43 protein-coding genes and 1 pseudogene (2 of these 44 cut by a window edge) are annotated in these 57,671 nt (G+C 68.3%); 18 read left to right on the plus strand and 26 right to left on the minus strand.

Annotation, left to right across the window (positions count from 1 at the left end; all coding sequences use genetic code 11):
• Positions 1–37: the end of a hypothetical protein gene (locus AB0D32_RS16120; RefSeq protein WP_357090234.1), read on the plus strand. 344 nt of this gene lie to the left of the window's left edge; the window shows 37 of its 381 coding nt (coding positions 345–381); its start codon lies off the left edge, out of view; the stop codon is at positions 35–37.
• A 312-nt stretch (positions 38–349) separates the two neighbouring features.
• Complete coding sequence (locus AB0D32_RS16125; protein WP_357090236.1) at positions 350–1,102, plus strand: hypothetical protein; 753 nt, start codon at positions 350–352, stop codon at positions 1,100–1,102.
• A gap of 64 nt (positions 1,103–1,166) precedes the next feature.
• Here the strand turns inward: AB0D32_RS16125 and AB0D32_RS16130 are convergent, their stop codons facing one another.
• Entirely contained in the window at positions 1,167–1,526 is a 360-nt protein-coding gene (locus tag AB0D32_RS16130; RefSeq protein ID WP_357090238.1) for a hypothetical protein, read from the minus strand.
• A 339-nt stretch (positions 1,527–1,865) separates the two neighbouring features.
• On the opposite strand from AB0D32_RS16130, the gene AB0D32_RS16135 reads away from it, so the two are divergent.
• From AB0D32_RS16135 to AB0D32_RS16190, 12 genes are all read left to right on the plus strand, one after another.
• A protein-coding gene (locus tag AB0D32_RS16135) for an IS5 family transposase (RefSeq protein WP_357090383.1) occupies positions 1,866–2,668 on the plus strand; the annotation gives its coding sequence in 2 pieces (ribosomal slippage) (positions 1,866–2,193 and positions 2,193–2,668; 804 coding nt in all).
• Between the two features lie 602 nt (positions 2,669–3,270).
• A complete protein-coding gene (locus AB0D32_RS16140; RefSeq protein ID WP_357090240.1) occupies positions 3,271–4,485 on the plus strand; it encodes a DUF932 domain-containing protein in 1,215 nt (404 codons plus the stop codon).
• Positions 4,486–4,750: 265 nt separating this feature from the next.
• On the plus strand, positions 4,751–4,900 hold the full coding sequence (locus AB0D32_RS16145) for a hypothetical protein (protein ID WP_357090242.1): 150 nt from the start codon (positions 4,751–4,753) through the stop codon (positions 4,898–4,900).
• Between the two features lie 76 nt (positions 4,901–4,976).
• Positions 4,977–5,480: a hypothetical protein gene (locus AB0D32_RS16150; protein ID WP_357090244.1), complete on the plus strand. Its 504-nt coding sequence runs from the start codon at positions 4,977–4,979 to the stop codon at positions 5,478–5,480.
• Between the two features lie 89 nt (positions 5,481–5,569).
• A complete protein-coding gene (locus AB0D32_RS16155) occupies positions 5,570–5,794 on the plus strand; it encodes a hypothetical protein (protein ID WP_357090246.1) in 225 nt (74 codons plus the stop codon).
• A gap of 430 nt (positions 5,795–6,224) precedes the next feature.
• Positions 6,225–7,760 (plus strand): hypothetical protein, encoded by a 1,536-nt coding sequence (locus AB0D32_RS16160; protein ID WP_357090248.1) that lies wholly within the window; start codon positions 6,225–6,227, stop codon positions 7,758–7,760.
• A gap of 604 nt (positions 7,761–8,364) precedes the next feature.
• Positions 8,365–8,790: a hypothetical protein gene (locus AB0D32_RS16165; protein WP_357090250.1), complete on the plus strand. Its 426-nt coding sequence runs from the start codon at positions 8,365–8,367 to the stop codon at positions 8,788–8,790.
• Positions 8,791–8,915: 125 nt separating this feature from the next.
• Positions 8,916–9,557 carry a GGDEF domain-containing protein gene (locus tag AB0D32_RS16170; protein ID WP_357090252.1) on the plus strand — a complete coding sequence of 214 codons (642 nt, stop codon included), beginning with the start codon at positions 8,916–8,918 and terminating at the stop codon, positions 9,555–9,557.
• 65 nt (positions 9,558–9,622) lie between these two features.
• Positions 9,623–10,072 (plus strand): hypothetical protein, encoded by a 450-nt coding sequence (locus tag AB0D32_RS16175; RefSeq protein ID WP_357090254.1) that lies wholly within the window; start codon positions 9,623–9,625, stop codon positions 10,070–10,072.
• A 141-nt stretch (positions 10,073–10,213) separates the two neighbouring features.
• A complete protein-coding gene (locus AB0D32_RS16180) occupies positions 10,214–10,615 on the plus strand; it encodes a hypothetical protein (RefSeq protein ID WP_357090256.1) in 402 nt (133 codons plus the stop codon).
• Positions 10,612–11,013 (plus strand): hypothetical protein, encoded by a 402-nt coding sequence (locus AB0D32_RS16185; protein ID WP_357090258.1) that lies wholly within the window; start codon positions 10,612–10,614, stop codon positions 11,011–11,013. The genes AB0D32_RS16180 and AB0D32_RS16185 overlap by 4 nt, the downstream gene beginning before the upstream one ends.
• 170 nt (positions 11,014–11,183) lie before the next feature.
• Positions 11,184–11,855: a hypothetical protein gene (locus AB0D32_RS16190; RefSeq protein WP_357090260.1), complete on the plus strand. Its 672-nt coding sequence runs from the start codon at positions 11,184–11,186 to the stop codon at positions 11,853–11,855.
• Positions 11,856–11,916: 61 nt separating this feature from the next.
• On the opposite strand, the gene AB0D32_RS16195 is transcribed toward AB0D32_RS16190, so the two are convergent.
• Complete coding sequence (locus tag AB0D32_RS16195; protein ID WP_357090262.1) at positions 11,917–12,357, minus strand: hypothetical protein; 441 nt, start codon at positions 12,355–12,357, stop codon at positions 11,917–11,919.
• 235 nt (positions 12,358–12,592) lie between these two features.
• On the opposite strand from AB0D32_RS16195, the gene mobF reads away from it, so the two are divergent.
• Together mobF and AB0D32_RS16205 are read left to right on the plus strand one after the other, a co-directional pair.
• Positions 12,593–16,861: a MobF family relaxase gene (mobF, locus tag AB0D32_RS16200; RefSeq protein ID WP_357090264.1), complete on the plus strand. Its 4,269-nt coding sequence runs from the start codon at positions 12,593–12,595 to the stop codon at positions 16,859–16,861.
• Positions 16,861–17,937 carry a hypothetical protein gene (locus AB0D32_RS16205; protein WP_357090266.1) on the plus strand — a complete coding sequence of 359 codons (1,077 nt, stop codon included), beginning with the start codon at positions 16,861–16,863 and terminating at the stop codon, positions 17,935–17,937. Before mobF ends, AB0D32_RS16205 begins: the two co-directional genes overlap by 1 nt.
• Positions 17,938–18,040: 103 nt before the next feature.
• On the opposite strand, the pseudogene AB0D32_RS16210 reads toward AB0D32_RS16205, so the two are convergent.
• From AB0D32_RS16210 to AB0D32_RS16295, 18 genes and pseudogenes are all read right to left on the minus strand, one after another.
• A pseudogene (locus tag AB0D32_RS16210) lies at positions 18,041–18,124 on the minus strand (DUF5954 family protein); the annotation flags it as partial.
• Positions 18,125–18,139: 15 nt separating this feature from the next.
• Positions 18,140–21,526: a Swt1 family HEPN domain-containing protein gene (locus AB0D32_RS16215; protein WP_357090268.1), complete on the minus strand. Its 3,387-nt coding sequence runs from the start codon at positions 21,524–21,526 to the stop codon at positions 18,140–18,142.
• A 15-nt stretch (positions 21,527–21,541) separates the two neighbouring features.
• Entirely contained in the window at positions 21,542–24,328 is a 2,787-nt protein-coding gene (locus AB0D32_RS16220; protein ID WP_357090270.1) for a DUF1156 domain-containing protein, read from the minus strand.
• A gap of 84 nt (positions 24,329–24,412) precedes the next feature.
• On the minus strand, positions 24,413–27,952 hold the full coding sequence (locus AB0D32_RS16225; protein WP_357090273.1) for a helicase-related protein: 3,540 nt from the start codon (positions 27,950–27,952) through the stop codon (positions 24,413–24,415).
• A 471-nt stretch (positions 27,953–28,423) separates the two neighbouring features.
• Positions 28,424–29,752, minus strand: a complete 1,329-nt coding sequence (locus tag AB0D32_RS16230; RefSeq protein ID WP_357090275.1) for an MFS transporter — start codon at positions 29,750–29,752, stop codon at positions 28,424–28,426.
• A 310-nt stretch (positions 29,753–30,062) separates the two neighbouring features.
• The gene (locus AB0D32_RS16235) at positions 30,063–30,596 is read right to left on the minus strand and encodes a MarR family transcriptional regulator (protein WP_357090277.1); all 534 of its coding nucleotides are present in this window, start codon (positions 30,594–30,596) and stop codon (positions 30,063–30,065) included.
• A 195-nt stretch (positions 30,597–30,791) separates the two neighbouring features.
• Positions 30,792–31,871, minus strand: a complete 1,080-nt coding sequence (locus AB0D32_RS16240) for a M23 family metallopeptidase (RefSeq protein WP_357090279.1) — start codon at positions 31,869–31,871, stop codon at positions 30,792–30,794.
• On the minus strand, positions 31,868–32,371 hold the full coding sequence (locus AB0D32_RS16245) for a hypothetical protein (protein WP_357090281.1): 504 nt from the start codon (positions 32,369–32,371) through the stop codon (positions 31,868–31,870). Before AB0D32_RS16245 ends, AB0D32_RS16240 begins: the two co-directional genes overlap by 4 nt.
• Positions 32,368–32,592 (minus strand): hypothetical protein, encoded by a 225-nt coding sequence (locus tag AB0D32_RS16250; protein WP_357090283.1) that lies wholly within the window; start codon positions 32,590–32,592, stop codon positions 32,368–32,370. Before AB0D32_RS16250 ends, AB0D32_RS16245 begins: the two co-directional genes overlap by 4 nt.
• A complete protein-coding gene (locus AB0D32_RS16255) occupies positions 32,589–32,849 on the minus strand; it encodes a hypothetical protein (protein WP_357090285.1) in 261 nt (86 codons plus the stop codon). The genes AB0D32_RS16250 and AB0D32_RS16255 overlap by 4 nt, the downstream gene beginning before the upstream one ends.
• Positions 32,846–33,442 carry a hypothetical protein gene (locus tag AB0D32_RS16260; RefSeq protein ID WP_357090287.1) on the minus strand — a complete coding sequence of 199 codons (597 nt, stop codon included), beginning with the start codon at positions 33,440–33,442 and terminating at the stop codon, positions 32,846–32,848. The genes AB0D32_RS16255 and AB0D32_RS16260 overlap by 4 nt, the downstream gene beginning before the upstream one ends.
• Complete coding sequence (locus tag AB0D32_RS16265) at positions 33,442–35,247, minus strand: TraM recognition domain-containing protein (RefSeq protein ID WP_357090289.1); 1,806 nt, start codon at positions 35,245–35,247, stop codon at positions 33,442–33,444. Before AB0D32_RS16265 ends, AB0D32_RS16260 begins: the two co-directional genes overlap by 1 nt.
• A 47-nt stretch (positions 35,248–35,294) precedes the next feature.
• The gene (locus AB0D32_RS16270; RefSeq protein ID WP_357090291.1) at positions 35,295–36,869 is read right to left on the minus strand and encodes a hypothetical protein; all 1,575 of its coding nucleotides are present in this window, start codon (positions 36,867–36,869) and stop codon (positions 35,295–35,297) included.
• Positions 36,866–38,362, minus strand: coding sequence for an SCO6880 family protein (locus AB0D32_RS16275; protein WP_357090293.1), 1,497 nt, complete (start codon positions 38,360–38,362; stop codon positions 36,866–36,868). The genes AB0D32_RS16270 and AB0D32_RS16275 overlap by 4 nt, the downstream gene beginning before the upstream one ends.
• Before the next feature lie 13 nt (positions 38,363–38,375).
• Positions 38,376–40,316 (minus strand): hypothetical protein, encoded by a 1,941-nt coding sequence (locus AB0D32_RS16280; RefSeq protein ID WP_357090295.1) that lies wholly within the window; start codon positions 40,314–40,316, stop codon positions 38,376–38,378.
• 208 nt (positions 40,317–40,524) lie between these two features.
• The gene (locus AB0D32_RS16285) at positions 40,525–41,232 is read right to left on the minus strand and encodes a hypothetical protein (protein WP_357090297.1); all 708 of its coding nucleotides are present in this window, start codon (positions 41,230–41,232) and stop codon (positions 40,525–40,527) included.
• Positions 41,233–41,244: 12 nt separating this feature from the next.
• Positions 41,245–41,610, minus strand: a complete 366-nt coding sequence (locus AB0D32_RS16290) for a hypothetical protein (protein WP_233600207.1) — start codon at positions 41,608–41,610, stop codon at positions 41,245–41,247.
• 34 nt (positions 41,611–41,644) lie between these two features.
• The gene (locus AB0D32_RS16295) at positions 41,645–42,511 is read right to left on the minus strand and encodes a hypothetical protein (RefSeq protein ID WP_357090300.1); all 867 of its coding nucleotides are present in this window, start codon (positions 42,509–42,511) and stop codon (positions 41,645–41,647) included.
• A gap of 524 nt (positions 42,512–43,035) precedes the next feature.
• Here AB0D32_RS16295 and AB0D32_RS16300 point away from each other — a divergent pair.
• Positions 43,036–43,473, plus strand: coding sequence for a helix-turn-helix transcriptional regulator (locus AB0D32_RS16300; protein WP_357090302.1), 438 nt, complete (start codon positions 43,036–43,038; stop codon positions 43,471–43,473).
• Between the two features lie 360 nt (positions 43,474–43,833).
• Positions 43,834–44,337: a helix-turn-helix domain-containing protein gene (locus AB0D32_RS16305; RefSeq protein ID WP_357090304.1), complete on the plus strand. Its 504-nt coding sequence runs from the start codon at positions 43,834–43,836 to the stop codon at positions 44,335–44,337.
• A gap of 1,102 nt (positions 44,338–45,439) precedes the next feature.
• Here the strand turns inward: AB0D32_RS16305 and AB0D32_RS16310 are convergent.
• The 6 genes from AB0D32_RS16310 to AB0D32_RS16335 form a co-directional block, all read right to left on the minus strand.
• Positions 45,440–46,672: a hypothetical protein gene (locus tag AB0D32_RS16310; RefSeq protein WP_357090306.1), complete on the minus strand. Its 1,233-nt coding sequence runs from the start codon at positions 46,670–46,672 to the stop codon at positions 45,440–45,442.
• Between the two features lie 111 nt (positions 46,673–46,783).
• Positions 46,784–47,437 carry a hypothetical protein gene (locus tag AB0D32_RS16315; RefSeq protein ID WP_357090309.1) on the minus strand — a complete coding sequence of 218 codons (654 nt, stop codon included), beginning with the start codon at positions 47,435–47,437 and terminating at the stop codon, positions 46,784–46,786.
• Positions 47,438–47,597: 160 nt separating this feature from the next.
• Positions 47,598–49,292: a UvrD-helicase domain-containing protein gene (locus AB0D32_RS16320; RefSeq protein WP_357090311.1), complete on the minus strand. Its 1,695-nt coding sequence runs from the start codon at positions 49,290–49,292 to the stop codon at positions 47,598–47,600.
• On the minus strand, positions 49,289–51,112 hold the full coding sequence (locus tag AB0D32_RS16325; protein WP_357090313.1) for a hypothetical protein: 1,824 nt from the start codon (positions 51,110–51,112) through the stop codon (positions 49,289–49,291). Before AB0D32_RS16325 ends, AB0D32_RS16320 begins: the two co-directional genes overlap by 4 nt.
• A gap of 253 nt (positions 51,113–51,365) precedes the next feature.
• Positions 51,366–52,547 carry a DUF2399 domain-containing protein gene (locus AB0D32_RS16330; protein WP_357090315.1) on the minus strand — a complete coding sequence of 394 codons (1,182 nt, stop codon included), beginning with the start codon at positions 52,545–52,547 and terminating at the stop codon, positions 51,366–51,368.
• Positions 52,544–57,671 carry the 3' portion of an SbcC/MukB-like Walker B domain-containing protein gene (locus tag AB0D32_RS16335; RefSeq protein ID WP_357090317.1) on the minus strand. Its footprint extends 116 nt past the window's final position, so the window shows 5,128 of its 5,244 coding nt (coding positions 117–5,244); the start codon falls outside the window, past its right edge — the gene reads right to left on this strand; its stop codon occupies positions 52,544–52,546. The genes AB0D32_RS16330 and AB0D32_RS16335 overlap by 4 nt, the downstream gene beginning before the upstream one ends.

Here is a 57,671-nt window from a genome sequence, read left to right on the forward strand (position 1 = left end):
AATCGACCCGACGCAGCTGCACGGCGGTAACCGATGAGCGCCCACGACCCAACCAGACCCGTTGTGCTCTCCCTGGGCATGGGCGTCGACAGCGTCGCCGTCCTCACCCGATGGCTCACCGACCCCGCCAGCCGCGGATTCGACCTCAACCGCCTGGTCGTACTCACCAGCATGACCGGCGACGAGTACGCCCCAACCGGCCAGCTCATGACCACCCACGTCCTACCGCTACTGCGGGCCCACCAGGTGCGCTACATCCATGTAGGTTCTCACGGCCGATGGCGGTTTCTCACAATCCTGGCGGTCGCACTGGCGGATCCTTTGGCCGTAGCAACTACAGTCCCGCGACATGGGGCGCATCAAGGGGCACTACGAGTGGGACGACGACGACCTCATTCCAGGACAGAAGAAGGAAGGCGGCCTCCACCAGAACCTCTTCGACCGCGAGGGCAACCTCAAGGGCAGCGCTCGGTTTATCCCCGACGACGTAAGCGAGCCCGAGCCTGCTGTCGTCACTGAGACGGTCTACGTCCCCGTCGAACGGCGCCGTCGAACTCGGGAAGAAGAGGAACTCGATCAGGCCATCGCTGCCCTGGTCTCCCACTTGATCGATCGTGGGATCGCCAAGGCCAAGCCCCTCGCAGAGCAGTGGTGGCGGGAAACGGCTCGTCCAGCCATCAACGCCCAGCGGGCCAAGATGCTTGAGCGTCGCTCGCGGCGCAAGGCCCAGAAGAAGACCCCTGTCATGGAGGGGGCCGTTGTCGAGCCGTCTCAGGAACTTACTGAAGTATCGGACGAAGACCGCCCCAACATGTCGAGTGCAGAGGCGCAGGCACGCTACCTAGCGGCACTCGCTGCCCGAGCATACAGCGACGAACAGATGAGACTCGTCACCAGCGCCAACATCGTCGATGGCGAAGGCCTCGCGGAGTTGAAGCGCTCGCTGGCAGAACTGCCGTCCGATCAGGTCACGAGCCTGCTGGAGGCGATGGCGACCAACCCCTCCATGCTGGGCGAGGACACCCTGGCAGAGCTGGCGAGCATCCTCGGGCGACGAGACCGCTCGGAATCTGACAAGTTGCGTCAACTTCGCAGAGGTTGATCGCGGGGTCGAACCGCACGACCCCTCAAGACCTCGGCCGAGCCCCGTGACCGCTCGCCGACGGCTACCTGCGAGAAGCGAGCGCCTCCATCAACGCGTTGGCCTGATCCGGCGAAAGAACGAACTCGACATAGTCCGACTCCTCCGGAGGCCCACCAGCCGCGCCGACACCGAGGCTAAACAGCACGCTCCCATCAGGGTCGCCGACGACCGTTAGATTCCCCGACACGATCCCCGGATCGCCATCGATACTGGAACCGGGCCACGAATTCGCAACCTCAAGCAGCACGCGTCGTTCCGTCACCCGGCTCACGTTATACGACTTCAGGCCGAGCCCAAGACGCAGGACCACGACGGTCAGCCCCGACCCGCCCCGATCCCCGACGCTCGGCAGCCCCACCATCGGCGCGCCCAGCCTTCTCACGAAACTGCCCTGCGTACACCAACAGAACAACCGCACCTATCACGAGACGTCGACCCGCCCCAAGCGGGAGCACACGTCCAATCCGGTAACATCGGAAACTCCTCGGCCGGGTCCTTACCGCGTCGGGGTTCCTGAGGATGGCCGGGGCTTTGCCGGCCCAAGGCCGCAAGGCCAAGGGTTTAGCCCCGGCCATCTGCTATACCCGGAACTCACGCTGTCGCATTCGCACCGACAGAGTTGACAATAGCCCCATTCAAAGGGCCGCCCTCTAAGAGCGTGTCTCAGGTGGCAGTCGGCTGACCTTGGTGGTAGATCTCTTCTACTGTGGACGACCGGTTGATCTCAGAGTGGGTGCCTGACGAGTTGTGGAGCCTGGCCGCCCCGCTGATCCCGCCACCGCCTCGACGCCCGCAGGGCGGCGGCACCCCACCGATCGAGGCACGGGCGGTGTTCGCCGCGATCGTGTACGTGTTGACCACTGGCTGTGCCTGGCGGCACCTGCCACCCGGGTTCGGAGTCTCCAAGGCCACCGCGCACCGCCGGTTCGTCGCCTGGACCCGGGCCGGGCTGTGGCGCAGGCTGCACGTCGCCGCCCTGGACCAACTCGGCACGAAGGGGTTGATCGACTGGTCCCGGGCCACCGCCGACGCGGCGTCGGTGCGGGCGAAAAGGGGGGCGACCTGACCGGACCGAGCCCGGTCGACCGAGGCAAGCCCGGCAGCAAGATCCACGCCCTGTCCGACCGCAACGGGCTGCCTCTGTCCGTCGGCGTGTCCGCCGCGAACACCCACGACAGCCGCTGCCTGGAATCCCTCATCCAGGCCATCCCCGCCGTCCGCTCCCGACGCGGACCCCGCCGCCGGCGCCCCGACAAGCTGCACGCCGACAAGGGCTACGACTACCCCCACCTACGCCGCATGCTCCGTGCCCGCGGCATCCGACCCCGCATCGCCCGCCGCGGCATCGAATCCTCACACCGGCTCGGGCGGCATCGATGGGTGATCGAGAGAACCTTCGCCTGGTTCACCGGCTACCGCCGGCTGACCATCCGCTACGAACGCTCAGCCAGCCTCTACTGCGCGTTCGTCACCCTCGCCGCCGCTCTCACCTGCCACAAGCGCTACCTCAAACTCACCACCTGAGACACGCTCTAAAGAGTTCCAGAATCACATTTTGTTCCTCGGTTTGTGGTGGTGACGGCCGTTGCTCCCGCGAGCACCGGGCAGCCCGGACGCTCGCTCCGCTCGCCCCGAGTCCGGCCCGCCCTGCCGGCCCCGCGCACAGTCACCCTCGTGCCTCAAGGCCGGCACAGGGCCAAGAACCAACAAGGAGCGGCCTACGGCCGCGCTGCCCAACCCCTTTTTGGCCGCCGGCTGCGCCGGTGATTATCGGTACCAAACGTCGGAAGTAAAATCCGCCACGGGCTCAGAAAACATCATGCAAAACCCGCATGATCTTTTCTTCGAAACCCCCGCGTCGGATTTGACTACCGCCGTCCGGTACCTGGGCGAGCAAGCTCGCCCCCGGCGGCCAAAAAAGGGGTGGGGCCGTGACGTCATCACCACGTCGAGCTGATCGCGGCCGGGCACGGTCCGCCGGGTGATCTTGGAAAACCATTCGCGGGAGATTTGGATCCCGGGTGGACAGCCCAACCCTTAATGCTGTAAGATTACATATGTGAGGGAGGGGATAGCAGCCCCCACCCACACAACCAAAAACCCCACAACGAAAGGCAACGCCAGTCATGACCACTCTCGCACTGCCGGACGTCAACCAGAAGTTCGCCGAAGAGCGGGCCGCACAGATCAACCGGGCCGCCGACAAGCAGGCCGGCATCGATGCCCAGGTCGCCGACGGGAAGCTGCGCAACCTCGGCAACGGCCGCTACCTGGTCACCGACCCGAACAGCTGGGACGACGGCGAAGTCCTCACCATGCGCCAGGGCGAGTTGATGCCCGAACACGGCTTGGACGAGACCACCGGACAGGTCGCGCTCTACACCACCACGCCCGCATGGCACCAGCTCGGCAACGTCATCCCCGGCGGCACCACCGACATCGACCAGGTGCTCACCCTCGGCGGCATCAACTTCAACGTCAGCCGCCGCCCCGTGTTCTACCAGGCCACCCCCACCGACCAGCCCCGCATCCTGCCGGACCAGTTCGTCAACATCCGGGAGGACACCAACGCTGGTCTCGGCGTGGTCGGAGCCCGCTACGAGGTGCTTCAGAACCGGCAGGGCTTCGAGTTCCTTCAGGACCTCGTCGACGACTACGCCGTGACGTGGGAGTCCGCCGGAGCGCTGCGCGAGGGCCGCAAGGTCTTCATCTCCATGCGCCTGCCGCAGACGGTCACCATCGACGCCGCAGGCGTCAACGACGAAATCGTGCCGTTCATCGTCGCCCTCAACAGCCACGACGGATCGAGCCTGTTCCAGGTCGTGGTCACGCCCTGGCGTCCGGTCTGCGGCAACACCGAACGGTTTGCCGTCCGCGACGCCCTCACCCGCTGGGGCGTGCGCCACACCCGCAACGCCCGCGACCGCATCGAAGAGGCCCGCCGCACCCTGCGCCTGTCGGTCGACTACTTCGACCACTTCGCCGCCGAAGAAGAAGCCCTCGCCCGCACCGAACTCGCCATCAACGAGTTCCACGAGGTCATCGGCGACCTGTGGACGACCCCCGACGAGGACGCCCCCACCCGCACCCGCAACAAGCACGCCCAGCGGCTGGAAATCCTGACCGACCTCTACGACACCAACGCCGCCCGCCTGGGCCGCACCGCCTACGCCGCCGAGCGCGCCATCACCGAGTTCGCCGACTGGAAGACCACCATCCGGCCCACCGGATCGCTTCGCGGCAACAACCTCGCCGCCCGCGCCACCGCCATGGTGGAGGGCCGCGCCGACGAACTGAAGAGCAAGGCCCACCGCCGCCTGCTCACCCTCACCCGCCGCTGACCCACCCCGGGGCGGGCACCGACCAACCGGTGCCCGCCCCTCGCGGCCCGAGACCGCGTCGGCGCGCATCGAGCACGCCGACGCGGGCTGCCGCCCCGCACCTATGTGCGCCCCCATATCAAAGGCCCGGCCGACGCCCCGCTCATCCTCACCAACAAGGGTGAACATCCTCGGCCGCCGCCCCCACCGACAAGCAGCCGACGGAGAACCAATAAGCCAGCACCGGCCGCGCGCCAACGTAAACCCCCACACCCTCTACCCAGGCATGGTTGTTGTGTTCCGCAACGGCGGCAGCGGCCCGGAAAGACTGGCGACGATCCTGCCACGCGGCCCCCTCGGGCAGTGCATGGTGCAGCTCGAAACCGGCCCGGTAGTGGCCGTCTCCGAGGCCCGAGAACTCTACCAGCTCGACTGACCGGAGGGTGCCGAGCCCTCAGACAACCCCCGGGCTCGGCACCCTCCGCCCCCGCACCCCACGCCCAGGAGCAAACATGCCCAAGCCCCTCGGACTGCCCCACGGCGTACGCCTACCCCGCACCTTCACCGAAACCGACGCCCGCGACATCTTTGCCGCACTCGCCCGCGCCTACGGCTGGACCGGCTACCTCATCGGTCGCGCCGAAGCGCAAGCCCGAATCAGTCCCCTCACCCTCACCGACGCCGAATGGCGACACCTGCACACCAGCGACGACTGGAACCGCGTCAACGCCACCGCACGCCGCGCCATCGACCACGCCGACGCCATCGGACACGCCCTACGACAGGCCGGATTCGGCTGCACCACCTGCCCCGAAATCGTCACCGGCCCACCCGCCGCCACCTGGCGACGGTGTCCCCGCTGCCTCGCCACCACCACCCTGGCCGAACTGCAACGCCAACCCTGCCCCGCCACCACCGACCCGCCCGCCGCGCACACCTGGCACGCAGGCCGATGCAGCGCCTGCACCATGCCCGCCCCGACGCTCCACCTCACCGCCGTACCCGACGCCGCATAGCCCTCCGGGTGGGGGACACCGGCCGAACCGGTCTCCCCCACCCCCAGGCGAACACCCTGCCGCACGACCCGACCCATCCGGGAGTCGAGATGAACACCCAGCCAGAGCAACCGCCCGCCGGTGTCCTGGACGACCTCGCACACGCGCTACCACTCATCGGTCGGCACCTGACCGCACCCGTCGCCGTGTCCACCGACGGAGAGGCCGCGCCCATCGTGGCTATCACCGGTCCGCACACCACGATCACCGTCGAGCGCGGCCCCCAGGCCAGCCACCGAATCACCATCGACATCCACGCACCACGAGCCGCCTGAACGCTCTACCGGCCAGCCCACCGCCGGGATCTCCCATCCCCTGTAGTTCCCGGCTCATGGGTACCGGCCCCTGTTCACGCAAGCAGCGGCCGGGGCTGGACGCCCGCTGCGCGCGCCAACATCGGGCCCGCCCTGCCGGCCCCGCGCGCAGTCACCCTCGTGCCTCAGGGCCGGCACAGGGCCACGAACCTGAACCGGAGCGGCCTACGGCCGCGCTGCCCAACCCCCTGTCTGGTCGCCGGCTCCGCCGGCGACCCTCCCGGCTCCATCGTCCGCACCAACCGCTGCGGGCAGGTCGCCCCGAGCCCTCACATCCCTCACCACAGAAGGACTTCCCACACCCATGCGAACCATCGCCGACTTCCGACGCGCCGCCGTACCCGACAGCACCTGGTTGTGCATCAACCGGCTGTACCCGGAGACGTCCGGGTTGCGCACCATCACCGGCGGCAAATCCCGTCTGCACTTCACCGGATTCCACCCCGACGGCACGATCACTAACGGCAGCCTTAACATCCCCCGCGCCGACGAATGCCGAATCGACGGCAACACCCTGCACATGCTCCAATACCCCAACGCGGACCTCATCGCGTGGACGTGGACGCTGCTGGCGCCCACCTCGGAATGGCACGACAAGTTCCCGCCCCGATACTTCGCCGCGATGCCCCTGCGCGAAGGGCTACGCGGAACCGCCGAGACGCCCTGGTGCGTCTACGACCGCGACCACGACAAGGCGGTCAACGCGATCGGCCAAGCCGTCGAGGACAGCGCCGCGTACTTCGCCACTCAAGCCGAGGCAGACGACCTGGTCCAGCGGCTGGAGCCCGCCGGCACGACGTACTACAGCTACGGACGCAAGCCAGCCGACGGCGACTGTGCGTACGACATCGACGACATGGCGATCACCTACGGCGATGGGCCCTGGCCCTACCAGCACCGCGAGCGAGGCGGTCCAACCTCCGTCAGACTGGCCCCGAAAACCGAGTACCTGTCCTGGGGCAACGAACGGGTCATGGTCTGGCCGCGCCGATTCGGACAGGCAGAAGCCGACCTGCACCTCTACGTCCGCCAGCAAGGCGGCTACGCCATGGTGTGGCGGTGCAAGATCGCAATAGATCTACTCGCGGACACCTTCACCCTGCCCGATCACTGCCCGCCCACACTCCGGGAACAGGCCGCCGCCAAGGCACAGAGAATCCTCGACCTCGTCGCCACCGGCCGACGCGAACGTCACATCTACCTACAGCCGCTGACCGCACGCGACCGAGCGGCCCACGCCCGGGCAGCCAAGACGAGCGACCCGTGGCCGCACGAGCGCGCCCGACGCCCGAGACCACTGCCGAAGGCGACCCCACCGCCAGCGGACGTGCAGACGGTAGAACAGCACCGCGAGGTATGGCAGCGAGTTGGCCCCGACGAATGGCTGACCGCTGGGCCCGGAGACTCCCAGCGCCCACAGCTCTACCGACACGACACCACATCCATGCTGCGCTTCGGAGCCGTAGCGCCCCTGCCAAGTCCACCCCTGCGCGAGCTGGAGCGCATCGGCGCGGCGATGATCGGCCGCACACTCGCACTGCCGACTCGCCAGCCCGGCCGCCGCCTCTACGAACTAACCGTGCAGCACGCCGAAGCCGGCTTCCTCTACGGACCCACCGACCGCGGCTACCACACCGCCGTGCACCTCGCCGCGACCGGACTACTCACCAACCGACCAGGCAGCCTGACCGACCGCCATGGCCAGCTGATCTGCGTCGGCGCCCAGATCCACGAATACACCAGCAACCGGATCGGCCTCGAACCGGCCGGGCGCCTGATCGGCGCGTTCCGCGTCGTCGGCTTCAACTCGGCGGCCGGTGTGCTCTTCACCGACCGATACGCCGAGCACGACCAACCCGAAGCGGTCGCATTCCCCGCCGACGTGGAAGTGCTCGACACCCCAGCCGGTCAAGCCGACCAGGACTGACCAACAGACGGCTACCACCGACAGTTTCTAACCAATTCGTTTCCTCGGTTTGTGGTGGTGACGGCCGTTGCTCCCGCGAGCACCGGGCAGCCCGGACGCTCGCTCCGCTCGCCCCGAGTCCGGCCCGCCCTGCCGGCCCCGCGCACAGTCACCCTCGTGCCTCAAGGCCGGCACAGGGCCAAGAACCAACAAGGAGCGGCCTACGGCCGCGCTGCCCAACCCCTTTTTGGCCGCCGGCTGCGCCGGTGATTATCGGTACCAAACGTCGGAAGTAAAATCCGCCACGGGCTCAGAAAACATCATGCAAAACCCGCATGATCTTTTCTTCGAAACCCCCGCGTCGGATTTGACTACCGCCGTCCGGTACCTGGGCGAGCAAGCTCGCCCCCGGCGGCCAAAAAAGGGGTGGGGCCGTGACGTCATCACCACGTCGAGCTGATCGCGGCCGGGCACGGTCCGCCGGGTGATCTTGGAAAACCATTCGCGGGAGATTTGGATCCCGGGTGGACAGCCCAACCCTTAATGCTGTAAGATTACATATGTGAGGGAGGGGATAGCAGCCCCCACCCACACAACCAAAAACCCCACAACGAAAGGCAGCACGATGGGCGAAACTTCCGCCACCTACGAACAAGCCGACCGGATCGCCGCACTCGTCCGAGTCGTTCGCGCCCGCCACCTCGCGCACCTGAGCCTCACCACCGAGGCAATGCGCGACATCATGACCGTTCAGGACATCCACGAGCGCAACCGCCGAGTGGTGGTCATCTTCCTGCACCTGACCATGAGCGCAACCCACCCGGTCACCGCCGAGTGCGCCAACCGGATCATCACCGCCGCCGCCTACGAGGCCAACGGCATCGATTGGGCCGCGACCGAATACACGATCCGGTGGACCGAGCCCGGACGGTTCCACCTCGACACCAACAGCGGCGGGGCGGGCTTCAGCATGCCTGTCAACCTCACCGCTGACCCCGTCAACATCGAGCGACACCCGAACGTCTACCTCGCCCCGGACTCCCAGAGCTGACGTCTCCGCCAGGCGGCCGGGACCACCCGCACCCCCGGCCGCCTCCGGCCCAGCCAGCCATACCCCGCGCACTCGGCCGCCCACGCCGACGACGTGCCGAGGTGAACGCCCCCGGAGGCTCCCCCATGCTCGCGTACAGCCTTGCCACGCTCAACCTCGCGTTGACGCTCGCCATCACTTGGCTCGCGCATAAACAACGACTGGCCATCATCAGGCTCAATACTCTGCTGACGGTCGCTGAGTACGACGCCGCCCATGACGACCTCACCGGATTACTTAACCGCCGCGCCATCATCACGCACCTGAACAAGCAACTCGACGCCGCGCGCCCCGTCTCCGTCGCGCTAATCGACCTTGATGACTTCAAGGGCATCAACGACACCTACGGCCACGACGCCGGAGACGCCGCGCTCACCGAAGCCGCACGCCGGCTCAAGGCCCTGCCGGTGACCATCGGTCGCCTCGGCGGCGACGAATTCCTGATGGTCGCCACCGCCGATGAGCCAACCGGATTCGCGCACGCCGCCGCCGCACAAGCGGCCATTGCCAACGCCCGAATCGACGCCGCCGGGCAGACCATCCAGTTGTCCGCCACCGCTGGTGTGGCCCACACCGCCGTTGAAATCGGCGCACCGGAACTCCTGCGCCGCGCCGACCGCGCCATGTACGGAGCCAAGATCGCGGGCGCGCCGATCCGCGCTTACCACGAGCAGATCCCCGACGTGCCGGCCCACGCCCCCCAGCGCCGCCGCACCTACCGCCCGTAACACACGCCGGGCCGGTGGCCGGGCACCCAACGCCCGCCCACCGGCCCCCACCCGAGGAGTCCCGCATGAACGCGCTCACCGCGCCAACGCGCATCCTGCCCACGCTTTCCGCCCCCGACCGTCGCCGTCATGTTCGCCCCCTGCTCGACACCGCTACCCGCACCGTCGCCAACGCGCTTGGTCGCCTCGACCTCTGCAACCACGTCCCCGCGTGGCCGGCAGCCCCCACAACAGCGGTCGCCCACCTACCCACCATCCGCGCCGCCGCCGTCCAGATCGCGCTACACGCCCGCTCCGACCGGTGCGACCGCTGCGCCGACCGTGAACACCAGATGCGCGCCGCCGCCCGCCTCGCTGAACTCTGGCTGAAGCTGCTGCGCGCGTGCATCCGCTACGTCACCCAACCCCAACGATTCCCGCTGCACCTCGCCCAGCGGGCCGCCGCGTGCCTGGCCGACTACGTCGCATGGGTCATCACCGGACGGCCCCACTACCTACTTGGCCAGCCCGCCTAACCCCAGATGCACGGCCGGCACCCCGCCGGCCGTGCACCGTGCGAGACGACGTCGACGCGCATCGAGCGCGCCGCCGCCGGCTACCGCTCCCGCCCCTCACCCCAGCGACCACCGAACCGCAGCCCACCCGGAGAGCCCCTGATGAGCTGGCACATCCGCCACCCCCGCGACCCGCGCCAATCGGTATGCGGCCTACCCGTCGCCGACGTACGCCGATGGGAGACCGAACACCCCCCACGCATCGACTACACCTGCGAGGACTGCTACACCCAGCTACCCGAGGCAGCCCGACCCGACGACGCCACCCACCCGACCGGCGACGCAACTCTCATTGACACGCTGCGCCGCATCGTCGCCCACCAGCAGTACGCCAAAATCGACGGGGTGATCGTCGACACCTGGTCGGCGGCCGTCACCGTCCTGATCTGGGACAACCTCCGCGACGACAAACGACAGCGCCTCCTGACCCTGCCGTCACACGAACTGATCCTGCGATGCGTCGCGATCTACACCCGGTTGCACGCCAGGAGCAACGCCGGATGAGCCGCCGCCGGATGCCGCAGTGGTTCCACTTCGGGCCGTGGGTGTTCGACATCGACGCTGCACAAGCACTGATCGCAGCCACGCCCCGCACCACCAGCCCCGTTGACGTCACCGCTTGGGCCACCGCCTACGGCCTGGTGCACCTCGACAACCCGAACCCCTGGGCGGTCAGCCTCATCGGGCCAGATCACAACGCCATCAACCGCACCTACGCGATGACCACCGACCTGACGCAACCGCTGATCGTGGCTCACGTCGACATCCCCGGCGCAGCACCCGCGCCGCTACTGATCGACGGCACCCACCGCCTGTACCGAGCCTGGCGCGAGCACCTGCCGCAGCTCCCCGCGCACCTGCTCACCGTCGCCGAAACTCTCCAGGTCAAAACCTGCCGCTAGACCACCCGGCCCTACCGCCGGCCGTTACCCGCCGAGCGTCCGGCCGCCAACGACGCGGGCCGAGACGCCACACCGCGACGACTCCGCCGCGCCCGCCGCCGGCCGCCGCCGGCCGCCGCCCACCGGCCCCGCCAACAACTAACGCCCCTGCTTCGGAAGGAACACCGCCCGTGGACATGACCCGCGCCGACCTCGTCACGATCACGCAGACCTGCGCCGACTGGGCACCCAACTACTTCCGCATCCCAGGCGGTAAGGATGCAGCTATCCGCTACATCGCAGACGGCCACCTCGACGGACTCACCCTGAAGTACGGCCGCTCCGAGGTCTGGCGAGCCGTAGCCGCCCACCTCGACGCCCACCCCCACCAGCTCACCGCACCACGCACCACCCAGGCCGAACGCGACAACCGCCAAGCCGACCGCAACGCCCGCGCCGAAACGCACCTCACCGCCGCACTCCACCACCACAAGGAAGCCCAACCCTACGAAGCGCTCGCCCTGATCGACCGCGCGGAACTGACCTCACCCACCTACAAGGACTTCGACCGGTACCGCCGCGCCGTACGCATGCTCTTTGCGCCCCTGCCACCAACCGACCTCACCGGCACCGGTCTACGCCACCGGGTCACGCTGCCCATGGCCTACCCACACCCCGGGCCGCCCGTGATGCACCATGGGAGCACCGCCCGGCGCTGGGTCTATCCCGGCCACCGTGTCATTGAGGGCAACTGGCCCGCCGCCATCCCCGAGCACTGCCACGCCAGCGACGACGAACTCATGGAGTGGAACGCCGACGGCACAGTCCAGGTGTGCACCGGATGCGGACTCGACTACACCTAGACGCCGCAGGTCCCACGCTGGCCGGTCCGGATCACCCCCCGGACCGGCCAGCCACACCAGCTCACGCCCCGAAGTCACCAGACACCGCACCAGCAGCACCCTCGCCCGCATCCCCCGGGGTCGGTCCCGGTCCGGGTGCCGGTCTCGGAACCGCCGTGCGCCGGCGACGAGGCAGCACCTCGCCCAACTCCGCGATCCGCGCCCGCACCGCCGCGCCGTCCGCGCCACGCCGATACGACCGCACCCGGGCAACGTCCACGCCGGTCAAGCTCGCCGCCAAGCCGTCATCACGAAGCACCGTCGCCAGCACCGCCACGGCCAGGCCGTGAGCCGCCGCCGCCGCGCCGACCTCCTGATCCAGCCGCGCCACGGCTTCCTGCCGCCGCCGCTGCACCTCCTGCACCGTCCCGGCAGCCTGCTCGACCGCCCGCGCCGCCCGCAGCTCAAGTTCCTGCCGCCGCCGCAGCGCCCGAGTCGCCTCATTCCCCGTTTTGCTCGCCATTTCCCGACAGTAACCACCGCCCAAGTCCGCCCGCCAGACCACACCCCACACCGATTACCAAACCGTTCGAACCTAGCCACAATTCCGCATCTTCTCGTCACCACCGTTCAGTTTTGGCCACAGCATGGCTGGCCTGCCTAGACCCTCTCTCCCTCGCCCCTTGCACACTTACAGGGGATACACCCCCTTGCATTCTCGACTCCCATATCTGTAGTTGATCTTCTACGGTCGGATCATGTTGACCATCACGCGCATCTCGCCCGGTGATGGTTACCGCTACGTCATGGAGCAGGTCGCCGCCGGCCGCCACGACCTGCGGCCCTTGCATGACAAGGGCCCGACGCCCTACTACATGAACCATGCCGCACGGGGTGAGAGCCCCGGCTGGTGGGCGGGCAATGGCGCCACTGTGCTCGGCGTGCGCGGCTGGGTCTTCGAGAAGCAGATGCGCAATCTGATCGGTCAGGGACGGCATCCCACGACGGGCCTCCAGCTCGGCCAGAAATGGCGCATCTACGCGCCGATGACCGACGAATACCGCGACGAAGCGGTACGCCGCGCACTGGCACACCTGCCCGAAGACGCCACCGTGGAACAGCGCGACAAGGTGTGGCACGACATTATGAACGCCCCTGAGCGGCGGGCCGTTTCCGCCTACGACGTCACCGCGTCTCCGGTAAACAGCGTGTCGCTGCTGTGGGCCTTCGGCGACGACACCGTCAAGCACGATGTCATGGCCGCTCACCACGCTGGCGTGCGCGCGCTGCTCGATCACCTCCAGCGGCACGGAGCCTTCACCCGAACCGGCGCCGGCGGAGTCCGCCAACTCGACACCCAAGGGCTCGCCGCGCTGGTCTTCGACCACCGCATGAGCCGCGAACGCGACCCGCAGCTGCACTCACACATCGTCGTCTCCGCGAAGGTCAAGACAGTCGACAGAAACGGCGAGGCGCAGTGGTTGGCGTTGGACGGGCGTGCGTTCTACCGCGCGACCGTCGGCGCGCGGGTCGCCTACGAACGCGCCGTGGAACTCGAACTGCACCAGCGCCGCGGCGTCACCTTCGCCGCCCGCACGGACTCCGGGATCCGCGAGATCGTCGGCATCAGCGAGGCGTCCCTGCGCCACTACAGCAAGCGGCGCGCCGCCATCACCGAGGAGATGGACCGCCGTGTCGACCGCACCGGACCACCGGCACGTTCGCCGGCGGCACAGTGGCGTCGACGCGCCCAGGACGCGACCCTGCGGACCCGCCGCCCGGCCAAGGGCGCGGAGTCCACCGACCAGGCCGTGCAGCGGTGGCAGGCCGAGGACCGCGCGGCCGGCATCGACACCCCGGGTCAGGTACGGCGGGTTCTCACCGGCAATGTGCACGACGACACCGCCGACGCAGCGCGGCGCGTCCTTCACCGCGCCCGCCGGCTGCACCCGGCCGGTGTGGACGAGGAAGCGCTGCGCACGGCCGCCGACGAACTGCGAATTACCGGGCCTGAACGTGACCGCGTCGTTGACGCGGCCATACGCGCCGACGTGGGCTTGGCGCTCGCCCGCGCCGTGCACACCCTCGGCCGCGAGCGGGCCGTGTTCGGCCGCGAACACCTCGAACTGGCCATCGGCCGGGTCCTCGACATCACTCCCGGCACCTCGCCGATGGCGGACTGGCAGCGCGTGCAAACCCTCGCCGGTGAGGCCATCGCCAAGAACCTGGGCGGGCTGCGGGTGCTGACACCGCCCGCCCTCGTGCAGTGGGGACCGACGCTGCTGCGCGCCAGCGACCAGCACAGCGAGTACACCCGCCACCGCGACCTGCAGATGACCACCCACGCCGTCCTCGCCGCCGAGAAAGAAGTCATCACCTACGCCGGCCGCCGCAGCGCCCGCCCCGCCCCCGACACCGCGATTGACGCGGCCACCGCCGCCTTCCGGCTGTCGCCGGAGAAGGCCGCCGCGCTGCGCTTCCTCGTCGGCGATGACCGGCGCGTCACCGGCGTCGTCGGGCCCGCCGGCACCGGCAAGACCTACCTCCAGCGCGCCGTCGTCGCCGCCGCCCAGCACACCGGTGTGCCGGTGATCGGCCTCACCGTGGGACAGTCCGCCGCGCAGCTGCTCGCCGACGCCACCCGCCAGCCCGACGGCACGATGCTGCGGACCGAGAACATCGCCCGGTGGCTGCACTCCCACGACCGGCCGCCGCCCGGCACGCGCGCCGCCGACTGGCGCTTCGCAGCCGGGCAGTGGGTCATCATCGACGAGGCGTCGCAGGTGTCCAGCCACGACCTCGCCCGACTCGTCACCCAACTCGACGCCGTCGGCGGCCGGCTCATCCTCGTCGGTGACCCCGCGCAGATCTCCGCCGTCGGGCCCGGCGGGCTGTTCCGCTACCTCGACAGTCTCGGTGCCACCACCCACCTCACCCAGGTCCACCGGTTCGCTCAGCCGTGGGAAGGATCGGCGTCGCTGCGGCTGCGCACCGGCGACCTCACCGTCCTGCACGAATACGACCGCCGCGGCCGGCTCCACTGCGGGCACCGCACCCTGCTCATCGGCCAGATGCTGGACCGGTGGGCCGCCGACATGGCCACCGGACACCCCAGCATGATGCTCGTCGAGACCGGAGACGAAGCCGCCGACATCGCCCGCCGCGCCCGCGACATCCTCCTGCGCGCCGGCCTCGTCCGCGCCGGCCCGGCCGTACGCCTACGCGACGGCAACGAGGCCAGTGTCGGCGACATCGTCGTCACCCGACGCAACGACCGTCGCCTCGGCGCCGGCGGCGCGTTCGTCGCCAACCGCGACCAGTGGCGCATCGACGCCGTCACCCGCGACGGGCGGCTGCGGGTCACCAACCTGCGCACCGATGCAAACGCCGTCCTGCCCGCCCCGTACGTTGCGCGGCACGTGCAGCTCGCCTACGCCCTCACCGTCGACTCCGTCCAAGGGCAGAACGTGCACACCGCCCGCGCGCTCGTCGACGACAGCACCACCCTGGCCCGGCTGTACGTCATGCTCACCCGCGGCCACACCCTCAACGAGGCGTACGTCGTCACCGACGACCACCCCCGCGAAGGCACCCCACCTCAGCCGCCCACCGCCCGCATCGCCGTCCTGGCCGACATCATGCGCCGCGCCACCCCCGACCGCTCCGCCACCGAAACCGAACACCAACTCTGGGCCGACGTCGACGCCCTGCACACCTGGACACCCATCTACGACGACCTGTCCGCCCGCGCACGCATCCCCGAATACCTCGCCACCGTCGCCCGCATCAGCGGACAAACGACGGCTGACCGGCTCGCCCGCGACCTCGCGCTGCCGGCACTCATCGCCCGACTCACCACCCTGCGCGAAGCCGGCCACAACCCCGCCGACGTGCTGCGCCGCGCGATCCGGCCCCGGGAAATCGACTCCGCCGACGACATCGCCGCCGTGCTGTCCTGGCGCATCGACCGCCTCACCAACCGCGCCACCGCCGACCCCACCATCGCCACCACCCCGGCACTCGCCGCGTCCTACACCGACCGCCTGCCCGCCGACCTCACCGGCGACATCGGAGACGCCCTACGCCAGGTCGCCGCCATCTGCGACCGCCGCGTCACCGCACTGGCCGACCTCGCCGCCGAGCACCAACCCGCCTGGACCCACGCCCTCGGCGCCGTTCCCCGAGACGAGGCGGGCCGCGACCAGTGGCTCGCCCGCGCCGAAATCGTCGTCACCTACCGAGACCGCTACCAGCTCACCAGCGCCCACCCCATCGGGGCCGAACCCCCCACCAGTGACATCTCGCGGTGGAACGCCTGGCACCGCGCCCGCGTCGCGCTCGGCGCCGCCACCCTCGCCGGCCACCTCACCACCACCGACAACACGGAACTCGCGCAACTCATCACCGCGCAGCAGACCATCGACGCCACCGCGCCGACCTACGTCGCCGACCAACTCCGTGACGCGCACCTCGACCTCACCGACGCCGAGCACCGCCACCACGACCTCACCCTGCTCCTCACCGCCATCACCACCGCCGGCCAATGCGCCGCCACCCACGCCCAACACCAGCAACCCCGCTGGTGGCAACGCGGCCCCTCCCGCGCCCGGATACTCGCCGCCCAGCAGGAAGCACACCAGCGCGCCGCCGCCGCAGCCGGCCACCACGCCAACTTGAGCGCGAAACTCGCCACCCTCAGCACCGGCATCGACCAACGCCGCGAACGCGTCACCCACCTCGAAGCCCACCACAGCGAATGGCAGCGCTGGTACACCAACGCCCTGCCCACCCGCTACGCCGGACTCGCCGCCGCCGCCGAACAAACCCGCCGCGCCGCGACCCGCCGCGCCAACCTCGCCGACGCCGTCACCGCCACCACCGCCCGCGTCCGCGCCATCGACCACACCCGCCCACAACCCCACACCGCACCCGTCACCGCACACCTCACCCACCAGGCCGACGCCGCCCGCCACCGCGTCAGCCCCACACCCGACCAGACGGTCGCCAAGACAACGGAGCTCGACTGATGCCCACTCACCCAACCGCGTTCGTCGACGAGTCCTGGCTGCAACAACGCGGCAGCCCCGGCGCCTACCTCATGGCCGCCGTCATCATCGACCACGACGACGTCCCCGCCGCCGAAACCGCCGCCAGCGCCGCCGCCGGAATCCACGACGGCTACCACTCCAGCGTCCTCTACCACCGCGGGCACGTCGGCACCATCGAGACAATGCTCGACGTCGTCGCCGAACACGCCGGCTGGTCCGTCGTCTCCGCGCAGGTACCCCTCAACGCAGGCACCAGGGACCTTCCACCACCCAGCCCGCAACACGCCCGCGCCCAACTTGAAGGCCAACGCGAACACGCCCGGCAAGTCAGCCTGGAACGACTCCTGCGCTACCTCAACAGCCAGCGAGTCCGAGACGTCTACCTAGAAAGCCGCGCCAGCCCTGTGGAGTGGCAGCAAGCCCGCAATGTCGGCAGCCGCCTTCCCCACACCGACCGCAACGACATTCGCGCCTACCGGCGGCTACTCGACCAGGGCGCCATCAGTCACCGCATGCGCCTCATCCATGTCGACGGCCGCAACGACCCCGGACTCTGGATGGCCGACTCCGTGGCCTGGTCCGCGGGCCGCGCGATCCGCGCCGACGAACCCCAGTGGTGGAACCGCATCGCCGATGTGGCCACCGTCCTCGAAGCAACAACCGGCGCGGAACTCCACCTCAACGAGAGAGGGGCCGCTCCACCAGAAGGCGAACGCGACCCCCACAACCTGAGCCAAAGTGCCCAGGCCATGTCCTCGCCAACAGTGTACTCTGCCAGCCCCGAACCACACCACGCCGGCGCCATCCTGCAAAGCCTCGTCGCCCAAGCCGACCAGGCCAGAACACCAGCCTCCGACCATCTGACCCGTGAGGTACTCGGCTACGTACTGCACATCGCCGAACGCGTGGAACAGCTCAGCAAAACGGTCGACCAAATGCTCCCACGAGCAGCCGGGACATCCGACGCGACGCCCAACCAGGCGGCTGCTCCCCGACCACGCCCTGATCTCCACGACGACGCCCAGCCTGCCACTCAGCCCGACATCGCAGAGTAAAACCGTCCGTACATGCCTCCGGCACCTCACGGACAACGACGCCGCGCCCGAGCCCTGTCTGCACGCAACGCATGTGGCGAGGCTATAGGTCAGCCGCCGGCTGCTACTCCGGATCGGGATCCGACGGGCGTGGTCCTTCCGGACCACCCATGGACATCCGCAGCAGGGTTTCGATGCGAGTCACCCGGAAGCGGCTGCCCCATCAGTTCTCCTCGAAGTCGGCTTGCTCAAACTTTAGTGACTTCGCGTTCTCGCCAACGGTCCGAATCTTGTCCTCGGCGAAACCCGTCCGCTTGGTAGCGGTGATCTCCACTTCGATGCTCAGTTCGACGTCAGGATCGGCTGCGAGGTGTTGAAGCACTTCGCGGTCGAGGTCGGTGAGCAGTTTCATACGGCGAACCGGGTTTGGGTCTACCTTGTAGACGCCGAAAAACCGCGTCGGTCGAGCCGGCTCGGCCTGCGTCGGAGCCTTAACCTCTGGCTTAATGTGCTGGACGGGGGCGATCACTCCCGGCGCCACGACCTCGACTGGGTGGCCGGCCTCGGCTGCCTCAGCCGCCTCTCGCTCGGTGGTTTCCAGGTCGCGCTGCGACCGGGCCCGCGCGGCATCGACAACAAGGGTCGTGTCGATGATCTGACCGAAGCTGTCTTCGTGAGGCAGGGCCAGATCTTCGTACCGGCCGGTGTCCTCGTTGTAGCCGGTGGCCAGGGCGAACCCGACCACGTTCCAGGCAATCTCGTTCATCCCGGCCCGGATGCCCTCATCGAGCACCTGCCGGTTCTTCAACCGTGCTAGGTAGGGGTACCGGCAGTACAGGGACCACAGTTCGCCAACGCTGACGTGCCCGGCTGCCCACAGCCGGTCAAGCTTCTGCTCCAGGTCGCGGCGGATGTTGGCCGGGCCATGAACCACCCGCAGCAGGTCGGACTGATGCAGTTTCGCGCTGGTCCGTACGCCCAACCGAGCGTCGGAGCCTTCGGCGCGGACGACCTCCCATTCGATGGGCTTGGTTGCATCGGGCTGCACCGGCACGAGCGCCCACGTGTAGGTCTCCGGGATGCGCAGGCTGACGGCACGGTCGGCGTCATCCCGACGAGACTTGGCCTGCTTGGCCTGGTCCGGGGTGAGGTTGCGCTCCACCACCGATCCGGCGATTACATCCCAAGCCAGGTACTGCCGGACCGCCTCCTCAAGCTCCTCCAACCGTTTGCGGTCCGGCGCCAGGAAGACCAGCATGTTGCGGTTGCGGCGCTGGGAGGACCCGCGCTCGTCCAACGTTCGGCGGGCGAAGCCGAACGCCGCCGAATTCTCGTCGCCTCGCGCGTGCGGGTACTGCGGATGCAGCATCACCAAACGCGCTTCGGGATCGTCGCGGACGTCGCCAGTGGACTCGGGCACGGCATGTACCGCGACGAAGTCACCAGGCGTCTTCGGCTCGGTGGCCCGCACCCGGCGGCTGATCTCGGCCCAGACCTCCTCGGGCCGGTCCCGCAGCCGGTCAGCGTGGTCCCGCGCCGAGCGCAGCACCGATTCCTGCAGGTCGTACCACCAACGGCCGCCGTCGTTGTAGAGGTAGGTTGCGCGGTCGCCGAGCAGGTGCAGGGCAGAACCGAAGTTGCCGACTTGGTCGCCGGGCACGGCCACGCCCAGCCAGACGCGCTGCTGCTCAATGCCTTTGTGGGCGCTGCCCAGTGTGGGCGCCGATCCCATGAAGATGGTGCGGGCGATCCGGCGGGTCAGCGCCCTCTGCCCGAACACCGACCGGCTGGCGTCGACTGCTGCGGGGCTGGCCCCAGGTCCGTCGACGTCGGCGTCGATGATCGTTTTCCAGGAGTCTTCCAGGTACTGGGTGATCTCGTCGCGGGCGTCGGTGACGTCCAGTGGGATGCTGCCGGTCATGATCAGCGGAGCGGCGTCGCCGGAGACCCACAGCGCGTGCACAACCTTGGACAGCATTCGCAGCACGCCGCGGGTGCGCTGGAACTTCTCCAGGGTTGACCAGTCGTTGTAGAGCCGGTCGAACAGTTCCGGATGCACCGGGTAGGCGGCGCGGATCCGGGCCTCGTAGTCGGGCTCAGAACAGCCGCTGGGAAACTCGCCCTTGTGCTGGTGGTAGAACTGCGTGAACTGCCTCGCCACCGCGGCGATGTCACGCACGCCATCACCGCTTGGGGCCTCAAACAGCCGCCGGCGCACAATCTCGAACGACTCCTGCGCGGTGGCTGGCCGCCACTGGTCGGCGACTCGGCGCACGACATGCTGCAGCTGAGCCAGCGCCTGCTGGCCGTTAACTCCACCGACCTCCAGCTCCGCCCCGCCGGTGCCGCCACGCTTGGGGTCGGCGTCGCTGGACGCTGGAATCGACACGACCAGCAGCGCTCCGGGCACCGCCTTGACCGCCTCGGTCAACGTCTGCGCGAAGGTGAACTGGGTCGAGAAGCTGCCACCAGCGAGATCGTCGCGGCCATACAGCAGCCGGGCGTAGGCGACCCACTCGTCGATGAGGATCACGCATGGGGCGTACTCGCGGATTAGCTTGGTCAACGCCGCACCTGGATTCGTGCGCTCCACGTCCGCGGCGGCGATCCGGTCGTATGCCTCCCGTCCCCCCAACTGCCAGGCCAGCTCACCCCACATTGTATTGATCTTGGTGCCGTCCTCTTTCGGCTCCAAGCCGTAGGCGTGCAGGTGATTGCCGACGAGCACCACTCGACGCACCCGCGGGCCCAAGGCGGCGAGGTCCGTGCCGGCCAGCAACTCCTGGACCTCCTGGGGGTACGAGGTGAGGCCCAGTCCGGAGAAGATGTGGTACAGCGCCAGCATCGAGTGGGTCTTGCCGCCACCGAAGCTGGTCTGCAGGTTGACCACGGGGGAAGCGTTGCCGTCACCGGAGACCCGTCGTACGGCCCGCGACAGCAGATCGCGCAGGCCCTCTGTCAGGTAGGTACGACGGAAGAACTCGACCGGTTCGCCATATTCATCCGACTCGGCGTCACCCAGCGCCACGTTGTGCAGGTCCGCGGCGAACTCGGCTGAGTGAAAATTCCCTTCTCGAACGTCCCGGTGGGGGGTGATGACGTCCCGCCACGCCTTGAGCCCCATACCCTCGACGAGCTGGGCGGAGCTGCTACGGACGACCCGCTGGGTCTCCTTTTCGTGCACCAGCCGCTGGTGCTCCACCTTCGACTTCCGGACCTCCTCGGCCTCCCCCACCGCCCCCATCGCGGTGAGCAGCCGTCCGATCGTGTCCAAAGCCCGATAGGTGTCATCGCTGCCGAAATTGCCGTGGTGCGCCCACCGATTCCGCACATCGCGCAGCTCGCTGGCGTAGCTCTGCTCCGTACGCGACAGGGAGTCCTTAAAGACGCGCCACTCCTCGGTCAGCAGACGCAGCAGCAACGATGGGTCACTCTTCGAAAGCTCGGGCCGCTTACCGAACTTCTGCTCGTCCCGCCGGGCCAGCAGTTCCAGCCAGTCCACCGGGCTGTCGCCTGCGGCGGCGGCCATGTGACGGTCCACGAACGGGGCCGCGCCGGCCGCAAACATCTCCAAGGCCCGGCCGACCCGGTCCCGGTTGCTGATCGCCATCCGTCCGCTCCCCCGCTACTCGTCAACGCCGAAGTCGAACGCGCCCTGCACGGGACGCGATGCGGATACGGTACGGGCAGCCCTGTCTACATCGGACCAGGAGGTAACCAGGTTGTTGAACCGCAGCGCCTGCGGCGCCCAGCCCTGCTTGTCGCAGATCGAGTAGAGCAGGTAGCCCAGCTCCTTGACCGCATCCATGTCCACGTGTGCCTGGGCTTCAAGCATGAACTGCGCTGCGGCATCGACCCCGCGGTCCTCCAGACGTCGTAGGAGGTGAGCCACAATCTCCCAGACCGTCACCCGCTCGTCCCGTGCCGGATCATAGGTGTCGAGCAAATCCTCTGGGGCAATCAGCTTTACCTTGCCGGCCCGAGCCCGAAGCACACCTGCTCGTTCCATGCCCGCGACGGACGTGTTCATTGCCTTGGCGAGGGTCTCGGCGCTACCGAACTGCCCCTCATCCCAGCCGTGCTGCTCGAACCATTTCAGCGCGAACCGGCTGTCACCATCGAGGTCACCCTCCTGCTCGGTCAGCACCTCTGCCAGAACCTGGTTAATCAAAGCAAGCGCCGTACGCACCCGCATCTGCGATCCGTCGGGCTCCGCTACATGGGCATAGGAGCTGAAGATTCCCATGCCCGGTCCGATCGCCGCCTGAGCCAGATCAACCGGAGCGATGCTGCCCTGCTGCAACTCCCGCAACGCTCCGGGCAACTGGCTCCGCAAAGCCGCGATAAGACCACGCCGATCAGTGGTCCTAGCCGCCTCCGGTCGCGCACGGCATGCCAGCACAATCGAGGACGCCAACGCGTTACTTTCCATGCCACGCATACGAGACGACATCTCAGTCCGCATTGGCCACGTTGCAGTCACGCTGAGCCCGGCCTTGATCAAGGCCTCCAACATCGTCTCCCACCCGGTTGACGCCACCTCACCAGAAACCGTGTCGGTCTCGGATTGCTTGAATGCATAGACTACGGTCATGGGTATTCCGTGAGCTTGAGCGTCAGCCAGCCTGCGGAAGACCTCAACAAATCGAGCCTCGAAGACTTGAGCCGACTCTGCTCCGCTGCGTCCCGGGTCGGCCACAAGTTCGGCCGACTTAGGCGTCAGGAGCGTCGCGAAGAGGTTGGGGAAGATGTGCCCAACACTCCGGCGAAGCCATACGTAGAATACATCCGAGAGATCCGCGTAACCGATGTTGTCATAGTAGGGGGGATCTGTGGCGACGCAAAGGCTGTGATTGCCGCGATGGGCCGTACTAGCATCGGCCTGGTAGACAGAAGCGGGCACCGCACCAGACAGTTTCTCTAGGGCGCGAGCCACATTGGTTACACAGGCATCAAAAGAACCCGAGCTATGACCGGTGACATTTGCTTCCGAGAAGTCCCACACCATAGAGATGGTCTGCTTCCCGAACAGTTGCTGTGACACCTCCCCCTTGTTCTCCCAGCGGCAGAGGCTGTTACTCCAGTCCGCGAGGCGAGAAACAGCAAGTGCGAGATAGGTGGCCACGGCACTGGCGTAAGCGCCCCCACCTACCCCGCCGGCTTCAAGCGATTCGCCGGCAAGCACATCCGCTGCAGCGACATCTTGCAGAACCCGTTCACGAACCTCCTGCACAAGATCACTGTATGTCGCCATGGCCGTGAGCTGGCGGTTGGTGTACAAATCGGCGTGCCGCGTTATGCCGTAACCTTGGACTCGGAAGCCGAGGGCCTGCTCCGGCAGGTTCGTCTCAGGCACGTCGGCTGGACGCGGAACTTCACCAGCTTGGGCATGCTCGTCATTGGGTGGCAGATAAATCCGGCGTCGATCGCCCTCTGCGACGATTGCCATGAGCTGTGAGCCAATTCGACCTGCCTTACCCTCGGCTCTCACGTAGGCCAACGGCACCGGATCCCCGCAACCTATGCAGACGGCACCGGTACGTGAAACAGTGCCGTCAGCGCTCTTGGTGGGCGCGTTTCTCAGATCGTGGCCAATCGTGAAGACCACACGACCGCCTTCGACGGCGGGAACGACGTAAGCTTCTCTGCCCTTCTTCTTACTCAGCCACCATGACCGCACCAGCGGCATAGGGATTCCGCAAGCAGGGTTGCGGCAGCGGACGGTGCGTGCCCAGATCCAGGCTATGACCGGCGTCTTGGAACCGTCAGGCAGCTTCACCTTCGGGTACAGATGACCGATTCGCTGTTCAGCTTGGTCACGCATCCACCCGCCGTATCGACGGACATCTTCAGCGAGTCCGGTCGCTCTGGGCCAGCTATGTATTTGCGATTCGGCTGCGCCGGGGAAGAATGGCGGCTTACCAGCCCACTTAGGCGGAATTTCGATGAGAGCCTTGTTGATGAGGACGGCAACCGGGTTAAGGTCCGAGGCATGGGCCTCCAGGCCGAGCCGCTGCGCTTCGAGCGGAATAGATCCGCCACCTGCAAACGGATCGAGAATGGGTGGCGGCGTGCCGCCGCAGGACTTCCAGATCTCCGTCCGCGCCTCATCGAGCAGCGGCTGGTTATTGGCGTTGTCCCATACGACGAGCCGCTCGATGATGCCGAAAAGCCGCTTGCGTTCGGCGGCCTGCGCCTCATCAGTTGGAAATTCATCCGGGCGTGAGGACGGGTCATCGACGAGCTGGGAGAAGAGGACGGCACGGCTAACAACGATCGGCCGCCGCGCCCACCAGTGGTGAACCTGCTGCGGCTTCCCAACCTTACGATCCTTTTCGGCCTTACCAGCAGCGTTGATTGCCTCTAGGGGCAACGCCACCTCGATTAGCTTGCGTTTACGCACCTCAGTCACGACACACTCCCCACCAGCCCGACGGCCTAGTCATTGTCTCGCCTAGCGCTTCGGCCGCAGCATCGGCCCACACCACATGGTGTTTCACCACGGTTCCTCACCCTTCGCCCACATATCTGCCCATTTGCCGGTCACACCGGTCGACTCGAAGTCGCCGAACTCGGTGCGGAGGAAGGGGTTGGCCAGGTAGCGGACCTGATCGTGGGCTGGGCCATGGTCGAGGTCGACCTCGACCAGGGCAAGGCGGTAGGCGTGGCCGACGTTCTTCGCGTGGAAGACCTCGGTGCGAGTGACGAAGAAGTCCGTGGCGCCGGTCACCCGGCCCTTCACTTCGATGTCGATGCGGCCGTCGGCGTCCTGGGACCGGGATTGGATGTCGTAGCCGGGGTTGTTGTGCGGCATCTCTCGCGGGGCACGGCGGAGGGCGCGCTCGGCGGCGAGCACGGCGTTGACGGCGCGGCGTTCAACGATGGTGGTGTCGGTGGCGTGCGATGCGACCGCCGCCGCCGCGGCCCCAGCCAGTTTGTCGAGGAGGCCTTGCGGGACGACGAGCGCCGCGCCGGCCAGCAGTGGCGGCTGGGGTGCGAGAGCTTCCTCGCGGTCAAGCTCCGCCAAGCGGCGTTCCAGCCGTCGTTCGAGGTCTTCGGCCCGCCGCCGGGCCGTTTCGGGCCGCATCCGTACCCGTTTGCCGGCCTGCACTGCGGCAGCGAGTGCTGCTTCCTCCCCGTACCAGTAGTTGATCTCCTGGATGAGTCGCTGATTGACCTGGCTTCTGGTGCGTTTGACCAGGAGTCCGACGCGGTCACGGACCTCAGCGAGGTGAGTGGCCATGCCATGCTCGACTGCCCACGCGGTGGCCAGGTCTTCCGCGCCGGCGGCCAGCCACTCTGCCGATAGAAGGTCGCCGACCAGAGCCTGCTCCGATCCCCGTAGACCCCGGTAGTCCAGGTACGGGGCGGGTCCAGCCGATCGGGCGGTGCCGTCGGGGGTGAGTTCGACGAACTCGAAGCGTTCCGAGACCGGCACGGGTGGGGTGTGCCCGTCGACGATCTGCTGGGTCAGCGCGACGAGCAGCCGTGGCTGGTCGTTCGGGTCGCGCTCGTCGACCAGGACGGCGCCGCGGCGCAGCAAATCGCCGTGGCGGTCGATCGTCGCCTCGACGAGCGCGTCGAGCAGCGGATGACCGGGGGCGAGCAGGTCAGCCCGGGGCTTGCCATCGACGCGGGTCTGATCGCGGTCGAAGCAGACCCTTTCGTAGCGGCGCAGTACCGGCCCGCCGAGGCCGCTGCGGGGGCTGCGGTCCCGCAGCGCCGCCGGCACGTTCGTGATTTCAAACCGGCCGGCCTCACGCCGGTTGATCCGCCCACCGAGATCGGCGAAGGCGCGGGTGAAGAAGGCTTCGATGAAGTGCGGTTGGAGCCGGCGAGCCTGTGCTTCCTCCATCTGCCGGCGTACGGCTTCCAGGTCGGCTTTGCCGAACAGGTCGTGATGCAGCGCCCGCTCGGCGAGCAGGTCTTTGAGCCCCTCCCCCACTCGTGAGTCGATGACGGTTTGCAGCCACTGCCGGGTGTTGGGCTGATCACCGAAGCGGATGGCGTCGACCAGCAGTTCGCGTAGCGGCTGGCCGACGAAGGCCTCCCCCAGGACGTCGAAGACCTTGTCGCTGCCCAGCGCCTTGCGCTGCTCTTCGAGCTTGGCGAACAGGCGCAGAAACACATCGCCCTCGCGGGTGTCCTGGGCGATGAGGTTCCACAGGTGGCAGGCCTCGGTCTGGCCGATGCGGTGGATCCGGCCGAAGCGCTGCTCGATGCGGTTGGGGTTCCACGGCAGGTCGTAGTTCACCATCAGATGGGCGCGCTGCAGGTTCAGACCTTCGCCAGCGGCGTCGGTGGCCACCAGGACCAGGCAGTCTTTGTCCTGCGTGAAGACCTCTCGGATGCGGCGGCGTTCCTCGCGTCGCGTGCCGCCGTGGATCGCGACCACTGCATCGGGCTGGCCGAGCAGGGTGCCGATCTGGTCGACGAGGTAGGTGAGGGTGTCGCGGTGCTCGGTAAAGATGATCAGCTTCCGGAGCCTGCCGGCTTTGTCGCGCATCGCGGTTGGGTCGAGCAGTAGGTCGCGCAGCTCGGCCCACTTGCGGTCGTCGCCGGAGTGACGCACCTTGCGGGCCAACACTTCAAGGCCGGCCAAGACGCCGATCTCGTGGTCCAACTCGGCGACAGTACGAGCGGCAGTGGCCGCATCGACCACGTCCTCTTCGAGGCTTTCCAGCTCTTGGGCGTCGAGCTCGTCGAGTTCGGTGTCCAACTCCTCGGCCCGGTCGGTCTCCAACAGGGATGAGAACCGCCGGGCCACAAGCGGGTCGGGCGCAGGCCCGTACTGGAGGTCCTGCTTGCGATCTTCTAGCCGTTTGCGGCGGCGTTCCAATGACCGCAGGATTGCCTCGGGGCTGGATGCGAGTCGGCGCTGCAACACCGTGAGGGCGAATCCAACCGTGTTGCCGCGGCGGCCCTCACCGGCCTGTTTGAGTGCGTCCGCGCGGCTCCACTCGTGCCGCACGTAGGCGGTGACCGCCTCGTACAGCTCCTGCTCAATACCCGACAGCGGGTAGGCGACAGTCTCGGCGCGTCGCCGCGGAAACAGCGGCTTGCCATCGAAGGTGAGCAGTTCCTCCTTCACCATCCGGCGCATCAACCCTGTGGTGTCCAGGTTGTGGGCCCCCGCGCGGTAGCGGCCCTCGAAACGGTCGGCGTCCAGCAGCGCCATGAACAGCTGGAAGTCCTCTTCCTTACCAGCGTGCGGAGTCGCGGTCATCAGCAGGAGATGCCGCGTGATCCGGCCCAGCAGTCTGCCCAGCTCGTAGCGGCGGGTCGTCTTCAGCTCCCGACCGAAGTAGTGCGCCGACATGCGGTGCGCCTCGTCGACCACCACCAAGTCCCACTCACTGCGCTCGAGGATGGCTGTCAGCTCCTCAGACCGCGACAGCTGATCCATGCGGGCGATCAACAGCGGATGCCGGTCGAACACCGTGCCGCCCAGGTTCGCCTCGGCCAGGTCCCGGGTCAGCAGGTCAAACCGGAGGCCGAACTTGTCGAGCAGCTCCTCCTGCCACTGCTCGACCAGGCCACCCGGGGCGACCACCAGGCAGCGAGCCAGGTCGCCTCGCAGCATCAGCTCCTTGATGTAGAGCCCCGCCATGATGGTCTTCCCGGCGCCCGGGTCATCAGCCAGCAGGAACCGCAATGGTGTTCGCGGCAGCAGGTCCCCGTAGACAGCCTTGATCTGATGTGGCAGCGGCGCCAACTCGCTGGTGTGCACCGCCAACATCGGATCGAACTGGCCAGCCATCCGTATCCGCAACGCCTCAGCAGCAAGCCGGAACAGCGAACCATCCCCGTCGAACATCCGACGGGCTATGTGTGACTCCTCCACCGTCAGGGCAGCCGCATCGGCCGGGTAGATCAACCGCTGGCCCGTCAGGCCATCCCCGTACTCGTAGGTGACCTTCACGGCCGCAGAGCCGATCGGCTGCACGGCCAGCACCGTCACCGTCATGCCCGGAACGACGCCGACGACGCGCACACCAGGCGTGATCGCATCAAACATGGGGTCCTCGCTGATCATCGACATCCTCGGGCTTAACCGGACTAGATGCCGGTGACTCTACGTCGCCCATGCGACACCGGCTGCCTACCACCGGCGCGATCGTTCCTCACTGTGCATGCGGCTGCAGGCAGTAGGGCAACCAGCGCGGGTTGCCGAAAATCCACGGAGCCACGGCGCGGTATGGCTCTAGTTTGGCGTGCGGGCCACTGCCGGAGACCGTTCCGTCGAGTAGGCCGCGGTCGCGCAAGGCGCGCCACATCCGGTCAGCTGGGCCGTCGTAGCTGTCGCCCCAGTTTCCCTCACCCCAGGTGCTCATGGCGTCGATGCGCAGAGGCAGTGCTCGTCTTCGCGGTCCTTTGCCGCGCTGCCATGGCTCACACCTCTCCCCATTTTCAGTTACTGATCGACTACAAGATGCTACGGAAGGGGCGCGCCGTCGGCCTGCCAGCGGCGTCTCCTGCCCAAGGGCGCACACCACCGCTCATCCGCTCAGCTCCCCCGCTGTGACTCGCACAGCGCCGCACGTGCGGCTGCCGCGCTGATTGCTGGTAGCGCGGCCATGGCGGCAAGGGCGGCAGGCAGTCCCCACGGCTGCCACAACGCCGAGCACGTCGCGGCGCCCAGCGCGCCCCCGATGAAGAACATGAGATTCAGCGGGCCGAGTGCCCCGCCTCGTTGGCGAGAGTCGATGTGAGCCGTGATCGCGGCGGTCAGGGTCGTCTGGGCGATGGCGAAGGCAGCAAACCCGGCAGTTGCCGCGCAGATCAGCGTTACCGGCTGCTGGTCCCAGGCGGCAAGCAGCAGGCTGGCGCTGAACAGCGCGCTCGTGGCAGGCAGCACCCGCCGTCGGGTCACATCAGCCGTGGCGTGGCCGGCAAGGCGGGCAGTCGCCGCCGCCACGATCGCGCCCGGCAGGATCAGCAACCCGATGCTCTGGGCGGTGTATCCGAGGTGGGTGAGCATCTGCGGGACGGCGAACACGCAGCCGAACAGGCCGCCGTAGATGCCAGCGCCGGCCAGGCCGGCGAGGATGAACCGTCGCTGGCTGGTCACGGCGGGGATGAAGCCCTCGGGGTGCCGACGGCGGTGCCGGTTGAGCAGGATCGCGAGCCCGCAGGTGCCCGTGACCAGACCCAGGGTGGGTAGCGGTGGGAAGTGCAGGGTGGCGGACTGAATAGTCAGCAGCAGCCCCGCCGCGGTAAGGACCAACAGGCCTGCCCCCGTCCAGTCGACCCGTCCCGGCAGCGCGGGGCGGGATTGGGCGAGCGGCCAGCACAGGGGTATAGCGGTCAGCGACAGGGCGGGCAGGATGAGCGGCGTCTTCCAGGACGTGGCGACGGCGAGGGCCCCGGCGAGTGGTGCGGTGGCAGAGAACAGTGCCATTGCGGCGCCGAGTCGGGCCAGCACCGCCGGCCGCTGCGATGACGGCTGACCGGCGGCCAGGGTGAGAGCGGTCGCGGTCATCGCTCCCGATCCGGTGGCGAGCAGTGCGCGGCCTGCGACAGCTACGGCGAGAGCGGTCGCCACGGCGCAGAGCATCGTCCCGGCCGCGAGCAGCACTGCCCCGAGGGTGAGGACGCGTCGTGGCCCCCAGACGTCGGTGGCTCGGCCGGCGACGGCGGCACCTACTCCGAGGCCCAGGGCGTGGATGGTCAGGATCCATACGGCCGTTGCCGGCGCGGTGTGGAGGCCATCAGCGGCGGCGGGCACGGCGACGGATGCGGCGCTGACGCCGTAGACCGCCGGGCCGTAGAGGGCACCGAGGCGCCAACCGACGCTGGCTGCCGAGGCTTCGGTAGGTGCGACAGTGGATGTCACCAGAGGGCTCCTTTACCGGTCTCGGGACAGGAGGCGCTGGTGGTCGCCGGCCAGGAAGTGCCGACGACCACCAGCGGACGTCACCGCTATCGGTGGCGATCAGTTCGGCGGGATGCGGCGGGGTTGAACGTCCACCTCCGCGACGCGTCGCGGCCTCGTGCGGCGGATTTCGGCCCGGCCTGGAGACCGGCAGGTCGCGCGGCGGCGGGCGGTATCGGCGCCAGCGTCACGGCCCAGGCCAGCAGCGATGCCGGCCCGGAGCACCGCCCCGATGTACAGGGCGGTGCCCCGGGCTGCCCTGATACACCCGTCACCGGGTTTCGTCCGGCTCGTCGGTGGTGCTGTCCTGCTGTGAGCGGGTAGCGAGGGACCGCAGGACGCGGGCAAGGCTGTCTTCCGAGGGCATGCCCGGCTCGCTGAACAGCCGGGCTTGTGCGGCTTCGACATGTCCTTGGACACGGCGGGCCAGGTCCACGCCGGCCTGGGTCGGGCGCAAGACCACCCGCCGCCGGTCCTCCTCGTGAAGGTCGCGGCGGACCAGCCCTCGGTCAACGAGCGACACGAGAGCATGGGTCAGGGTGGCCTTGGCGATGCCGACCTCGACGGCCGCCGCGCGGGTCTCCACCGCCCGGCGGGCGCAGACCAGCACGAGCACGTCGTACGTGGTCCACGTCAACCCTTCGTCGCGCAGCACGTCGCGTTCGATCTGGGCGCGCACGGTGTTGGCGGTGCGCACCAGTTGCGCCAGCGGACCCGGCCGGGGCGTCGGCATCCGCGCCGCGTTGACCGGCGGCCGGTAGACGCCGCCGACGCGGCGTGGCCGGCGGTCGGTGGCGGCGTTCATCGCATCCACCTGCACCGTGGCGCACGCCGGTGGGGCTTGCGGTTGCGGCGCTGGCCGATCTGCCCGCCGCGGTCCGCTGGTGGCGGCGGTTGCGGTGCCGGCCGGCGCGGACGCTCGATGTCCTCATCCTCGTCGTACATGGTGTTTCCCCCCGTGCTGTGGCTGATGGCTTGCCTGTCGTCTTCTGCCGGTGCCTCACCCCCTTTCGCCGAGTGCCGCGCCGCGGTGGCGCATGAACGGCACCGGGTCGGTGGAGTTGGCGTTACTGAGGTCGCAGCGCGATCCGGCGCACGCGCCCTCATGGGTTTGGAAGTGCAGGTGCGGGCCGGATGAGTGGCCGCTGGTGCCGACCAGGCCGATCTGCTGTCCGGCCTGCACGGTGTCGCCCTCGGTGACATCGGGGCGGCGGACCAGGTGGCAGTAGCGGGTGCCGTAGCCGCCGGCGTGCACGAGGTCGACGTACCAGCCGCAGCCCCGGGTGCTCGGACTACCGTCGATGTCGCAGTTGCCGGTGCTCGGGTCGCAGCCCGACCACACCACCTGCCCGGCGCTGGCCGCCCGGATGACGGTGTTGCGGGGAACGCTGAGGTCCACGCCGGCGTGCAGCCGGCCGGCGCGTGGCCCGTAGCCGCTGCCCACCGCCGCGCGCAACGGCACCGTCCACCCCGACGCCGCCACCGTCACCGGACCGCCCGGGCAGGTGGCGAGGCTGGCCCCGGGTAGCTCAGCGACCGTCGCGACACCGGCGACTGCGGCGACGACCTGCTCGGCGTTGTGCTCGTAGTGGCCGTAGCGGTCGGGGAACGCGGAAACCTGTACGCGTTGGGCGGCAACCGACAGGGGCAGGGTTTCCCAGCCGGTGATGCGCTGGAGCTTGTCGTAGAACTTCCCGCTGGCGTAGACCGGGTCGAGGATCTGCGCCGGGGTCCCCCATCCCTGGCTGGGTCGCTGCTGGAACAGGCCGAGGGAGTCGCGGTCACCGCCGCGCAGGTTACGCAGGCTCGACTCGACCATCGCCGTGGCCACCGCGATGACCCACCCCCGGGCCGGCACACCACGCTGCCGTCCCACGGCGACGATCTGCGCGGCATTGCCCACCTGCTCGGCATTCCACCGCCCCACCGCCCCTACCTCGCTCGTGGGTGCGCGCGACGGTCCGGTGGCGGTGCACGCCGCCGCCGGCGCCTCGTCAGTGAGCACCACCGTCACCGGCAGCCCGCACAACAGCAGGACGGCGATGAGCGCCACACCGAGCCCGATCCGTGCGCGGTTCACCGCGCCACCGTCTCCTGCCGGAGGCCCACCGTGGCGACCAGCCACCGGGCGCCGCTGCGCACGCACCGCAGTCGCAGCACCCCGGCGTCGGTGCGAGCGTCGACGTCGACCCACTCCGCCGTGGCCGCCATCGGCTGACCGGTGCCGATGACCTCAGTGGCGGGCACGTTGGCGGGATTCACCGTGGCCAGCAGGTCCGCGTAGGCGGAGACGGCGTAGGGACGCACGCCTGATAGCCACCGGTCGGCGGGCAGGTTGGGTCGGGCCCAGGCACGCACGAACCGCATCGCGGTGTCCACCGCCGCCGCATCGGCGGCGGTGGGTGTGGCGGGTAGGACACCGTCAGGGTCGGCGGGCAGCGTCCCGGCTGGCACCGCAGGTTCGACGGTGGGGCCGATGGCAGGTGCGCTGCCGGCGGGAGCCGGACCGGTCCCGGCGCAGGCGGTGAGTAGCAGGGTGGCCACCCCCGCGATGGCCGCCCTGACGGGGTGTCGTGTCACTGAGGCTCCTCGGGTGGGACGGGCTCGGTGGGCGAGGCTAGGGCGGTGTTGAGGTGCTGTCCCAGCAGCCGCACCTGGTGGTGGATCTCCACGAGTTGCGGGCGCGCTTGCGGGTGACGGGCCACGACGTCGACCAGGGCGTCGATGTCGTGGCGTAGCTGCTCCAAGTCGGCGTTGATGCGGGCCATCGGGGCCTTGGCGGGGCGCACGGTGCCGCTCATTCGTCGACGTCGCGGGTGTAGTTCCCGTCGAGGTGTCCGTCGCTGGCGAAGTCCAGCTCCGTCTCCCGCCGCGTCATCTCGTCGAGTTCCGTCCATCGCTGCTGGTCCTCCTGGTGGTCGTCGCGCCAGTCGTGACGCGCGTCGTGAATCTCGGCGATGTAGTCCTGGAGCGTGTCGATGCCTTCGCGCAGTCCGAGCAACGCGGCTTCGAAGCGGTGCCAGTCCCACACGCTGGTGACCTCGGCTGGTTGCGTCATGTCGTCCTCCCTTCCGGTTGCGGCGCCGCGCGCTGACGGGCGTCGATGTCGTCGGTGACGGCCCGCTCGGCGTCGTCGGGCCACGGCTGCGACCAGACGGTGTCGCCGCTGCGGGGCGTGTGGTGCCCGTGCCGGCAGCGGGTGATGTCCCAGCCCTGCCAGCGGTGCCGGGCGCGGTGCAGCGCCTCGTGCCAGCGCACCGGCGCGTCCGGGTCGGCCTTGCCGGAGTAGGCGTGGTGCCAGGACACGCTCAGCGCGGTCAGCTCCTCCACCAGAGCGGGATGTGCCGGCCAGCACGCCCCGAGGTCCTGCGCCAGGCCGTAGCGGTCCACGAGCCACCGCGTCCACGCGGCCAGCCACGCCCATAGCTGCCGTGCGGCGTCGGCGTCCAAGTCGCGCCAGCAGTAACCCGTCGGCGCCCACTCGCCAGCGCCTTCCGAGGCGTCGATGCGTTCGGCGAGGGCCACGTGCGCCTCGGCGAGTTGCTCGACGGTGCCGCGCAGGGTGTCGATGAGTTCGGCGAGCTCCGCAAGGGCCCGCTGTTCCTCGGATGCCTGCTGCGGCAGCTCGAACTGGAATGTGCGCTGTGCCATCAGGAGCGCCACCCTTGCAGCCGGGCCGCGAAAGCGGCCTGCGCGGCGCGGAACCGGTCAGCGTCCGGGCGTTCCCACCACGCCGGCTGGACCACCTCGACCGGAGGCATGTTCCCGAGCAGCACCAGGGCGTGCCCGGCCGGCAGCGTGCGCAGCTCTGCCAGGTCGAGAAGGTTTTCCCGACGGCTGTTCTCTTGCACGCTGGCGCGCCCGCCGCCCCAGGACGCCGCCGACGTCACCTCCTGCACCTGCCCAAGAAGCGACTGCGCGTCTTTGAGCGCGGACACGTCCTGCATGCCGCCCATCACGAAGCGGGCGTTCACGCCGTCGCGCAGGGCCTGGCCGCCGTCGCGTCCCCACCGCTGCTGCAACTGGTGTGTGTTCTGGCAGCACAGCGACAGGGCGATACCAGACCCGCCGCCCTCGGACACCAGCTCGGGTAGCGACGGCAGGGGCGCGATGTTGGTGATCTCGTCGCCGACCAGGTGCAGGCACGGCTCGACCCGGCCGCCCACAGCGGTCAAAGCGCGTTGCAGGGTGCGGTAGATGATGTCTTCGGCGATCGCGGCGAACAGCGGCGCGACCAGCGACTGCCCGCTGCGGGTGCCGACCAGGTAGAGGGTGCCGGACTCATCGAGCCACGGCTCCGGCCGGAACTGCTGCCCGCGTGGTGGGGAGCAGGCGTGCAGGATCCGCGGGTTGCTGAACGCGTCCAGGGCGCCGAAGACGACGGACTGGATGGCGTCGCGGCTGCGGCCGGTGGCCTCGCGGTGAAACGCCAACCGGTCGGCCCACACCGTCTGCTGGTGATGGCGCAGAATCCGCTCCGCCCGTGGATCGCTGGGGTTGGCCGACCAGCTGGCCACATCGGTCAGGGTGGTGTTCTCGTCGAGGGCGGCGGCGTGGAGCAGGCCACGGATGATGGACGCGGCCTGGTCCTGAAAGTATTGGCCGTTCTCGGCGTCGGCCTTGAGGCCGGCGCCGGCGGCGAACCCCTTCGCCCGCAACGCAGCAATGTCGGGATCCTCCGCGCCCTCGATCGGTGACCACCGCAGCCGGGGAACCCCGGGAAGCTGCCCCTGCGGTTCGAAGATCCACGTCGGGCCGACCTGCGCGCGCAGGTCGTAGGTGACGGCAGCGACGTCGAGGCGGGTGGAGGTGGTGATGACCGCGCCGCGGGCGTCCGCGACCCGAGGCACCACGTAGCGGCTGGTCTTACCGGCGAAGCGGGCCGCGCCGGCGAGCAGTTCGGTGTACTCGTTGGCCAGGTACAGCGGCTCGCCGGTGAGCGCGTGCTCGCCGAGGCGCCGCGCTACCTCCAGCGGATCAGCGCGACGGCGCACCTTGGTCTGCACGACCTCGGGCCGGTCGCTCTCCTGCACGATCAGGGCGGGGCGGAGAACGTCGACGCGGCGCAGCACCGCCGCCGCCGTGACGACCTGGTCGAGGTCCTTGCGGCGGGCGAACCCGCGCCGCTGCACCCGCCGCTGGGCGAACCGGACCACCGGCACCGTGAAGCCCACGACGGTGGTGCTGAACAACACGAGCCACAGCAAATACAGCAGGCCGGTCGGCGGCAGATCCGCGCGGGCTGCGGCCGGCCACGCCGCACCGGCATCGCCACGGTTGACGATCATCCGTACGGCAATACGGGGCGCATCCGCCGGTGTGCTGTCCGGCCACGACAGATGGGTAAGCAGCCCGCCGAGTTGTCCGGCCAGCCACAGGGTCATCGTTCCCAGCACGACGAGCGTCGCGGCAATGCCCAGCAGCGCCAGCCGCGCCAGGATGTCAGCCCGGGGCATGCCGCGCTTGGGTAGCCGGTGTCCGGGAGACATGAGGGAGCCGGCCATCACCGCACCTGCCCCACCGCGGCGGACTCCCGCGCCTCGTACTCTGCCTCGGTCAGCTCCCGCCCCGGCCGGTCAGGGTCAACGCGCATGCGGCTGTCGGTGTCGACCATGGCCTGCTCCAACGTCGATAACTGGTGCTTGACGACGTAGGAGCGCATCCCGACCTTCCACAACCCGACGCCACGGCGCAGGTGCAGCAGCAGGTTGGTCTCCACGTCGGTGGTGCCGAGGAATTCGCGGGCGGCGTCCAGCGAGCCGGCGGCCTGGCGGTAGGACACCCGCACACCGGTGTCCTCGATCAGTCCGCGGGCAATGCGGACCTGCTCGGAGTCGGCGCTGCCGCTGGCCGCCAGGTCCGAGAATCGGTGGAACGCCAGGATGTTCTCCGTGCCCAGCGCGCGGGCGAGCTTCAGTTGCTCGCGCATCCGCCGCACCAGGCCGAGGTGGCGGGTGATCAAGGCGAACTCGTCGTACAGGCACACCCGAGGTGGGGCGTCGGGGCGGGTCAGCTCCGCCTCCAGCCACGACTGGGCGCAGGTCATCGCCATCGCCGTCATCTGGTCCGAGGTCCGCACCGCCCGCAGATCGAGGATCGCGCCGGGCTGGTCGAAGTCCACCGTCAACGTCGACGCCACCGGGGCGTCGAAGATCCCACCGAGAGCGCCGGTAATCAGCCGCTCCAAGGCGAGACGGACCCGGCGGCTGTCGGCGGCGAACTGGTCGACGTCGTAGTGCACGCCGGCGAGGCGATGCGCCCACGCCTGCGGATCACCCATCGCGCCGAGCACCAGCGACAGGGTGGGCGTGGCAAGCCGATCGGCGCTGGTGCCGTCATCGGCCCGGGTCACCGCGTCGAGGGCGTATTCGATCAGTGACCGTTCGGCCTCACCGAGCGGGCCGCCGAGTTGGATCTCCAGGAGCCCTTCGAGCAGAAGCAGCCGCCGGGCCCGCTGGATCTGCAGCCACAGCGCCTCTCCCTGCCCCGGCTGCCGGCGAATCCCGGCGAGGGGGTTCATCACCACACCCGCGCCAGGACCGATACGCACCGGTCGGATCCCGGCGGCCTCGGCGAGGGCGTCGTACTCGCCCTTGACGTCGACGATGTAGAAGCGGGTGCCGAACGGGATGCCCCGGAACGCGATCGTCTTGAGCAGCGACGACTTCGCCGACCCGATCTCCCCGGTGACCACCATGTTGGGGGCGCTGAGCATCCCGGCCCGGTACAGCTCCCGCATAGAGAACACGAACCCGGTCCGGGAGTACACCTCCTGCCCGATCAGCGGCCCGTCCACTCCGAGGCCCGGGTCGGCGACGAACGGGTACACGCTGCACAGCTGCGCGCTGGTGGTGACCAGCGGCGGCAAACGCAGCCGCCAGAACACCCGTCCCGCCGCCCGCCCCAGCGCGCCGCGTCCGTCGACCGGCGGCGGGCCCAGCAGCCGCTGCGACGTCCGGCGCAGGGCGCGCTGCTCCCGTTCCAGGTCGGCCTGCGCCGCCGCCAGGTCCCGCCGCTGCGCTGCCTGCTCAATGCGCTGCCCAAGGGATCCTTCCCGTCGCACCCGTGCCCGGCTCACGCCCACCACCCCCGCATCGGCTTGAGCCCGCGAGCTAGGGGCAGCGCCCCGGCGACGAAGCCCTGGTCCTGCTCGCCGTAGAGCACCACCGCTTGACAGCCGGTGCGGCCCAGGACGCGTTTGATCGCGCGCACGTCGTGCCGGAGTTGCTCTTCGCTTCCGGCGGTGACGGTGACGACGATCGCGTAGCGGTAGCGCACGTGCCCGACCGCCTGCTCCCGGTCGACCTGCTCCACCGAGCGGGCCTCCTCGTCCTCCCGGGCGGTACGCACGAGCCGCATCTTGCGTTTGGTGACCTCGTCACCGGCGCGGGCGACCTTGTCGCGCCGCGTCGCCAACTGGGCCAGTTGCGCGGGCACCGGCTCGGCGACGAGCGTCACCGCGCGCCGGCCGGTGGTGCGGGTGAACAGGGCCGTCATCCACGTCATGGCCACCGGCTGGCGCGGCATCTCGTACACCCACAGGGTTTGAGAAAACCCGGAGTCGTGGCGATACGACGACCAGCCGACGCTCTCGGCGGCAACAGGTCCGGCCATGTGCGGCGCCACCCCGCCCGCACCTGCGGTCCGCATGTCCACGTGCGGCTGAATCTCGGGGTCAAACTGGGTACGCAGCACCGCCGCGTACTGCCGTGGCGTCAACCAGCCCACCGTGTCGACGCCGGCCTCCTCGACCGCGGCCCGCACACCGCCGAGCTTGTCCAGCACCACGGTGGCGATGGCCGCGTCGGTACCGCCCGCGTCGGCGATCTCCGCCGACAGCTTCTTCGTGTCGAACACGACGCTCAGGTACACCTCGTGGCGTTGCGTCGACGGCGCCGCCCCGGCGGTCAACTCCGCGAGGGACCGGTACGCGGGGGTGTCGGTGTCGACCGCCGCCTGCACCAGGTGGCGCTGCGCCCGGTTGCCGGCATCGGGTACGGCGCGGGCCGTGAGCGCCCACCGGTTCAGACCGGCGTCGGCGTACTCGGTGCCGAGTAGGTTCAGCACCTCCGCCCACGAGGACAGGCGCTGCTGCTGCACCGACGTGTCGGCCAGGACCAGGTTGCTGCCCGCGCACAGCAGGGCCGCGGTGACGGTGTTCTCGCGGCGGTGGTGCAGCAACCCCACCTCGGTCAGCCCGTCAGCGGCGAACGCCGGCAGCCAGCGGTACCCGGCAGCCGGACCCGGAAGGTGCAGATGCGTGCTGCCCGGGTCGGCCGCGAAGACACCACCCCGGTACCGATCCTGTCGGGCGGCACGCTGGGCGAGCGCCCCGGCGACGATGGGGGCCCACTCGGTGACACGGCGGCCCCGCAGCCGCAGCAGTCCCACCGTGAGCAGCAGCAGGGCTGCCAGCAGCATTCCCCCGGCGGCGCCCTGCCGGCCGGCCGCCAAGAGATTCGCGGCTACGACCAGGCAGATCACGCCGGCTACGGCCATGCCGATCTGCCCCCACGAGAAGCCCATGATCGAGCCGCGCGTGGACCGCGGTGGAAACTGGAACTGGGTCACCTGGTCTCCTCACCTAGACCGGAACGATGGGTAGCTCGGCGGCACCGCCAGCGGCAGCGCCCCCCGCACGACCGGCGCCCGCACCGGCCGCAGGGTCGCCCTGCGCCGACGGATTCGCGCTGGACGCTCCACCGACGGCCTCCGGCGAGCCGGTCCCGGTCGCACCGGGCGACGGCGAGTTGGCAGGCGGGGTGCTGGCAGGCGGCGTCGGATCGGACGTCGGCGCCGGGAGTGGCGACGTGCTGGCAGGCGGCGTCACACCGGGCGGCGTCGCCGGGGACGGCGAGCTGGCAGGCGGTGTCGCGCCGGGGGATGTGGCTACGCCGGTGCCGTTGTCTGGCTGTGCGCCGTCCTGCCCAGCCGGGCTGCCGGATGCCGGGGCATCCGCGCCGGTGGCCTTCTGCGCGACGGCGTTCGGCGTGACCGGCAGCGCCCCCTGGCCGTCCGCGTCACCGGGCGCGGACAGCTGTCCCGTCGCCATATCGTCTTGGGCGGTGCGGGAGTCGCGCTCGACCCCCTCGGCCTCCTGCGCGTTCTCCCCGCTGGCATGGCCGGTTTCCGGTTCGCCGCTGGGCTGCCCGATCTGTTCTGCGTCACCGCGACCGTGCAGTGCCTGCACCGCCTCGGAGACCTTGGCAGGTTGCGGGCCGGCGTCGCTGGTGGGGTTCGTCGGGATGGCATCGGCGTTGCCCTGCATCAGCGATGCGGCATCCGGACCCTCGCCGCCGTCGTCGCCGCTGAGGGCATTACTGAGGCGTCGGGCAGCGGCGTCCATGCCGACCGCGCTGGCTGCGGAGGTCAGGAAGCCGCGCGCGTCGACGTCGGCGAGGTAGCCGTCCCACATGCTGGTCAGTCGCAGCAGGATCCATGGCGCGAGCACCATCAGGATGATCATGAACATGCCGCGCAGCACGTTGATGACGTGGTCGCTTTCGTAGGTGGTGCGCGTGCCGTAGATCCACAAGGCGGCGATGAAGAACTTGCTGCTGGCCAGGGCGTTGCAGGTCCAGAACCATTTGCGGCCCCATGAGCGGGTCTCGGCCATGACCTGACCGGTCATCGCCATCGCCCCGAACAGCGCCGCTCCGGCGGCCAGCAGGGAGCGGAACAGCAGCATCACGAACACCAGCACCAGCCCGATCACGCTGATCACCGCGATGACGAAGGCCAGCAGAATCGTGCCGGTGTCCGCGGTCAGGGCGTTGAGCGCGTCCACCCACATGCTCGGCTGCCAGTCACGTTGCTGGTTGCGAGCGATCAGCGCCACGGTCGCCTCGTCCCAGGCGGCCATGAGGATGTAGGCGATACCGCCGGCGAACGCGATCCCGAACAGGGCACGCACCAACCCACCCAGGGTGGACAGAGGGCCGGGGCCGTTGAGTCGCAGCCCGTTGATGGCGGTGGAGATGAGGAAGACGAGCAGCACCATCACAATCAGGACGCCGGAGATGTCGTTGTAGACGCCGTAGAACGGCTCGTCCGGCACTGCGGAGGACTGCTCGAACACCACCTCGGCCAACTTGCCCAACGCCCAGGCGAAGCCCGCGACGGCGATGTCCGTCAGCCCTTCGAACCCCGACCTCGCGGCCTGCTTGACCTGTTCGCCGACCTTGCAGCTCACATCGAGGGTCTCGCAGGTTGGTGGCTTGAGAGAGGAGAAGGGCAGCAGCGACGCGCGTAGGGCCTCGCAGCGGTGCTGCTTCGCCGTCCACCGCTCGGCGTTGCTCTGATCTTCCGTCGCGCGGTCGGTGAATCGTTCGCACCTCACCGGCGGGGCGCCGCCTGTCGGCAGCCGCTCGTCGAGCACCGATGGGGTGCCCTCCGGCGGCGGTGACTGCACCGTGAGCGACACCGCGTCGCACCGCTCTTGCTCGACCGCGCCGGTGGCCTTCGTGCAGTGGGTGACCCAACCGTCGCCCGCTTTCCAGCGCGCCCACGGCAGACACCAGTTCACCTGCGAAGTTGCCTGCTCCCCGCCGGGCGGAACAGGTACGTCGGCAGGGGGCGGCGCGGGACAGGGCTCACCCGGGGTTGACGCAGCGGGGCTCGGGGTCGGCGCCGCAACGGCCGCACCAGCGGGGACGGCTACCGCGCCCACCAGGACCAGCACGCCGACGGCCACGCCGACTCCACGCCGAAGCGAGTTCAACCGCGCCATGAGCTCAGACCGTTCCCGGTACCCACGAGCGTGCGCTGATCACGTCGAGCAGTGGTTGGGTGTCCCGCGGGCCGCCGTCACGGCGCGCGCCCCGCTGGTCCGGCGGAGGCACCGGCACCGGCCGCTGCGCCACCACCACCCGCCAGCGGCCCTGGGTCCAGCGCACCGTCACCGACTGCACGTACCAGCCACCCGCCAGGCCCGTCTGCGGGCCCGCGACGACACCATCGGTCATCGCCCCGGTGAGCGCGCACACCAGCAGCCGCGCTGTCACCTCGCCGCCGGCCGGCACCTGGGCGTTGAGGTCCACGTCGGCGACCCACACCCTGGCGGCCATCGTCTGGGAGATGCCCGCGTTGCCGGCCGGTGGCGTGTCCGCGCCCATCATTTCGGCCACCGCCGAGCCCGAACCGTCCAAAGCGATGATGTCGATCAGCGTTTGCCGCTCGACATCCGGACGGCCCGCCGCAGCGGCTACCGCCACCACGTACGCCGCCGCCGCGTCACCCGCCCCACGAGGAGTCCCCGCGAACCCGACCGGCACTCCCCTGACCAACCGATCGCTGTAGCCAACCGGCGCAGCCCGCTCCGGTGCACTGGCGCGTCCCGCGACGAAGACGACAGTCCCCGCGACCACCACGGCGAACAGGAGCAGCAGCACTCTCGCGCCACCACGCCGAGCGTCGGTCGTCTTGTAACCGGATTCCCGCACGCGGGACACCTCCTAGATTTCGCTGAGCAGGAACGCGATGATCGACGTCGCCGACCCCACGACGATCGCCACCAAACCGGCCTTCCACATCATCGACTTACCTCGATCGCTGATGATGTGTGCGCCGAAGATCGGTCCGATGCCAAACGCGATCGCACCGGCCGCCAGGCCCGCCACCGCAGAGATCACGCCGAGAAACAGCGCCGCGTTGGCGAGTTTGTAGAACAGATCCGAGCGCGGGACCGCCGCCGGGTCGGGGCTGATCCGGCCGAAGTCGAACCCCCCGCCGGACGGCGTCGGCGTCGGGTCGGGCGCGAGTACCGCCACCACCGCAGGCGCCCGCGCCGTCAACACAGCCGCTACCCAATTCACGATCACAACCAGTTCCTCCCCGTTGAGAAGCCGCCGTTCCTCAGGCGACAGGAGCCCCCTCGCGCGGGTCAGGGGCAGCAGGGCAGCGGTCGACAACCGCTGCGGCGACCTCGGTCAACGCGGTTCGCGTGGCCTTGCTCAGCGACCGAGGATCGAGCAGGTCGGGACGCGCGAGCACTGGGTCGAAGGGCACCCGGACCAGATGCGTCGCCGCCTGCCGCGCGAGGTGCTCGACCGCGCGAACCTCCCGCGCGGTGGAGTGGGTGGTCGTCATGACCACCACCACCGCGGACTCCGCCACCTGGCCCAGTCCCGCGGCCTTCAGATGAGCCAGTAATCGCATGGTGTGTTGCAGGGCATCGACGGTGGCGCGAGTCACCAGCACCGGCACGGTCGCCCACCCCAAGGCCCGCCACGTCGGGGTGTTGTCCGCCGCAGGAAGATCCAGCAACGCCATCGCGTACACCGACCGCAGATGGCCAATCACACCGAACATCTCCGACCAGGTGGGAGGACGCCGCTGCGCCGTCATCCGGCTCTCACCGACCAGCACACGCAGGCCAGTCGGCCCCGTCTGCATCAGCCCCTCGGCGACCAGCGGGTCAGCCAACTGCTGCTGGGCGACGCTGGCGTCCCACGCCGAGGCCGAGCCACCTCGCGCCACGCGGTGGCCCAAACCACCCCACGCACGTCCGGTCGCGTCCACCGCCACGATCGGCGCGGGACTTGCCAGCGCCAACACCCCACCGAGCGCCGCCGTCAACGTCGACCGCCCCACACCGCCATCTGCCGACGACACGCTCACCAAGGGGCAGCCCGCGCGCAGCGACGACATGCGCAGCCACAGCGACTCGACCCGGCTGCCGCCGCCGAACTCGCGAGGAATCTCCCGCGGTCCTTGCGTCACGCCCGATGCCCACCAGGGCGCAACGCTCTCCGGACTGGCGCGGTGCGCCGTGGACCGGCGCGGTTCGGTTGGCGGAGCGGGCGTCACCCGCTCCGCCAACCTCCCCCGTTCGCCGTCCGACACCTCCGAAGAGGTCTCGGTGCTGGCGAGATGGCCTGCTCGGCCAGTCGATGGATCCGACACGTCCGCCTCCCCCGAAGGCTCGCCGTACAGCACAAGCCAGCGGCGACGCGATGTCGTCGCCGCAGGCCGGTCCCCCGTTACTGTCACGACCTGGACGTCGACCACACGAGCAGGCCCGTCGAATACGACCGTGTCACCACAAGGGTTCGCGGTCCTCCAACGAAGCGAATCGGAGCCCCACAACCCCCTCCAGCGAGGCCGACCGATGCGCTACCCTCAACCCACCAAGTTGGCACTCGTCCAACTTGGTGTGGCTCGGGCACTGAGAGTTAAGCACAGCCGACGTGGAACTTCCACATAAAGTTGGATTGCAACCAACTCTAGTCGCAGTTTGGGGCGTCATGGCGGCATCGCACGAGGACCCACCAGGTGGCTCCGGCCCGGCACTCATTAGAGACCGGCTTCGATACCTGTACGCCCATCACCACCCCAAGGGCCGAGGTCCGTACACGGACGCCGAGGTGTCGGAGGCGCTCAAAGCCCGTGGTCATCGCATCTCTCCAGAGACCCTGCGCAGACTGCGCAGCGACGAGCACAACAACCCCACAGCCGCGACGCTGACGGCCCTGGCCGAGTTCTTCAACGTCTCGCCAGCCTTCTTCCTCGACTCCTCCCAGAGCAGCGCCGACGTCCAGGTACTCACCCGGTCCATCGAAAAGCTGTCACCCGGAGCACGCGAAGGCATCGCCGCGATCATCCAGAACATCCTGACCATGGAGCAAGCCGCCCAGACGGCACCCGACTCGCCCACGAGCAGGCACGGGCACACGAGCGAGTAACCAAGGCGGCCCACAGCCCAGCAGCCAAATAGATCTACCCGGGTCGACAGGCCTGGCATCGACCGCTGGCCAACGAGGCTTCTCCCCCAGCGACGACGACCGTCGAGCACGTCAACGCCTACTTGCCACCGCCCTCCCGCTTATCAGCCGGCCTCGCTTACCCGCCGATGCGGCCAATCGTGGCCGGATCGACGCCGGTCCCGAAACCACAGGTCAACGCCGCCGCCGAGCGATCAGGGGCGCGCGACAAGCAGCTTCGCGCCTGGCCAGAACAGGAACGCGCCACTACGGTCACGAGGCTCAGATGCCAAACAGCATCACGTGCCACGACCGCACGCGGCGACGGGAAGGATGTAGCGAATGGTAGAGCGATGGGCCGTAGAGCGCGCAGTTCGAGACGCTGAATGCCGCCTCAGCCCTTCCGGACGCCATCTTATCCTCACACTCTTAACCTGGACCGACACCTCAACCGCAGCAATCCCGGCGCATTTCTCCCCGAGCTTGACAGACTTGGAACGGGCAACTGGAATGGCCCGCTCCACAATCGCCGTCTGGCTCAACCGACTTGAGGAGCTGGGCTGGGTCACACGATTCAGACCAAAGGTGGACGACGCCCGCCGCAAGAGGGCAAGGACCACCTATCGCCTTCGAATCCCCCCACAGACGCTAGTTGGTCCGGCCACAAAACTAGCGCTGGTCCGACAGCCGGACAAATCTGGTCCGACCACCGGACCGGATTCAAACACCAAACATCGCCCCACCGCGCGAGGCTCGACGAACACCAGCCAAAGCCACCCCTACATCCAGGGAGCCAATGGCTACTGCGCCTTTCCCAACTGCGGCAGATCCGCGCCACTTCATTAAGCCGATGGACTGTTCACTCGCGCCCCTAAGGCGCTCCAGGCACCCGCCCGGAGAGCAGGCGGCAGCCTGTCTGTACGATCAACAAGGGCGGCGCTTTACGGTGAAATATGAAGATACTCTCGGAATGACGCGTCAACAACGTCATGAGCTACTACAGGAGCGCTCCTACAGAGGCATGATTCCGCAAGTATCGGCCGACGGGTCTGTCAAACGAACAGCTCTGTCTCACATTCGGTGATGACAGAGGGTGGCTGGTTAGCCGAGCAGGATTCGATGGCGCAGGAGAGCGAGGCCCGCGCGTCCGTACATCTGTCGCTCAATCGCGGCGATAGCCGTGGCGCGGCGTTCGACTGTAACCTCGACCGGGTTGCGGTGCAGTCCCCTGCCAGCGCCGGGCAACTCGCCGCCACCGGCAAACTCGGCGTGAATGCCGGAGTCTGGGCCGCACGTCTCGGCCGTCCCGCCAGCATCCCGGAGTGGATCCGCCGCCACGACGCGATCTTCGAAGGCGGGTCTCTACGGCGACGGGGCCCATATCGGCTTCGACGAACCCCGTCACCATTAACGGCTTGGATCGATACTCACGGCGAGGGGTCGCGCGTCGACAGCCAAGTGCCTGCTCTGCTGCACTCCGTCGACAACGCGCAGCAGGGCCGTCGCCCAGGGGTGGAGCGCCGGCCCTGCGCCGTAGGAGATCATCATCGTTTTGACCCGCTGGACCGAATCGCGCAGCCCCCACCCCGCCGGACGGGGCGGGACGTCGGGAATGCTCGTCGGACGAGCAGCCACCAAGCAGCCAGACGTCCACAAGGGACAGACAAAGCAAGAGCCGAACCCGCGCTTCTTAAGGTCAGGCTTTTATGATCTTGTGCGCCCCAAGGACTCGAACCCCTAACCTTCTGATCCGTAGTCCAGCCTGGTGCTGATTTGGTTCCGCCTGTGATGGCAGTGTCAGTTACATCCGAGCACCAACGGAGCAGCAGCACGAGTCGTCGCCCACTGCGCCGCAGCCGTCACTCGGTCGCGGCAACCCGGGAGACGCGCTTACCGTGGTGGTTCGTCACGGGCCAGTTGGGCCCACATGGATCTTGATCTCGATGATTCAGTTCGGTTGGGGCAGGACGACGGGTAGCAGTGAGAGCCTGATGACGCGTTGGCGATCTCCGTGTGCGTGGAGTAGGTAGTCGCGGCGGCGGGTTGGCTCGTCTGGTGTGATGGCCTGTAGCAGCCGGGGGTGCTTGGCCAGGCAGGCTGCGGCGCTGTCGATCACGGCGCTGGTGTCCATTCTGTTACGGATGAACAGCACCAACGCGACTCGGGTGTCGCGCCAGATGGTGTAGCCGAGGAGTTGGTCGACGGCTTCGGCGAACTTGGCTGGGCCGTGCCAGATCTTGCACTCGCCGATGAAGGCGTCTCGGTCTCGCCACCGCAGCAGAATGTCGGTCTTGCCGCGGCCGAGGAAGGTCTCGCCGGTGGCTGCTCCCTGGTAGTTCGCGTTGAGGATGAACAGGAGGAAGTCGCGGATGGTTTCCTCATCCTCGCCGAGCAGCTTGCTGGCGGAACGAACAAGACGCTCAAGTGCGGCGGTAAAGGACGAAATGGTGGTGGTGATGTCCTCCGCGATCTGCTCGGCGAGGTGCCACTCCTGAGTTCCGGCCGCGACGGCGGCGTCGAGTTGCGCGACGGTGAGCCTGCGTGGCTGGAGAGGAATACGTTGCTCTGCCGACCGGGGTGCGAGCGGGATGCCCAGCGCGTCTGTCGCTGCGAGCACGGCCTGTACTCTGCGAGCACGGGCTCCCACGGTGGCCATCACCTGCGCACGCATGTCGGCTCGCTGTCGCTGAATCTCTTCGTTGGCGGCAGTTGCCGCGTCACGAACCTTCGCCTGGAAATCGTCGATGTACGTGCGGAGTCTTTCGGTGTCGGCCATCGCGTCAGCGATTTGCTCGTTGGTGCCTTGGCCCGCCACCAGGTACCACGTGCCCGGCTTGTCTCCCTGCATGTGCCCGCCCGAGAGGACATTGCGGGACCCGAGTGCGCTGGACGCGCCCTCGACTGTCACGCACAGCTTCAACTGGACCAACGGCTCCTCGCCCTCACGCCCGTTGCCATGCGACAGCTCAGGTGTCTCGATCCACAGCCCCGCATGATCAACCGTGACGGGGGCTGCGGCGCATTCCTCGACGATGGCATCGACCAGGGCGTCCACCGGCGTCCGGGCGAGCATCTCGTCGGACACCTCGCGGGCACGCGTGAGGGCGACTTGCAGGCGCGCCGCGTAGTCGGTGGCGTTACGCCCGATCGGACCCCTCAGCGGGTGCTGCGTGAGCGCCATCTGTCCTCCATCGACCGATCCCCATTAAGCCTGTGGCCTGCCGGATCCGCCGGGCCACGGCCTCCTATCCAGCGGAAGGCCCGCTCCGCGGCTCTCGTGTCCATCGAAAGGTCAGCCGGCTCCTACCGTACGTGCCGCGGGCTGTAGCGACGCCGTCATGCCGGCCATCGTGGCAACCGTCTTCAGGTGCTCGGCTGGCACGCCTCGGCCGGCGAGGGCGCTGACGATCAGATCGGGATCTTTCAGCAGCCCTTCGGCGCGCAGGTCGGTCAGGATTCGTTGAGCGCCGTCGCGACCGTGTCCACGGCTGTATCCATTGTTGCCGTAGAAGACCAGCGCGTCCAGGTGCTCGACCAGCCTCGGGTCGAGAGCGGGCGCGGTCTCTCCCGTGAGTAGATTCCGGGCACCGAGCGCTCGTGCCCACCCGGACAGTCGCCACGGATCCGGATGCTCGACGACGGCGAGGGCCGTGCCGTCGGCCAGACGCATTGCGCGGTGAAGCGCGGTGGGTGACGGCGCGTGCGCGATCACCGCGCCGGGCCGGAAGTCAAGGCGGTTCGACCTCGGCGAGACATGCCGACCCCTGCGGTACCGGTCGAACAGGTCATGGCCGTGGTACTCCCCGATGCGGTCGGTCACCAGGACCGTAGGCCGCTGATGAGCGACGGCAGCCTTTTCCGCCCACTCCATGACGATCGCGGCTGAGTCCTCCAGCGTGCGATCCGCCGTGAACGGCACCCACGCCGCATCGAATCCGGAGTTCATGGTGCGACGGTACGGCGAGGGTACGACAGGCTGCCGCTGGTAGCGGACCGGGCGCCGCGGCCGGCGAGACGGGTGCTGCCGGCGACGTACGGCTGGTTGGCTACATCCGAGCGCCAACGGAGCACCAGAGCGACCACCGTCGCAGCGGGTTGAGCGCGCCTCAACCGGTGAGTATCGGCAGGATATCAGCGGGTTCGCCTTCATTTTCGCACCGGTCGACGAGTGGACGCCACAACGGATGAGGGGCGGTGGGAACGATGATGTGGGCCTGCTGGCGGGCCCTCGTCATGACCACGTAAAGGAGTTTGGATCCAGCGGTGAAGGGTTCTCCTTCGCCTCCGTGGTATTCGTCTTCCTGTAGTAGCAGGATGATGGTGTCGGCTTCGCGGCCTTTGGTCTGATGCAGGTTCATGACTTGTATGGGACGGGGACGCTGGTTGCCCGCCCCAACGAGTGCTCCGGCGCGCGCTGCGGTTAGCGTTTCTGCGACATCCGCGTAGGGTGCTCCGCCCTGGAGCTGACGAATTGCCGCTCGGGTTTGCGGTATCGCAGCTGCCCAGGTCTCTTCGCCTCGAAACATGCCCACGCGGGAATATGCCCCCGCGATCAGGTCCGCCAGTTGGTCGTATTCGGATCCGCCAGCCGCACCGGTCTGGTGCAGCTCGGCGGCTAGGGGGTGAAGAGCTGCTTCGAGGGCTGGATTGCTCTTGTCGAGCATTTGCTGGGCGAGCGGCGCGAGTCCGCCGCCCTTGACTCTGGTGTTCGCGGCAATGTAGACGGCGAGCGCGCGGCGCACCTTGGTGCCGGGGATGTTGAGCGCGAACCGCAGGAGTGCATGCTGGGCCGCGATTGCCTCGCCGTACGCCTCGGTGAATCCGACCTGTTCGTGTGGGATGCCTTGGTTGGCCAGCGTGTCGGACAGCAGGCCCGTGGCGCTGATGGTGTGGGTAAAAATGTTGACAGTGTGTTGCCGGGTGCGGGCGGCGCGGATCAGCTCGATGACCCGCTCGTTGTAGTCGCCTGGGGTGCAGCGGGTGACGGTGAGGCGTCCGGTGCGGACCGCTTCGCCGATGGCGGGGTGGTCGAAGTTTCGCACTCGGGCTGCGTCGGCGGCGGCGGGCAGGATCCCGGTGGGATCGCGGTGGCTGGCCGCCGGTAGGGGGAGGGTGATCGCGCCGGGAAGCGCTTCGGCCAACGCCGTGCGGCGCGCGGGGTCGGTGTTCTTCATGGCGGTGAAGATCGCTTGGTTGAGGTCGCCGAGGAACATCCGGCGTGCTTGAGGTGCGATGAGCTGGAGGAATGCCCATTCGGTGTCGTCCGTGTCTTGGAATTCGTCGCAGATGACCAGTCCGTACCTGGCAGCGTAGTGACCCGCGATCTCCGGAATGCGCAGTAGTGTGGATGCGGCCGGCATCAGTTGGTCGTAGGTGAGGCCTGGTTCTCCCCCCGGAACCTTCGCCTCGGCGATGCTGAGGATTTGTTGCGGCCCCGGGTAACCGTGGTGCTGACCGAAGTCGTTGATAATCCGCCAGGCGAAGCCGTGGAACGTTGATATGTCGATGCGGCTGAGGTGTGGGCCGATCACTCCGGCGGCGCGGTCGATCACCTGAGTGACGGCGGTGCGGGAGAACGATAGGAACAGCACGCGGGCTTGCGCCGGGAGGCGGGTGCGCCGCCCAGCGAGGACGGCCTGGCGGCGCAAGATTGCCCGCCGAGTATCGGCGAGCTGTAGGAAGTTACGGGCGGCGGCTGCGGCAGTGGTGGTCTTGCCGGTGCCTGCTCCGGCGAGCACGAGGATGACGGGCGCGGTCGCGTCGATCACCGCCTGCTGCTCGTCACTGGGCTTGTACGTCACGACGGACCTATCGTGCCAGGCTGCGGCATGGCCGGGATGTCGATGATCACCGGTCCGCTGTAGGAGGGGGAAGCGGCGACGGCGACGTGATTGAGCACGTCCACGATCATCGGCGGAGGTGTGTTGGTCTCCTCGATGAGCGCTTCGAGGAACGGCCCATGCAGCGATTTCCTGTGCAGCGAACGCTTCACGACGCCGACGAGCCTGTCGTCCGGCACGCCGTCGGCCGGGTCCTCACTGAGGAAGGTCGTGAGGGTGGCGCTCGCCGCACGAACCTGAGCGATGTCGGCGCCGGCAAGCAGTGCGCCGTCGATGGCAGTCTTCGGCGGAAGGCGCACCACCACATCGCAGCTTGCTTCGATCTGTTTGATGGTCTGCTCTTCGGCCTTGTCACGGTCAATCAGCGCGATGACGCGGAAACCGAGGCTACGGGCGAGGTCGGCGACGACAGGAATTTCGCCGATGCCGCCGTCTTGGCCGGTGCCCGCCGCGACGAGACGTACACCCGCCGCCGACAGCGGTGCGGCCGCGGGCAGCCGCTGCCGATCCACCGTCCCGTAGACCACGAGGTCATGCGGCCCTTCCGTGATCGCGACCGTCGGGGAGGTCAAGGCCGGCAGCAGCTGCGTGTGAAACTGTCGCATCGCCCGGATGCCTGCCCGGTCCGCCGGCCGCTTCAAGCGGTGCCATGCCCTGTCGCCGCCGTGCCGCGTCAGCCGGACGAGTTCCTCTGGGTCGAATGCTCTCGCGACCTCGGGCCGGCGGGTCGACAACCACACCTGTCCGGCGCCGGCCCGCAGCCGCGCGGCCAGATGCTCTGCGTTGGCGGTGTCGAGCTGGTCACCAAAGTCGTCCGCGAGAATTACCGCGCCGGGCGCGGTCGCCAACATGATCGCTTCCGCAACACCAAGCATCGACGACACGGTGCTGCCATGACTCGTCAAGGCAAGTGGACCGGCGGCGTCCAGGTTCACCGTGGGCTGCAGTGACTTCAGCAGCGCCTCCGCCGAGCCGTCATCAGCGCGGAATCCAACCTGCCCGGTGTCGAACGTCGCGTCCGCGAGAGAGGCGCCGACACCGCCGCTGGTCATCGCCACGCCCACGGCTTGTGCCACCGCGTCGTGACCCGCGAGCTCCTCCGCCGCGGCGGTGACGCGGGCACGAAGCACATCGAAGGCGCCCGCAGCCGCAGCCGGATCCAGCTCGTCCATGACCCGCCGCAGCGGGGAGCCCGCACGAAGCTGCAAAGGCCGTCCGGCGTTCAGCATCACCACTGGCAAAGCACGCCGGGTCGACGCCGGCACTCGCGTGTACTTGCCCGCCGAAGGGTTGGAAGCCAGCGGATAGTAGACGAGGTGCTCCAATGCTTCGGCCTCATCGTCGTACATCAGGCGGTAGGCCAGGCGGACACACCACGCTGCGCCTAACAGCGCTTGATCCTCTTCCACGGCGCAGCCGTCCGAGTCACAGCGTTCCAGAACACCCTCGAAGAGCTGCTCCAGCTCCGGGTCCAGGTCCGTCAATGTGACCTCGACATCGGCGTAGGGTCGCGACTCGACCAGCGAAGAGGGCCACGTCCCGGTCAACGGCTGGTCATCGCCCTGCCCAGCCCCGCCGCTCGCGACAGCAGCGACCGTGGTCTGCCACAGATCCGACATGGCCGGACCTGTGCGCGACGACTCCGGAAGCAATACGCGCGCCAGCGCCGCGATGACATCCGAACGACCTGCACGCGGCACACCGGACAGCACGACGTGACCGGGACACCGCAGCTCCAAGGACCGAAAGCCGCGGAAAGATTCAATCACCAGCTTGCTCACGCGCACGCCGTATGGTCCCTGATCACCGACCCGTAATGCATCCCCAAAACAGAAAACGGCCTGATCGAACGATGCGAGAACAACCGAGCGAGCCACCCCGCTACGCCAGTAGGCTGCTCGAGTTCGCCGGTCGAGGCCGCACTGCATGAGAAGACGTAGCGGCCCAAGCCGACCGGCCTGGCGGGCACCGGGGGCCTGCCAGGCCACGCTACGGACCGGGCATCATAAGTCACGCTGCGAAGATACCGCCGAATCATCCTTCCGGCAGAGTTCCACACGAGCTGAGCGATGTGCCGAACGGGTCAGATGGATCCGGCCCGAGGAGTAAATCCAGGTAGGCCTCGTCTTCTTGGTAGACCACTACGTCCGACGCATTGACGGCGAGTTTGCCGCCGGTGGGCATAATGATCTTTGCGCCGAAGCGCGCCCGCACGACCTCCGCAATCAGAGAACCCGCCGGGTCGCAGTCTCCGCTGTAGTGGATCGGCACACGGTCGCTCGCCAGCTGCGTTAGGAACTGGTGGTCGACCGCTGATAGCGCTCCCGAGGTGCAGGCGAGGGGGCGTTGGTATCCGCGGGTGAGGGCTTCTTCGACGACCGAGGGATTCTCAACCACTGTGATGGGGGCCTTGTTGGAGATGCGTGGACTGTAGACGGTGAGGTCGTAGAGGCTGAGGTGCAGGGGGCGTCGGCATGCTGCGGCGGCCCGGAGGGCGTCGTCGACGGGCCCGTCGCCGATGGCCGTGATGTTGAGGGTGAGCACGGTGGTGCTCAGTCGGTCCGGGTAGACGCCGGCGCGGACGAGCAGAGCGAAGCGTTCGTTCGGTGCCACGGGGGTAACTGGCTCGCCAAGGATCTCGGCGGCGAGCAAGACGAGTTTGGGGCCCAGGCCGGGCGGGTTGAGGTCGAAGTAGTGTGGGTCGCGGGAGCAGTAGTAGGACATTCTGGGTAGGGGGACTGGCCGGTCGAGTGGGAGGATCTGGCGAGCACGAGCCAGAGCGTTGATGAGGCGTAGACGTTCGTCAGCCAGGGTTTCAGACAAGCCCCCGGCTCGTAGGTGCTGCAGGAGATGCGGAGTATCCGGCAGCGCCGCCTGCGCGTAGGACCAAAAGTCTGATTTCATCGCCGCGATACGTCGACGTGGCTGCACTACCTCTGGCATACCGACGGTGTCGCGGAGAATGCTGGCGAGGTCAACGGTTGGGCCGAGGGCTGCAAGTACCCGATGAACGGGTACCGAGACCCGATTGTTGGTGATGGTCAGCCGCGTCTTGCGAGGGCCGGCCCGGGCGAGCCAGCCGTTGATCCGGGCCAGACCAGCGGCGGACAGCGGGACGGTGACGCTCTTGATCGTCATAAGGTCGCCGGTGACGACGAACCTGTCTCTGATGGCCTGCCACAGGGGTCGTACTTCTGGGTCGTGCAGGTCGCTCACTGCGGTCCGCCTCTGCCGTCGATGCCCGAGGGGCCGGGCTGTTCGGGGACGGTGATACGGATGGCGTCGGGCAGGCCGGAGCCGCGCCAGATATAGGGCACGCTGAACCGGTTGCCGCTGGGGTTCTTGACGATTTTGTGGATACTGGTCGTCTGGATTTCGGGGACAAGCAGCTTGCCCATGGTGGGAAGAGTGGCTAGGACGTCGAGGTCCCACTCGCGCAACAGGGCCAGGAGTGTACGTAGGTTGGTTTGGTCTAGCGCGGCGTCGAGTTCGTCGATGAAGGCCATGCGGGGGCCGACGAAGTTGGGCGCAGAGTAGAACGACTTCACAGCTGCCAGAAGTGGCAGCATGCTGGCCAGGCGTTTCTCACCGGTTGACAGCGAATCAAGCGGGTTCTTGCGGGGGGTGATTTCGCGGAATACCTCCTCCGGGTGCGTCTCGTTGGAGAAGGTGCTGTGGGTGACCTCGACGCGCCAGGTGAACCAGGTGCGGTAGTCGAAAACGCGGGCGATGCGTTCGGATGCAGGCTCGTCGCCGACGTCGTCGCGTAGTCGAGCGATAAAGAACTCGTACATGGCGTCGAAATTCCCGTCGAGGTTGGCTTCTAGGATGTGGCTGAGTGCTTCTTGGGCGATGGGGTCGTCGCGGCGTTCCACCCAGTCGAGTTGTACACCGACTCGTTCGACGCCGGTGCGCACGTCTTTGAGGGTCGTGCTGATGCCGACGACGATCTGCTTCGCTTGGTCGATGCGGGCAATGACCTCGGTGCGCAGTTGGGTGAACAGGGTCCCCTTGATCTCGGTGCGCAGTTGTTCGTCGTAGTCGCGCTGCAGTAACTGCAGCCGACGGCCGATGTCGGTCACGGCCTGCCGTAGGGGGCGCCCGGCGGCGGCTGTGTCTTGGGCCGTATCGCTGTCGGCCACGACGATACGGCGCAGGCCGCCTGTGCCGAACTCTTCCTCGGTGACGGAACGCCCCATACGGATGAAGACCGGTGCGAGGGTGCGTAGTTCCAGGTTGAGTTTCGCGGCTCGCGGCCGGAGTTGGTCGCCCTCGGCTGCCGCAGGGGCATTCTGGACGAGCCGCCGTGCCACGGCGGTCGCGGATGCGGGGTCGCTCGGTCGCGTGTAGGTGTGGCCGTCGGTGATGTCTGGGATCAGGTCGTAGTCGAAGAGTTCGAGCAGGCGTTCCTGGGCCTTGCCGTAGCTGCCGTGTGCGTGAGCAAGACCGCCCCGCAACGTGTGCGCCCGTTCCTCAAGGCGGGCTGCCTCCATTGCCGTCGACTGGACCTCGGCGTCGTTTCGGCTGACCGCGTCACGTGCCTGCTCTTGTTCCTCGCCGTTGATCTTGTATTCGTCGAGCAGGTCCTGGAATGCCTTCTCGTACAGCCGGCGCTCCTCGTTGAGCCTGTGTTGCTCGGTCTTCGCGTGGGCCTGCTTGTTCCGCGCGATCTCGGCTGCCGTCGCTGCCCGTTGCGACGCGATGCCGGCGGAAGCTCGCGCCGTCTGGGCGGCCTGTCGGCAATAGAACAGCCGCTGAGCATTGGTCATCCACGCATTCACCGTTCTGTCGAGCTGCCGAACGCCTCGGGCGAATTCGTCGAGTTGCTGTTCCTGCGTCGGAAGCTGGCGTCCGTCCTTGGTCGTCGCGGCGGCCTTCAGCCGGAGCCGAGCCTGCGTCACCTCGTATCGGCATCGCTCGAACTCGTTGCGGACCGCCGCTTCGGCCGCGGTGGCCTGCTCGAACGCGGTGGCTGCCTCGCCCACGTTGGCGATGGCGCCCCGCAGTTCGTCGAAAGGTTGCAACGCCGCTCTGCTGACACGCGCTTGCTGGTCACGGTGCTGGGCGTTCTCGGCCATCTGCCGGGCGGCGGCAGCCGATTGGTCGGCCGACGTCTTCTCCTCGGCTCTGCCGGCTCGGTCGGCCAATGCTGCGGCGAGGCTCTCCGCCCGGGCGCGGCTGGCGTGCAACTGCTGGACCAGCGCCGCGCACGCCGTCCTGGCCTGGTTCACGGCCTGGCGGTCGGCTGGGGCGTATGCCAGGTCACAGGCTTCCGCAGCGGTACGGCTGGCCGTCTGCGCCTCGTCGCTGCTAGCGCCGGCACGCTTGGCTGCCGCTTCGTGGGCGGCTTGTTCGAGGCTGACCTGGTGCTGTGTTTCTCCCAGCCTGGTTCGCTCCCGCATCAGGTCGTCGAAATCGGGCAGTTTTGCCTCGGCGGCCAGCATCTCAATCCGGCCTTCGATCGTCGCGACGCGCACCTTTGCCTCGTTTGCCCTCTCTGCGAGGGGTACGCGGCGCTGGCGCAGAGTGTCAAGGAGTCTCCGTCGCCGCTGCGCGCGGGCGGACGCGCCGATGTACTGCGGCTCCCAGTCGGCTGGTGCGGCAGCGGTGACCCAGTCCGTGTGAAATTCTTCGCCGACGATGGCGATGCCGCCGGTCTGGTGCTGCCCATCGTAGGCGATCTGACGCAGGATGGCGGTAACGTGGTCGGCGCTGACGGTGTCGGTGGGCTGGACGACGAGGACATCGGCGAGGCTGCGGCCGGGCGCGGGGCTACCCGGCCGCAGTAGGGAGTCGCCGACGATCGCGCTGGCGTCGGCATTGACCCACGCATCGAGAATGCCGCCAGCGAGGAGGGCGCCCTCAATGTCCGCGCGCTGCTGATCGTCGAGGTCAGGCGCGAACTCGACCAACGTCCAAAGGGGTGCGCCGCGTCGTTCAGTGCGCTCGGTGCGCCACCATGGCGCGTCCGGGGCTTGTTCTTCGGTTTCCGCTTCAGCAATGTCCGCGTCGAGCGCGCTCAGTTCCTTCGCGAGTTCGGCGGCGGCTTGCTTGGCTGGCTCAAGTTCCTGCCGTAGCTCGGCCTCGGCGCGGCGAAAGGCGGTGGCGAGGTGAACCGGGAAAACCGACAGGTCGCCGTTGCTCGCGTCCGCCTCGCCTGGTGTCTCGTGTGGTTGCAGGGTCAGAACCCGCAGCGATCCTCGCCACCAGGTCAATCGCTGGAGGAACTCAGTGACGGCAGTGTCCCGGCGAGCGACCTGCTGTTCGTGCAGGTCTTTCGCTTGTTGTAGTCGCTCAGCCGCACCTTCGGCGACCCGCGCGTCGGCAGCGGCGCGCTCGTCTAGTCGCTGCGCCGTGTTCAATTTCTCGGCAGCTTCGAGTAGCGCCTCCCCTCGTTCGGTTGCGTCCTGCACGGCTGCGTCGCACTGCGGCAGCGCGTCGAACGAGGCGCTGACGTCGTCGGTATCGACCTCGCGAAGTGTGGCGACCCACTGGATCACGGCATGCGGCGGCCGAGGCATACGCGCGACGGTGTCCCCGAGGTGATCTGCTGCTTGCCGCGTTGTGGCGGTGGCCCGCTCGATGGCCGACTGGGCTTCACGGAGGCGTACTGTCGCCTGTTCTGCGATGTCAGTGGCTCTGCGGGCTGCTGCGGTCGCGCCGGCGAGATCAATGCTGGTGATCGCGGTGTGGAGGGCCCGGTCCAACCACTCCTCGATCGCGTCGGGTTCGAGGGGCACCGAGGCCAGAACCTGCACCGGTACAGGGCCGAGCACTGCGGCGTGTTCCTCGTCGAAGGCCCGCAACCGTGCGACAGCGTTGTCGTGATGCCGGCTCACCTCATCCTGGTGGGTGCGGAGATTGTGCCCCGCCGCGTCCCTCTCATCCAGCGCTGCGGCATGTCTGTCACCGGCCTCTGCTTCGGTCTCCTCTCGAACGGTGAGGTTGCCGAGGGCAAGACGTGTCTTTTCGATGATCGCTTCGCGGTGAGGGACCCAGGTTCTGATGGGTTCGCCGAGAGTCTGCAGGTCAGGCTCTGTCAGGTTGGTGACTTCATCAAGGTCGGCGGTCAGTGCGCCGGTAGCGGCGTCGAAGGGGCCGCAGAAGGCGTCGGCGGCTACTCGCTCGGATTGGTCGCGCAACGTAGCGGTGATGGTGGCCAGCTGGTGGCCGGCGCTTGCGAAGGTCTCTGCCGTTTCGTGTTCTTTTCTCGTTGCGCTGTCGGCCTCCGAACGACGTTCGCCAGCGATCTTCGTGGCCACCGTCGCCGTCTCCTGCGCCGCTTCGACTGCGGCGGCGAGCTCGGGTAGGTGACTTCCGGGGTGGCCCTCCGTACGGCGTCGCAGCAAGTCGCCCGTGACTTTGAGTTCCTCCAGGCGCTGTGCGGCTTCATGCTTTGCGGCTGTGGCCTCCCGCATGCGGCGCTCGTTCGTCGCCCTATCGCGGGTCAGTTTCTCGACCGCGCTCTCAATCCGTTTCGCCTCGTTGGCTGCCGCCAGCACGTGGTGGCCAGTGGTCGCGGCTGCGGTATCGGCATATCCGCGGTAGAGGTCCGACAGCCTCGTCAGCAGCTCATGTTCCCGCCTAGCGGTGTTGGCCTTGCCGAGAAGGTCGTCGGACTGGGCCAGGTTCTTGGCCAGCAGCTCGACGTACCGGGTGGGCAGCGCGGGCAGGGCGGTGGTCAGCAGGGCATGCATCTCGGCGGCCGTCATACGGTCGTTGACCCGCACGCTACGAAGCGCCCGTAGGACGGTGGTCAGCGCTGTCATCTGGTCGCGATCCGTACCGGGAAAGAGTTCTGTGCGCACCGCCTCGGCATAGGCTGGTTCGTCGTTGACGGTCAGGTACCGGCTTGCCGCTCGGTGCAAAGCCGACTTGATGAAGATTTGCCCCTGGCAGGTGGCGAGTTGCTCACACAGCCCCTCGAAGTCCAGTGGCGTGTTGTCGGTGTGTAAGTGCAGGTCGGCGCCGACACGGCCCGGCACGGTGAACCAGGCGCGGTCAAGTGTCCCCGCTTTGTCGCCGCGCCAGCGGATCCACAACCCGAGCGTCGTCCACCGCAACTCGCCGTCGGGGGCCCGGAACCCGAACTCGAGCCACCACACCCCGGTTTTCTCTCGGCCCGGCGTCCGGTTGTGGTGGCGGTCAGCCAGGTTGCCGGATCCCCGCTGCGACATGGACAGGGCCGCCGGGCTAGTGTCGCCGTCGATCATGGTGGGAAACCACTGACCGCTGGTCAGCGACTTACCAGAGCCGTTGGGCCCGACGAGGGCGCACCAGCCGTTGTGGAACAGGAACTGCTCATCAACCCAGGCCCAGGAGTTGACGACGCCAGCGCGC

The sequence above is a fragment of the Micromonospora sp. NPDC048170 genome (genome assembly GCF_040652795.1).
Classification (GTDB): domain Bacteria; phylum Actinomycetota; class Actinomycetes; order Mycobacteriales; family Micromonosporaceae; genus Micromonospora.

Excerpts from the sequence above, each read along its gene's own strand:
- AB0D32_RS16205 (WP_357090266.1), top strand. The coding sequence starts at position 16,861 with ATGCCCACTCACCCAACCGCGTTCGTCGACGAGTCCTGGCTGCAACAA.
- AB0D32_RS16150 (WP_357090244.1), top strand. The coding sequence starts at position 4,977 with ATGCCCAAGCCCCTCGGACTGCCCCACGGCGTACGCCTACCCCGCACC.
- AB0D32_RS16170 (WP_357090252.1), top strand. The coding sequence starts at position 8,916 with ATGCTCGCGTACAGCCTTGCCACGCTCAACCTCGCGTTGACGCTCGCC.
- AB0D32_RS16255 (WP_357090285.1), bottom strand. The coding sequence starts at position 32,849 with ATGACGCAACCAGCCGAGGTCACCAGCGTGTGGGACTGGCACCGCTTC.
- AB0D32_RS16310 (WP_357090306.1), bottom strand. The coding sequence starts at position 46,672 with ATGGCGCTCACGCAGCACCCGCTGAGGGGTCCGATCGGGCGTAACGCC.
- AB0D32_RS16185 (WP_357090258.1), top strand. The coding sequence starts at position 10,612 with ATGAGCCGCCGCCGGATGCCGCAGTGGTTCCACTTCGGGCCGTGGGTG.
- AB0D32_RS16260 (WP_357090287.1), bottom strand. The coding sequence starts at position 33,442 with ATGGCACAGCGCACATTCCAGTTCGAGCTGCCGCAGCAGGCATCCGAG.
- AB0D32_RS16235 (WP_357090277.1), bottom strand. The coding sequence starts at position 30,596 with ATGAACGCCGCCACCGACCGCCGGCCACGCCGCGTCGGCGGCGTCTAC.
- AB0D32_RS16125 (WP_357090236.1), top strand. The coding sequence starts at position 350 with ATGGGGCGCATCAAGGGGCACTACGAGTGGGACGACGACGACCTCATT.
- AB0D32_RS16250 (WP_357090283.1), bottom strand. The coding sequence starts at position 32,592 with ATGAGCGGCACCGTGCGCCCCGCCAAGGCCCCGATGGCCCGCATCAAC.
- AB0D32_RS16225 (WP_357090273.1), bottom strand. The coding sequence starts at position 27,952 with ATGATCAGCGAGGACCCCATGTTTGATGCGATCACGCCTGGTGTGCGC.
- AB0D32_RS16315 (WP_357090309.1), bottom strand. The coding sequence starts at position 47,437 with ATGAACTCCGGATTCGATGCGGCGTGGGTGCCGTTCACGGCGGATCGC.
- AB0D32_RS16265 (WP_357090289.1), bottom strand. The coding sequence starts at position 35,247 with ATGCCCCGGGCTGACATCCTGGCGCGGCTGGCGCTGCTGGGCATTGCC.
- AB0D32_RS16175 (WP_357090254.1), top strand. The coding sequence starts at position 9,623 with ATGAACGCGCTCACCGCGCCAACGCGCATCCTGCCCACGCTTTCCGCC.
- mobF (WP_357090264.1), top strand. The coding sequence starts at position 12,593 with ATGTTGACCATCACGCGCATCTCGCCCGGTGATGGTTACCGCTACGTC.
- AB0D32_RS16140 (WP_357090240.1), top strand. The coding sequence starts at position 3,271 with ATGACCACTCTCGCACTGCCGGACGTCAACCAGAAGTTCGCCGAAGAG.
- AB0D32_RS16155 (WP_357090246.1), top strand. The coding sequence starts at position 5,570 with ATGAACACCCAGCCAGAGCAACCGCCCGCCGGTGTCCTGGACGACCTC.
- AB0D32_RS16145 (WP_357090242.1), top strand. The coding sequence starts at position 4,751 with ATGGTTGTTGTGTTCCGCAACGGCGGCAGCGGCCCGGAAAGACTGGCG.
- AB0D32_RS16180 (WP_357090256.1), top strand. The coding sequence starts at position 10,214 with ATGAGCTGGCACATCCGCCACCCCCGCGACCCGCGCCAATCGGTATGC.
- AB0D32_RS16300 (WP_357090302.1), top strand. The coding sequence starts at position 43,036 with ATGGCGGCATCGCACGAGGACCCACCAGGTGGCTCCGGCCCGGCACTC.
- AB0D32_RS16195 (WP_357090262.1), bottom strand. The coding sequence starts at position 12,357 with ATGGCGAGCAAAACGGGGAATGAGGCGACTCGGGCGCTGCGGCGGCGG.
- AB0D32_RS16215 (WP_357090268.1), bottom strand. The coding sequence starts at position 21,526 with ATGGCGATCAGCAACCGGGACCGGGTCGGCCGGGCCTTGGAGATGTTT.
- AB0D32_RS16305 (WP_357090304.1), top strand. The coding sequence starts at position 43,834 with ATGGTAGAGCGATGGGCCGTAGAGCGCGCAGTTCGAGACGCTGAATGC.
- AB0D32_RS16165 (WP_357090250.1), top strand. The coding sequence starts at position 8,365 with ATGGGCGAAACTTCCGCCACCTACGAACAAGCCGACCGGATCGCCGCA.